Annotated in this window: 42 protein-coding genes (1 of these 42 running past the window's edge); 24 read left to right on the top strand and 18 right to left on the bottom strand. The window is 69.5% G+C overall.

Going from position 1 to position 54,077, the window contains the following annotated elements:
• Positions 1 to 901, top strand: the 3' portion of a protein-coding gene (locus AC3WRN_RS02295) for an MFS transporter (RefSeq protein ID WP_492621706.1). Its footprint begins 716 nt before the window's first position; 901 of the gene's 1,617 nt are visible here — the last part of the coding sequence; its start codon lies beyond the left edge, outside the window; it ends in the stop codon at positions 899 to 901.
• 33 nt (positions 902 to 934) lie between these two features.
• Here the strand turns inward: AC3WRN_RS02295 and aceE are convergent, their stop codons facing one another.
• From aceE to rsgA, 4 genes are all read right to left on the bottom strand, one after another.
• Positions 935 to 3,658: a pyruvate dehydrogenase (acetyl-transferring), homodimeric type gene (gene aceE / locus AC3WRN_RS02300; RefSeq protein ID WP_492621707.1), complete on the bottom strand. Its 2,724-nt coding sequence runs from the start codon at positions 3,656 to 3,658 to the stop codon at positions 935 to 937.
• Between the two features lie 192 nt (positions 3,659 to 3,850).
• On the bottom strand, positions 3,851 to 6,142 hold the full coding sequence (locus AC3WRN_RS02305; protein ID WP_492621708.1) for an NADP-dependent malic enzyme: 2,292 nt from the start codon (positions 6,140 to 6,142) through the stop codon (positions 3,851 to 3,853).
• Positions 6,143 to 6,254: 112 nt separating this feature from the next.
• Positions 6,255 to 7,538 carry a peptidase MATCAP family protein gene (locus AC3WRN_RS02310; protein WP_492621709.1) on the bottom strand — a complete coding sequence of 428 codons (1,284 nt, stop codon included), beginning with the start codon at positions 7,536 to 7,538 and terminating at the stop codon, positions 6,255 to 6,257.
• 126 nt (positions 7,539 to 7,664) lie between these two features.
• Positions 7,665 to 8,720 carry a ribosome small subunit-dependent GTPase A gene (gene rsgA, locus AC3WRN_RS02315; RefSeq protein WP_492621710.1) on the bottom strand — a complete coding sequence of 352 codons (1,056 nt, stop codon included), beginning with the start codon at positions 8,718 to 8,720 and terminating at the stop codon, positions 7,665 to 7,667.
• A 169-nt stretch (positions 8,721 to 8,889) separates the two neighbouring features.
• Here rsgA and AC3WRN_RS02320 point away from each other — a divergent pair, with 169 nt between their 5' ends.
• The 4 genes from AC3WRN_RS02320 (at position 8,890) to grxD (ending at position 12,718) form a co-directional block, all read left to right on the top strand.
• Positions 8,890 to 10,134, top strand: a complete 1,245-nt coding sequence (locus AC3WRN_RS02320; RefSeq protein ID WP_492621711.1) for an aminotransferase class I/II-fold pyridoxal phosphate-dependent enzyme — start codon at positions 8,890 to 8,892, stop codon at positions 10,132 to 10,134.
• Positions 10,135 to 10,141: 7 nt separating this feature from the next.
• Complete coding sequence (locus AC3WRN_RS02325) at positions 10,142 to 10,753, top strand: SGNH/GDSL hydrolase family protein (protein WP_492621712.1); 612 nt, start codon at positions 10,142 to 10,144, stop codon at positions 10,751 to 10,753.
• Positions 10,754 to 10,846: 93 nt separating this feature from the next.
• Positions 10,847 to 11,713, top strand: a complete 867-nt coding sequence (locus AC3WRN_RS02330; protein WP_492621713.1) for a UDP-2,3-diacylglucosamine diphosphatase — start codon at positions 10,847 to 10,849, stop codon at positions 11,711 to 11,713.
• Positions 11,714 to 11,794: 81 nt separating this feature from the next.
• Positions 11,795 to 12,718, top strand: coding sequence for a Grx4 family monothiol glutaredoxin (gene grxD / locus AC3WRN_RS02335; protein WP_068093014.1), 924 nt, complete (start codon positions 11,795 to 11,797; stop codon positions 12,716 to 12,718).
• A 99-nt stretch (positions 12,719 to 12,817) separates the two neighbouring features.
• On the opposite strand, the gene AC3WRN_RS02340 is transcribed toward grxD, so the two are convergent.
• Complete coding sequence (locus AC3WRN_RS02340; RefSeq protein ID WP_492621714.1) at positions 12,818 to 14,170, bottom strand: aspartyl/asparaginyl beta-hydroxylase domain-containing protein; 1,353 nt, start codon at positions 14,168 to 14,170, stop codon at positions 12,818 to 12,820.
• 216 nt (positions 14,171 to 14,386) lie between these two features.
• Here AC3WRN_RS02340 and AC3WRN_RS02345 point away from each other — a divergent pair, with 216 nt between their 5' ends.
• Both AC3WRN_RS02345 and AC3WRN_RS02350 read left to right on the top strand, forming a co-directional pair.
• On the top strand, positions 14,387 to 15,973 hold the full coding sequence (locus AC3WRN_RS02345) for a tetratricopeptide repeat-containing sulfotransferase family protein (RefSeq protein WP_492621715.1): 1,587 nt from the start codon (positions 14,387 to 14,389) through the stop codon (positions 15,971 to 15,973).
• On the top strand, positions 15,970 to 17,634 hold the full coding sequence (locus tag AC3WRN_RS02350) for a tetratricopeptide repeat-containing sulfotransferase family protein (protein ID WP_492621716.1): 1,665 nt from the start codon (positions 15,970 to 15,972) through the stop codon (positions 17,632 to 17,634). Before AC3WRN_RS02345 ends, AC3WRN_RS02350 begins: the two co-directional genes overlap by 4 nt.
• Positions 17,635 to 17,641: 7 nt before the next feature.
• On the opposite strand, the gene AC3WRN_RS02355 is transcribed toward AC3WRN_RS02350, so the two are convergent.
• The 3 genes from AC3WRN_RS02355 to AC3WRN_RS02365 form a co-directional block, all read right to left on the bottom strand.
• Positions 17,642 to 19,462, bottom strand: coding sequence for a tetratricopeptide repeat-containing sulfotransferase family protein (locus AC3WRN_RS02355; RefSeq protein ID WP_492621717.1), 1,821 nt, complete (start codon positions 19,460 to 19,462; stop codon positions 17,642 to 17,644).
• Positions 19,463 to 19,541: 79 nt separating this feature from the next.
• Positions 19,542 to 22,490 carry a TonB-dependent receptor plug domain-containing protein gene (locus AC3WRN_RS02360; RefSeq protein ID WP_492621718.1) on the bottom strand — a complete coding sequence of 983 codons (2,949 nt, stop codon included), beginning with the start codon at positions 22,488 to 22,490 and terminating at the stop codon, positions 19,542 to 19,544.
• Between the two features lie 461 nt (positions 22,491 to 22,951).
• Entirely contained in the window at positions 22,952 to 23,743 is a 792-nt protein-coding gene (locus AC3WRN_RS02365; protein WP_492621719.1) for an AMP nucleosidase, read from the bottom strand.
• Between the two features lie 192 nt (positions 23,744 to 23,935).
• On the opposite strand from AC3WRN_RS02365, the gene AC3WRN_RS02370 reads away from it, so the two are divergent.
• Positions 23,936 to 24,880, top strand: a complete 945-nt coding sequence (locus AC3WRN_RS02370; protein WP_492621720.1) for a DegV family protein — start codon at positions 23,936 to 23,938, stop codon at positions 24,878 to 24,880.
• 39 nt (positions 24,881 to 24,919) lie between these two features.
• On the opposite strand, the gene AC3WRN_RS02375 is transcribed toward AC3WRN_RS02370, so the two are convergent.
• Positions 24,920 to 25,702, bottom strand: a complete 783-nt coding sequence (locus AC3WRN_RS02375; RefSeq protein ID WP_068092997.1) for an SDR family oxidoreductase — start codon at positions 25,700 to 25,702, stop codon at positions 24,920 to 24,922.
• Positions 25,703 to 25,804: 102 nt separating this feature from the next.
• Between AC3WRN_RS02375 and AC3WRN_RS02380 the strand changes: the two genes are divergently transcribed.
• The gene (locus tag AC3WRN_RS02380) at positions 25,805 to 26,014 is read left to right on the top strand and encodes a hypothetical protein (protein ID WP_492621721.1); all 210 of its coding nucleotides are present in this window, start codon (positions 25,805 to 25,807) and stop codon (positions 26,012 to 26,014) included.
• A 103-nt stretch (positions 26,015 to 26,117) separates the two neighbouring features.
• Here the strand turns inward: AC3WRN_RS02380 and sppA are convergent, their stop codons facing one another.
• Both sppA and AC3WRN_RS02390 read right to left on the bottom strand, forming a co-directional pair.
• Entirely contained in the window at positions 26,118 to 27,998 is a 1,881-nt protein-coding gene (gene sppA / locus AC3WRN_RS02385; RefSeq protein ID WP_492621722.1) for a signal peptide peptidase SppA, read from the bottom strand.
• 36 nt (positions 27,999 to 28,034) lie between these two features.
• Complete coding sequence (locus AC3WRN_RS02390) at positions 28,035 to 29,420, bottom strand: MATE family efflux transporter (RefSeq protein ID WP_492621723.1); 1,386 nt, start codon at positions 29,418 to 29,420, stop codon at positions 28,035 to 28,037.
• 106 nt (positions 29,421 to 29,526) lie between these two features.
• On the opposite strand from AC3WRN_RS02390, the gene AC3WRN_RS02395 reads away from it, so the two are divergent.
• Positions 29,527 to 30,723, top strand: coding sequence for a DUF3667 domain-containing protein (locus AC3WRN_RS02395; protein ID WP_492621724.1), 1,197 nt, complete (start codon positions 29,527 to 29,529; stop codon positions 30,721 to 30,723).
• A gap of 400 nt (positions 30,724 to 31,123) precedes the next feature.
• Positions 31,124 to 33,298, top strand: coding sequence for a primosomal protein N' (locus AC3WRN_RS02400; RefSeq protein WP_492621725.1), 2,175 nt, complete (start codon positions 31,124 to 31,126; stop codon positions 33,296 to 33,298).
• A 21-nt stretch (positions 33,299 to 33,319) separates the two neighbouring features.
• Here the strand turns inward: AC3WRN_RS02400 and tatC are convergent, their stop codons facing one another.
• The 4 genes from tatC to AC3WRN_RS02420 all read right to left on the bottom strand — a co-directional run bounded on the left by tatC (position 33,320) and on the right by AC3WRN_RS02420 (position 35,538).
• Positions 33,320 to 34,078, bottom strand: coding sequence for a twin-arginine translocase subunit TatC (gene tatC, locus AC3WRN_RS02405; protein ID WP_492621726.1), 759 nt, complete (start codon positions 34,076 to 34,078; stop codon positions 33,320 to 33,322).
• Complete coding sequence (gene tatB, locus AC3WRN_RS02410) at positions 34,065 to 34,517, bottom strand: Sec-independent protein translocase protein TatB (RefSeq protein WP_492621727.1); 453 nt, start codon at positions 34,515 to 34,517, stop codon at positions 34,065 to 34,067. Before tatB ends, tatC begins: the two co-directional genes overlap by 14 nt.
• 27 nt (positions 34,518 to 34,544) lie before the next feature.
• Positions 34,545 to 34,787: a twin-arginine translocase TatA/TatE family subunit gene (gene tatA, locus AC3WRN_RS02415; RefSeq protein ID WP_492621728.1), complete on the bottom strand. Its 243-nt coding sequence runs from the start codon at positions 34,785 to 34,787 to the stop codon at positions 34,545 to 34,547.
• Between the two features lie 61 nt (positions 34,788 to 34,848).
• Positions 34,849 to 35,538 carry a lipid-binding SYLF domain-containing protein gene (locus AC3WRN_RS02420; protein ID WP_068092964.1) on the bottom strand — a complete coding sequence of 230 codons (690 nt, stop codon included), beginning with the start codon at positions 35,536 to 35,538 and terminating at the stop codon, positions 34,849 to 34,851.
• Between the two features lie 98 nt (positions 35,539 to 35,636).
• Between AC3WRN_RS02420 and hemH the strand changes: the two genes are divergently transcribed.
• Together hemH and AC3WRN_RS02430 are read left to right on the top strand one after the other, a co-directional pair.
• Positions 35,637 to 36,692: a ferrochelatase gene (gene hemH / locus AC3WRN_RS02425; protein ID WP_492621729.1), complete on the top strand. Its 1,056-nt coding sequence runs from the start codon at positions 35,637 to 35,639 to the stop codon at positions 36,690 to 36,692.
• Entirely contained in the window at positions 36,689 to 37,543 is an 855-nt protein-coding gene (locus tag AC3WRN_RS02430) for an alpha/beta fold hydrolase (protein WP_492621730.1), read from the top strand. Before hemH ends, AC3WRN_RS02430 begins: the two co-directional genes overlap by 4 nt.
• A gap of 187 nt (positions 37,544 to 37,730) precedes the next feature.
• Here the strand turns inward: AC3WRN_RS02430 and AC3WRN_RS02435 are convergent, their stop codons facing one another.
• Positions 37,731 to 39,458: a DUF8614 domain-containing protein gene (locus AC3WRN_RS02435; protein ID WP_492621731.1), complete on the bottom strand. Its 1,728-nt coding sequence runs from the start codon at positions 39,456 to 39,458 to the stop codon at positions 37,731 to 37,733.
• 152 nt (positions 39,459 to 39,610) lie between these two features.
• Between AC3WRN_RS02435 and AC3WRN_RS02440 the strand changes: the two genes are divergently transcribed.
• The 5 genes from AC3WRN_RS02440 (at position 39,611) to AC3WRN_RS02460 (ending at position 44,385) form a co-directional block, all read left to right on the top strand.
• Positions 39,611 to 40,963: a TCR/Tet family MFS transporter gene (locus AC3WRN_RS02440; protein WP_492621758.1), complete on the top strand. Its 1,353-nt coding sequence runs from the start codon at positions 39,611 to 39,613 to the stop codon at positions 40,961 to 40,963.
• Positions 40,960 to 41,466 carry a DUF1993 domain-containing protein gene (locus tag AC3WRN_RS02445; RefSeq protein WP_068092952.1) on the top strand — a complete coding sequence of 169 codons (507 nt, stop codon included), beginning with the start codon at positions 40,960 to 40,962 and terminating at the stop codon, positions 41,464 to 41,466. The genes AC3WRN_RS02440 and AC3WRN_RS02445 overlap by 4 nt, the downstream gene beginning before the upstream one ends.
• A 151-nt stretch (positions 41,467 to 41,617) precedes the next feature.
• Positions 41,618 to 41,839 carry a hypothetical protein gene (locus AC3WRN_RS02450; protein WP_068092949.1) on the top strand — a complete coding sequence of 74 codons (222 nt, stop codon included), beginning with the start codon at positions 41,618 to 41,620 and terminating at the stop codon, positions 41,837 to 41,839.
• Positions 41,840 to 41,992: 153 nt separating this feature from the next.
• A complete protein-coding gene (locus tag AC3WRN_RS02455) occupies positions 41,993 to 43,657 on the top strand; it encodes an NAD(P)/FAD-dependent oxidoreductase (protein WP_492621732.1) in 1,665 nt (554 codons plus the stop codon).
• Between the two features lie 74 nt (positions 43,658 to 43,731).
• Positions 43,732 to 44,385, top strand: a complete 654-nt coding sequence (locus tag AC3WRN_RS02460) for a DsbA family oxidoreductase (protein ID WP_492621733.1) — start codon at positions 43,732 to 43,734, stop codon at positions 44,383 to 44,385.
• Positions 44,386 to 44,391: 6 nt separating this feature from the next.
• On the opposite strand, the gene AC3WRN_RS02465 is transcribed toward AC3WRN_RS02460, so the two are convergent.
• Complete coding sequence (locus tag AC3WRN_RS02465) at positions 44,392 to 47,343, bottom strand: bifunctional diguanylate cyclase/phosphodiesterase (RefSeq protein WP_492621734.1); 2,952 nt, start codon at positions 47,341 to 47,343, stop codon at positions 44,392 to 44,394.
• A gap of 205 nt (positions 47,344 to 47,548) precedes the next feature.
• Between AC3WRN_RS02465 and dinG the strand changes: the two genes are divergently transcribed.
• From dinG to AC3WRN_RS02495, 6 genes are all read left to right on the top strand, one after another.
• Positions 47,549 to 49,654 carry an ATP-dependent DNA helicase DinG gene (gene dinG / locus AC3WRN_RS02470; protein ID WP_492621735.1) on the top strand — a complete coding sequence of 702 codons (2,106 nt, stop codon included), beginning with the start codon at positions 47,549 to 47,551 and terminating at the stop codon, positions 49,652 to 49,654.
• Positions 49,651 to 50,205, top strand: a complete 555-nt coding sequence (locus AC3WRN_RS02475; protein ID WP_492621736.1) for a HutD/Ves family protein — start codon at positions 49,651 to 49,653, stop codon at positions 50,203 to 50,205. Before dinG ends, AC3WRN_RS02475 begins: the two co-directional genes overlap by 4 nt.
• Positions 50,206 to 50,276: 71 nt before the next feature.
• The gene (locus tag AC3WRN_RS02480) at positions 50,277 to 50,855 is read left to right on the top strand and encodes an NnrU family protein (RefSeq protein ID WP_492621737.1); all 579 of its coding nucleotides are present in this window, start codon (positions 50,277 to 50,279) and stop codon (positions 50,853 to 50,855) included.
• Between the two features lie 93 nt (positions 50,856 to 50,948).
• The gene (locus tag AC3WRN_RS02485) at positions 50,949 to 51,146 is read left to right on the top strand and encodes a hypothetical protein (protein WP_492621738.1); all 198 of its coding nucleotides are present in this window, start codon (positions 50,949 to 50,951) and stop codon (positions 51,144 to 51,146) included.
• Between the two features lie 13 nt (positions 51,147 to 51,159).
• Positions 51,160 to 51,756, top strand: coding sequence for a DUF938 domain-containing protein (locus AC3WRN_RS02490; protein ID WP_492621739.1), 597 nt, complete (start codon positions 51,160 to 51,162; stop codon positions 51,754 to 51,756).
• A 55-nt stretch (positions 51,757 to 51,811) separates the two neighbouring features.
• Positions 51,812 to 52,213: a YchJ family protein gene (locus AC3WRN_RS02495; protein ID WP_492621740.1), complete on the top strand. Its 402-nt coding sequence runs from the start codon at positions 51,812 to 51,814 to the stop codon at positions 52,211 to 52,213.
• 3 nt (positions 52,214 to 52,216) lie between these two features.
• Here the strand turns inward: AC3WRN_RS02495 and ligB are convergent, their stop codons facing one another.
• Positions 52,217 to 53,908: an NAD-dependent DNA ligase LigB gene (gene ligB, locus AC3WRN_RS02500; RefSeq protein ID WP_492621741.1), complete on the bottom strand. Its 1,692-nt coding sequence runs from the start codon at positions 53,906 to 53,908 to the stop codon at positions 52,217 to 52,219.
• Positions 53,909 to 54,077: the final 169 nt, after the last annotated feature.

The following is a 54,077-nucleotide window of genomic DNA, read 5'->3' on the forward strand; positions in this document are numbered from 1 at the left end:
CTACCTGCTCGCCTCCGGCGCCGCGACCCTGGTCGAACCCGGCTTCGGCTGGCGCGCGCTGTGGCTGCTCAACCTGCCCACCGGCGCGCTGATCATCCTGCTCAACCGCTACATTCCCGAATCGCCGCGCTTCCTCGCGCTGGCCGGCCTGGAGGACCAGGCCCGCGCGGTGCTGCAGCGGTTCTCGGGCACGGCGGCACCGACGGCTGCGCCTGTCCACGCCGCGGGCGAAGCGGCCCGACCCGACCCGCATGCCTCTGCCCGCATCGGCATGCGCCAGCTGCTGCGCGGAAGGCATGCGGCGATCAGCTGGGGGCTGATGGTGTGCGCGGTGGCCTGGGGGCTGGCGAACTTCGGATTCCTGCTGTGGCTGCCGGCAAACCTGGTCAACCTGGGCATCGACGCGCAGGCCAGCGCCGCGCTGCTGGCGCGCTCGGCGATCCTGGCACTGCCCGGCATCGGCGTGGTGGTGTGGTTCTACCAGCGCTGGAGCAGCATCCGCACCCTGGTGCTGTTCATCGGGCTGACCGCGCTGTCGCTGCTGTTCTTCTTCGCGATCGCGCTGGCCAACCTGCACTCGACGACGCTGACCATCGTCGGCACGGTGGCGCTGCTGCTCAGCATCAGCGGGGTGATCGCCACGCTGATCCCGTATGCGGCGGAGATCTACCCGGTGCACCTGCGCAGCACCGGCGCGGGGCTGATCGCCGGGGGCTCGAAGTTCGGCGGCATCCTGGGCGCGGTGATCGGCGTGGCCGGCCTGTTCGAGCACTTCATGCTGTCGGCGCTGCTGATCGCGCTGCCGATGGCAGTGGCCGGCTGGATGCTCGCGCGCAGCGGCATCGAGACGCGCGGCCACGGGCTGGAGGCGATCCAGGACGCGCTGTCCCGGCCGTCCTGACCCCGCCGCGGCGACGCGGCAGGGCCGGCGGCGTCATACCGTCAGCGGGTTCGGCTTGTCCGGGTCGAGCTTGTATTCCTTGATCGCGCGGGCCACGTCCTTGGCGTTGACCTTGCCGTCCTTCGCCAGCGCGGCCAGCGCGGCGTGCGCGATCCAGTAGCGGTCGACCTCGAAGAACTCGCGCAGGTGCGCGCGGGTGTCCGAGCGGCCGAAGCCGTCGGTGCCGAGCACGGTGTAGCGCATGCCGTCGGGCAGGAACGCGCGGACCTGGTCGGCGTATTCGCGCACGTAGTCGGTGGCGGCGATCGCCGGGCCCTGGCGGCCCTCCAGCAGGCGGGTGACGTACGGCACGCGCGGCTCGGCCTCCGGGTGCAGGCGGTTCCAGCGCTCGGCATCGAAGCCGTCGCGGCGCAGCTCGACAAAGCTGGGGCAGGACCAGATGTCGGACTCGACGCCGAAGTCGTTCTTCAGCAGGTCGGCGGCCGCGATGACCTCGCGCAGGATCGTGCCCGAGCCGAGCAGTTGCACGCACGGCGCCTTGCCCTTGCCCTTGGCCTTGCCCGGCTCGCCATTCCCGGTTCCCGAATCCCGCAGCAGGTACATCCCCTTGATGATGCCCTCCTCGCAGCCCTTGGGCATGTCCGGGTGCGGGTAGTTCTCGTTCATCACGGTGACGTAGTAGTAGTGGTCCTCCTGCTCCTGCATCATGCTGCGCACGCCGTCCTGCAGGACCACGGCCACCTCGTAGGAGAACGTGGGGTCGTACGCCTTCACGTTCGGGATCGCGCCGGCCATCAGGTGCGAGTGGCCGTCCTCGTGCTGCAGGCCCTCGCCGTTGAGCGTGGTGCGGCCCGAGGTGCCGCCGACCAGGAAGCCGCGCGCGCGCATGTCGCCCGAGGCCCAGCACAGGTCGCCGATGCGCTGGAAACCGAACATCGAGTAGTAGATGAAGAACGGCAGCATCGCCTGGTTGCTGATCGAGTAGCTGGTCGCCGCGGCCATCCACGACGCCATGCCGCCGGCCTCGCTGATGCCCTGCTGCAGCACCTGGCCCTTCCGGTCCTCGCGGTAGTACAGGAGCTGGTCGGAATCCTGCGGCTTGTACTTCTGGCCGAACGGCGCGTAGATGCCGATCTGCCGGAACATGCCCTCCATGCCGAACGTGCGCGCCTCGTCCGCCACGATCGGCACGATGCGCTCGCCCAGCTGCTTGTCGCGCAGCAGCAGGTTGATGCCGCGCACCAGCGCCATGGTAGTGGAGATCTCGCGCTCGCCGGTGCCCTTGGTGATCTGCTCGAACGCGGCCAGCTCCGGCGCCTTCAGCTTGGCGTCGGCCTTGCGCCGGCGCTGCGGCAACGCGCCGCCGAGCGCGCGGCGGCGCTCCAGCATGTACTGCACTTCCGGCGATTCCTTGCCGGGGTGGTAGTACGGCACGTCGTGCAGCTTGTCGTCGGGGATCGGGATCTGGAAGCGGTCGCGGAAATGGCGCACCGACTCGTCGTCCAGCTTCTTCTGCTGGTGGGTCGGGTTCTGCGACTCGCCGCTGCCGATGCCCATGCCGTAGCCCTTCACCGTCTTGGCCAGGATCACCGTGGGCATGCCCTTGGTGTTCACTGCCGAGTGGTAGGCCGCGTAGACCTTGTGCGGGTCATGGCCGCCGCGGTTGAGGCGCCAGATGTCGTCGTCGCTGAGGTTGGCGACCATCTCGCGCGTCTGCGGGTACTTGCCGAAGAAGTGCTCGCGCGTGTACGCGCCACCGAACGCCTTGCACGCCTGGTACTCGCCGTCGACGGTTTCCATCATCAGCTTGCGCAGCACGCCGTCCTTGTCGCGCGCCAGCAGCGGATCCCAGTAGGAACCCCAGATCACCTTGGTCGCGTTCCAGCCGGCGCCGCGGAATACGCCTTCCAGTTCCTGGATGATCTTGCCATTGCCGCGCACCGGGCCGTCCAGGCGCTGCAGGTTGCAGTTGATCACGAAGATCAGGTTGTCCAGGCCTTCGCGGCCGGCCAGCGAGATCGCGCCCAGCGACTCCGGCTCGTCGCACTCGCCGTCGCCCATGAAGCACCACACCTTGCGGTCGCTCTTGGGGACCAGCCCGCGGTTCTCCAGGTACTTGAAGAACTGCGCCTGGTAGATCGCCTGGATCGGGCCCAGGCCCATCGACACCGTGGGCACCTGCCAGTAGTCCGGCATCAGCCACGGATGCGGGTACGACGACAGCGCACGGCCATGGCCGACCACTTCCATGCGGAACAGGTCCAGCTGGTCCTCGGCCAGGCGGCCTTCGAGGAACGAGCGCGCGTAGATGCCCGGGCTGGAATGGCCCTGGTGCAACACCAGGTCGCCCGGGTGCTCGGCGCTCGGCGCGCGCCAGAAATGGTTGAAGCCCACGTCGTACAGCGTGGCGCTGGAGGCGAAGCTGGCGATGTGGCCGCCCAGCTCGCCCGGCTTGCGGTTCGCGCGCACCACCATCGCCATCGCGTTCCAGCGGATCAGCGAGCGGATGCGCCACTCCATCGCCGCGTCGCCGGGGCTCTTCGCCTCCTGGCTGGGCGCGATCGTGTTGACGTATTCGGTGGTGGGGTTGAACGGCAGGTAGCCACCCGAACGGCGGGTGGTGTCGACCATCTTCTCCAGCAGGAAATGCGCGCGTTCGGTGCCGTCGTGATGGATCACCGCGTCGAGCGAGTCGATCCACTCGCGGGTTTCGGTGGGGTCGATGTCCTGGTTGAGGATATCGTCGAGCTGATCCATGAAGATTCTCCGCGGCGCCGTTGCAGCGCCCATGCTTGAAGGGGGACACCCCGCCGCCGGGGACCGCGGCGGGATCAACGTCCAAGTCTAGCCGCTGGACCCGAAGGCCGCCAATTCGGCATCCATGCGCCGGCGGATGGCGACGGGTCGGCGGCGATGGGTCGGTCGCTCGTCCGGAGCGGCCCGGCCCGGTCAGCCCGTGTGGCGATTCGACGCGCGGATCTGCGCCTCGACGCAGGCCACCGCGCTCATGTTCACCACCCGGCGCACGGTCGACTGCGGCATCAGGATGTGCGCCGGCTTGGCCACGCCCATCAGGATCGGCCCGATCACCACGCCGTCGCTGAGCATGCGGGTCATGTTGTAGGCGATGTTGGCCGCATCCAGGTTCGGGAACACGAACACGTTCGCCTTGCCCTCCAGCCGCGAGTTCGGGAACAGCTTCTCGCGCAGCGGCGGGGTCAGTGCCACGTCGGCCTGCATCTCGCCCTCCACTTCCAGCCGCGGTGCGCGGGTGCGGATCAGCTCCAGCGCCTTGCGCATCTTCTTCGCGCCGCAGGTGTCGCGGCTGCCGAAGTTGCCGCCGGACAGCAGCGCGATCTTCGGCGTGATGCCGAACAGCTTCAGCCGGATCGAGGCCTGCAGCGTCGCCTCGGCCACCTGCTCGGGGCAGGGATCGTCCTGCACGTGGGTGTCGAGGTAGAAGAACGTGCCCTTGTCGGTGGACACTGCGGCCATCGCCGACGGTTCGACCACGCCTTCGTCCAGGCCGATGATGTCGCGGATGTAGCGCAGCTTGCCCTGGTACTGGCCGACCAGGCCGCAGATCATCGCGTCGGCCTCGCCGCGTTCGACCATCAGCGCGGCGATCGCGGTGGGCCGCGAGCGCACCACCGCCTTGGCCATCGACGGGGTCACGCCGCGGCGCTCCATCAGCCGGTGGTAGTGCTGCCAGTAGTCGTCGAAGCGCGGGTCGGAGTTGATGTTGCAGATCTCGATGTCCACGCCCGGCCGGATGCGCAGGCCGGCGCGCTGGATGCGCTTCTCGATCACCTCGGGGCGGCCGATCAGGATCGGCCTGGCCAGGCCTTCGTCGACCACCACCTGCACCGCGCGCAGCACGGTCTCCTCCTCGCCCTCGGCGTAGACCAGCCGGCACGGCGCGGACTTGGCCCGCTCGAACACCGGCTTCATCAACAGGCCGGTGCGGAACACGAAGCTGGTCAGCTGGTCGATGTAGGCGGCGAAGTCCGCGATCGGCCGCGTCGCCACGCCCGAATCCATCGCCGCCTGCGCCACCGCCGGCGGCAGCTGCAGCAGCAGGCGCGGGTCGAACGGCTGCGGGATCAGGTAGTCCGGGCCGAAGCTGGGCGGCTTGCCGCCGTAGGCGCGCGCGCTGACGTCGGACGACTCGCGCCGCGCCAGCGCCGCGATCGCCTTGACGCAGGCGATCTTCATCGGCTCGTTGATCACCGTGGCGCCCACGTCCAGCGCGCCGCGGAACAGGTACGGGAAGCACAGCGCGTTGTTGACCTGGTTCGGGTAATCCGAACGGCCGGTGGCCATGATGCAGTCCGGCCGCACCGCCTTCGCCTCCTCCGGGGTGATCTCCGGGTTCGGGTTGGCCAGCGCAAAGATGATCGGCCGCGCGGCCATCGTGGCGACCATCTCCGGTTTCAGGATGCCGCCGGCGGACAGGCCCAGGAACACGTCCGCGCCCTCGACGATCTCGGCCAGCGTGCGCGCCTTGGTGTCGCGCGCGTAGCGCTGCTTGTCGGGGTCGAGGTCGGTGCGCTCGTTGTGCAGTACGCCGTGGCGGTCGAACGCCAGGATGTGCTCCGGCTTCACGCCCAGCGCCACCAGCATGTCGAGGCAGGAGATGCCCGCCGCGCCGGCGCCGGTGGTGGCCACGCGGATGTCCTCGATCTTCTTGCCGACCACCACCAGCGCGTTGACCAGCGCCGCGCCCACGATGATCGAGGTGCCGTGCTGGTCGTCGTGGAACACCGGGATCTTCATCCGCTCGCGCAGCTTGCGCTCGACGATGAAGCACTCCGGCGCCTTGATGTCCTCCAGGTTGATGCCGCCGAAGGTCGGCTCGAGGCTGGCGATGATGTCGACCAGCTTGTCCGGGTCGTTCTCGTCGATCTCGATGTCGAACACGTCGATGCCGGCGAACTTCTGGAACAGCACGCCCTTGCCTTCCATCACCGGCTTGGCCGCCAGCGGCCCGATGTTGCCCAGGCCGAGCACCGCGGTGCCGTTGGTGATCACCGCCACCAGGTTCGAGCGCGCGGTGTACTCGGCCGCCGTGGTCGGATCCTCGACGATCGCGTCGCAGGCCGCGGCGACGCCGGGTGAATAGGCCAGCGACAGGTCGCGCTGGGTCAGCAGCGAGGTGGTCGGGGTGACCTTGATCTTGCCGGGGCGCGGCAGGCGGTGGTACTCGAGGGCGGCGAGGCGCAGTTCTTCGGGAAGGCTCATGGATGCTTTTTTAGGGGTGAAGGGGGCGGCGAGCGCCTCGACGGGGAATGGCCTGTGATGTTAGCACCGGGGCGGACCTGCCTGGCCGGCACCTGCGACGCGACGACACGTCTCAGCCACCCTGCAGCAGTTCGTCGCCCTGCACCCGGTTCATGTGGATGCCGTTGATGAACACCGAGAACGCCAGCTTGCCGGCCAGCCCGTGCACATGCTGCATCCACGGCGGCAGCCAGCGCGGCGGCAGGATCGCGCCCGAGGCGAAATACGGCTGCAGCGCCACTACGTCGTGCAGGGTCAGCTTGCCGGCGAACAGGTGGCGCAGCAGGTCCATCCGCCGCTGCTTCAGCGCCCAGCGGAAGAAGGTGTGCACGGTGAGCAGGCCGGAGAGGTAGACGTTGTCCTTGGCGAACGCCACGCCGCCGCCCGGCGGCACGCCGCGGAACACGCGCTGGGCCGAGTGGAAGCTGTCCGCCGCGCTCTGCCCGCAGGCGCTGAAATAGCGGTAGACCTCCACGAAATCGGCGCCGTTGAGCGCCATGTCGATGGCCAGGATGCGCAGGCTGATGCGCTTGAGCCGCGCGATGTCGATCGCGCCGGACATCAGCTCGGCGAACACGGCCAGCCCTTCCTGGGTCGCGGTGACCCGCGGCGAGGTGCGCGCCAGCGAGGCCAGCAGCGGCTGCTGGCGGCCGTTCAGCGCGGTCAGCGAGTGCACGAACGCCTCGTGCGCCAGCAGCTGGTGGCGGTCATATTCGCTGAAGCAGGTGCCGCCGCGCAGGCGGATGCGGGTGGCGCCGGCGGCCGCCTTGGCGGTCAGCTCGGGGTCGACCTCGACCTTGATCGTGCCGGCGCCGAAGAACGCGTCCAGCGTGGCGGCCAGGTCCGCGCGCAGCTCGTCGGCCGGCATGTTCACGCTGGTGTCGTCGGCCAGCAGGTCCGCGCCGAGCTCGTCGGACAGCTCGACGAAGTAGCGCGCCGCGTCCAGGTTGCTGCGCTGGCTGCCGGGGATGGCGTCGTCCGGACGCCCGTACAGCACGATCGACGGCGCGGTGAAGCCGCTGGTGCCGACCGACTCCAGCATCTCCGCAGCGATCCGCCACGACTCGGCGGTGCGCCGCAGGTAGTCGCCCAGCGGATCGATGTCCGCCGCGTCGCCGCCGCCCGCGGCCGCCTCGATCGCGGCCAGCTCGGCGCGCGCCGCGGCCAGGTCCGGCCGCACGTAGTCCACCTGCGGCAGCGCGAACCGGCCCTTGCTGTAATCCGCAATCATGCGGTTCTCCAGCGAGGCCGGCCACGCCACGGTCGGCAGGATCCGGATGCCGCGCACCGCCGCCAGCAGGCGCTGGTCGAGCGCCGCGTAGCGCTGCAGCGCGGCGTCCGTCGCGGGCGCGCTCACCGGCGCCCCGCGCGCTTCGACATGCCAACCCGTGCCGTCATCTGCCCTCGATCTCCTGCATGGGCTGCCGGGCCCTGTCGTTCCGGCAGCGCGTCGAAATCCCGTATCCGCGGCTCGTCCACCGGCTCACTCCCGCTCGTGCCGCCCGCGATGCCCGTGCGGCCGCTCGATCGGTCGGCCGCCACGCTGGCGGCGCAGGCGCGCCTCCAGCGTGGCGGCCTGCTCCTCGCGCTCGTCGTGCAGCTTCAGGTAGTTGCGCCAGCGCGCCGCGGTCAGCTCGCCGTTGTCCAGCGCCGCCTGCACCGCGCAGCCCGGCTCGCTGCCGTGGCCGCAGTCGGCGAAGCGGCATTGCTCGGCCAGCAGCCCGATGTCGGCGAACAGGTCGAGGTTTTCCTCGCCGGTCAGCTTCAGCTCGCGCATCCCCGGGGTGTCGATCAGGCAGCCGCCCGAGGGCAGCTGCAGCAGGGCGCGGTGGGTGGTGGTGTGGCGGCCACGGCTGTCGTGGCTGCGCACGGCGGCGGTGGCCATGCGCGCCGTGCCGAGCAGGGTGTTGGTGAGGGTGGACTTGCCGGCGCCGGAGGAGCCGACCAGCACCGCGCTGTCGCCCGGCTGCAGGTACGCCGCCAGCGAGGCCACGCTGGCCGGGTCCTTGCCGTTCAACGCATGGATCGGGGTGCCGGCGGGCAGCCGCGCGCGCAGGGCCGCGACCTGCGCCGCGGCGTCCTCGCGCACGTCCAGCTTGCTCAGCAGCACCACCGGCTGCGCGCCGGAATCCTCGGTCAGCGACAGGTAGCGCTCGATCCGCGCCGGATTGAAGTCGCCGTCCAGTCCGGTCAGCACCAGCACATAGTCGATGTTGGTGGCGATCAGCTGCCGCTCGTAGCGCTCGCCGGCGGCCGCCCGCGACAGTACCGTGCGCCGCGGCAGCACGCTGACGATATGCGGCGGCGTGCCGTCGGCGACCTCGACGAAATCGCCGACCACCGGCCGCTCGGCCGGGTCGAGGCCGCGCTTGAGGAAACGCCCGTCCGGCTGCGCGCCGAACAGGTTCGCGCCGTCATGCAGCTCGTAGCCGGCGCGATGCTGGGCCACCACCCGGGCCAGGCGCAGGCCGCCGGCCGGCAGGGCCTCGCCGCGCCAGCCGATGTGGCGCAGGCGTTCGATCGTTTCGGCGTCACTCATGGGAAGGATCAGTCGGCACGGTTCGCCGATTATGCCCTGCCCCGGGATGGCCCGAGGATGAACCGGAAATCGCCTCATGCGGCCCTCGCGCTGCACTGCATCACGCTGCTAGCATCCCCCTTGCCGGCGGTTGCCGCCGGCCCACCCCCACTCGTTCAGGACTCCGGCGTTGGCCCCAATCACCCCCAGTGCGCACCTGGCGGACGTGCGCTACGAAATCCGCGGCGCACTGACCCGGCGCGCGCGCGAGCTGGAGGCCGCTGGCCTCGACATCATCAAGCTCAACATCGGCAACCCCGGCCGCTACGGTTTCGCGGCGCCGGCGCACCTGCGCGAGGCGATCGCCGGCCACCTGCACGACAGCGAGGCCTACGGCCACGAACAGGGGCTGGAGCTGGCCCGCGAAGCGATCGCCGCGCAGCAGCGCGCGCGGGGTGCGCGCGGCGTCGAACCCGAGCGCATCTTCATCGGCAACGGCGTCAGCGAGCTGATCGACCTCAGCCTGCGCGCGCTGCTGCAGCCCGGCGACGAGGTACTGCTGCCCAGCCCGGACTACCCGTTGTGGAGCGCCGCCACCATCCTCAACGGCGGCCAGCCGCGCTATTACCGCTGCCTGGCCCGTGACGGCCACCTGCCCGATCCGGACGAGGTCGAGGCGCTGATCACCCCGCGCACCCGCGCGCTGGTGCTGATCAACCCGAACAACCCGACCGGCGCGGTGTATCCGCGCGCGCTGCTGCAGCGGCTGGTGGATATCGCGGCACGGCACCGGCTGCTGCTGCTGTCCGACGAGATCTACGACGAGATCCTGTACGACGGGGCCAGCTTCCAGCCGCTGGCCGAGGTGGCCGGCGAGGTGCCCTGCCTCAGCTTCGGCGGCCTGTCCAAGGTGCACCGCGCCTGCGGCTACCGGGTCGGCTGGGCGAGCCTGTCCGGCAACCCCGCGCACACCGCGGCCTACCGCGATGCGCTGCAGCTGCTCGCCGCGCTGCGCCTGTGCGCGAACGTGACCGCGCAATGGGCGGTGCCGCCGGCGCTGCAGGCCGCGCCCACGATCAGCGCCCTCACCGCGCCCGGCGGCCGCCTGCACGAGGCGCGCCGCCTGGTACTGGAAGGCGTCGCCGCCAGCGACTACCTGGAACTGGTGGCGCCGCAGGGCGCGCTGTATGCGTTCCCGCAGGTACGCGCCGACCGCATCGCCCACTTCGACGACGAGGCCTTCGCGTTGCGCCTGCTGGAGGAGGAATCGGTGCTGGTGGTGCCCGGCAGCAGCTTCAACGTGCCGTGCAGCCGCCACTTCCGGCTCACCCTGCTGCCGCCGCCGGCGCAGCTGCAGGAGGTGTTCGTGCGGATCGAGCGGGTACTGGCGCGGATGGCGCGCGAGCAGTTGCCGCGGTCGGCCGCGGTCGCCTGATCCCACGATGCCGGCCGCGCTTCCCCGCTTCCTCGCCCTCGGCGACTCCTACACCATCGGCGAGGCGGTGGCCGCGCACGAAAACTGGCCGGCCACGCTGACGCAACGCCTGCGCCAGGCCGGCATCCCGCTCGACGGGCCGCGGATCGTCGCCGTCACCGGCTGGACCACCGACGAACTGGCGCAAGGCATGAACGCCGCCGCGCTGGTGCCGCCGTACGACCTGGTCAGCCTGCAGATCGGCGTCAACAACCAGTACCGCGGCCGCCCGGCCGAGGATTACCGCGGCGAGTTCGCCGGCCTGCTGGTGCGTGCGGTCGGGCTGGCCGGCGAGCGCGCCAGCCGCGTGGTGGTGGTGTCGATCCCGGACTGGGGCGTCACCCGCTTCGCCCGCGAACAGGATCGGGACCCCGCCCGCATCGGCGCCGAGCTGGACGCCTACAACGTGATCGCCCGCGTCGAAGCCAGGCGCACCGGCGCCGGTTTCGCCGACATCACCGGCATCTCGCGCCGGCATCCCGCGCTGCTCGCCGCCGATGGCCTGCACCCCTCGGCCGCGCAATACGCCTTGTGGGCGGAGGCGATTGAGCCGGCGGTGCGCGCCGCCCTGGATTCGTAGCCGCCGCCGCAACCGCGCTGCAATCTGTCCGCCATCGCACGGTGACGTGGCGATCGCACACTGGCGCCCCGGGCCACCACCGGGGACCGTGCCATGAACAGCTTCCATTGCCGCAGCGCCTTCATCTCCGATGTGCACCTGGGCACGCCGGACTGCAAGGCCGCCTACCTGCTCGACTTCCTGCGCCGGCTGCGTTGCGAAAAGCTCTACCTGGTCGGCGACATCGTCGACCTGGAGGCGCTGTCCCGGCGCCACTGGTGGCATGCCGAGCACAGCGCGGTGATCGCCGAGGTGCTGGCGCTGGCGCGCCGCGGGGTCGAGGTGGTCTACATCCCCGGCAACCACGACGCGCCCATGCGCGGCCTGCACGGGCAGAACTTCGCGGGCGTGCGGATCGAACTGGAGGCCGTGCACGTGGGTGCCGACGGCCGCCGCTACCGGGTCAGCCACGGCGACGAGTTCGACCCCGAGCGGATCGGCCGCCGCTGGATGCTGCTGCTCGGCGAGGCGATGCACCGCCTGATCTGCTGGAGCAACCGCCGGCTGCACGCGCTGCGGCGGCGGCTGGAACTGCCGTACCTGCCGCTGTCGATCATCGTCAAGTCGCACGTGGGCAAGGCGCTGGCGTATATCCGCGCCTACGAGCAGCGCGTCGCCGATGACGCGCAGCGGCGCGGCTTCGACGGCCATATCTGCGGGCACATCCACTTCGGCCACGTGCGCGAGCTGGGCGGCGTGCTCTACCTCAACGACGGCGACTGGGTCGAGCACTGCACCGTACTGGTCGAGGACCACGCCGGCGCGATGGAGCTGATCCACTGGAGCGAACAGTCCACCGCGCTGGGCCGCGCCAGCCGCGAGCGGGTGTGGCCCTCGCCCGCCGCGGTGCTGGCGCTGGCGCCGCTGGGCACGGCGCGCCGCGGCGATCCGGACCCGGGCGAGCTGCATCGTGCCGCCTGAGCGGGCGGCCTTGAAGGCCGGCGGGAGCCCCGCATATCGGGGCGGCGTATCATGGTCGTCTTCCCTGCCGGAGTTATCCCCATGTCCCTCGACAGCGCCACCCGCGAACGTATCGAAACCCTGCTCAAGGACCACCGCGTGGTGCTGTTCATGAAGGGCAACCGCCAGCAGCCGATGTGCGGCTTCTCCGCGGCGGCCACCAACACGCTGAACGAGCTGCTGCCCGAGTACCACACGGTCAACGTGCTGGAGGATCCGGAAATCCGCGAGGGCATCAAGGCCTACGGCGACTGGCCCACCATCCCGCAGCTGTACGTGGAGGGCGAGCTGGTCGGCGGCGCCGACATCATCCGCCAGATGTACGGCAGCGGCGAGCTGCACCAGCTGTTCGGCCTCGCCGCGCCGGACCGCACGCCGCCGGAAATCACCATCACCGACGCCGCCGCCGAGGCGATCCGCCAAGGCACCGCGAACGCGCAGGGCGTGGCGCTGCACCTGGAGATCGGCCCCGACCACAGCGCCGGCTTCCAGCTGGCGCCGGCCGGCGAACACGACATCGTGGCCCATGCGAACGGCCTCGAAGTGCACTTCGACCCGGCCAGCGCGCAGCGCGCCAAGGGCATCGTGATCGACTGGGTCTCCACCGTGCAGGGCGAGGGCCTGAGCCTGAAGTTCCCCGGTGCGCAGGAGATCAAGCCGCTCAGCGTGCAGCAGCTGCGGGACCGCCTCGCCGCCAACGACCTCGTGCTGATCGACGTGCGCCCCGCCGCTGGCCGCGCCATCGCCGCACCGCTGGCGCGGGCGCGGGTGCTGGAGGAGGAAGGCTACGAGGCCCTCGCAGGCCTGCCGAAGGACACCGCGCTGGCCTTCATCTGCCACCACGGCATGTCCAGCCGCGCCATGGCCGAGCGCTTCGCCGCGCACGGCTTCGTCAACGTGTACAACGTCGAGGGCGGCATGGACGCGTGGGCGCGCGAGGTGGACCCGGGCGTGCCGCGTTACTGATCATCCGGCCGACCACATCGCGTCGCGTCGCGGAAGGCCCCGGCACGGGGCCTTCCGTTTGCCGGCGATCGGACATTCCGCGCGAACTGCTCCCCCGGTTCAGTCGCCGGGCAGGTCGCAGCTCCGGTTGAAATCGCCGATGCCGGCGACCAGTTCGGCAAGCGCGGCGCGTTCGGCTTCGCTCAGGTCGGGATTCCAGCAGTCCATGATCAGCACCACGCGCGTCTCGCCGCTGCGGTTCCACGCCTCGTGCTCGAACGTGTCGTCGAAGGTGACGCAGCGGCCCTCCTGCCACTCGTGAATCTCCCCGCCCACGTTCAGCGCGCAATCCGGCGGCACGATCAGCGGCAGATGGGTGACCAGCCGCGTGTTGGTGACGCCGCGGTGCGGCAGGATATGGGTGCCCGGCCGCAACACCGAGAACAGCGTCTCCGGCCCGTGCTCGCGAATGCGCGACAGCGGCATCCGCTCGATCAGCGCAGTGGTTTGCGGGCAGCGGGCGCAGTGCGCGTCGTAGCGCTGGCCGTGCCGGTAGAAGAAGTGGGCGTCCCACGCCGCCTGCTGCGCTCCGGAGGCGCGCAGCATGGTCCCCATGTCCTGCGGCGAGTCGACCTTGAGGAAGGCCTCCAGGTCGCGCGGCTGCTCCAGCACCGCGCGCAGCTCCGCGCGGATCGCCGCGGTGCCGACCTCCAGCGCCTCGAATTCCGGGAAGCGTTCGCGCGGATAGTAGGGCTGGCTGGGGATGCCCGGGAAATACAGGAACTTCGGCTGCTGCCGTGGATCGGGCAGGTTCGCCGGCTGCTCGTGCAGGTAGACCGCCAGGCACTGCTCGACGCGCCGCAGTTCCGAACGACCGTAGCGTTCGCGCAGCGGTTCCAGGATGCCGTCGAACAAGGCATGCCGGCCGGTGTCGACGTAGCGCATGGCGTGCTTGACCGCGTCGCGCATCCCAGGCGCGGTGCTCGCGTCGCTGAGCCAGCGCCCCTGCGCCTGCGCAGCGTTGATGGCGCCGAAGTAGGCGACCAGCGCGTCGTGCGACTGCCCCAGCTGCTCCAGTGCCACTCCGAGCCGCAAGCGGGCCACGAACATATGCGGCGCCAGCGCCAGCACGTCACGCAGATCGACGGCGGCACCGGCGTAATCCGCGCCCGCCATCCGCGCCGAGCCCAGCTGATGCAGCACGCCCGGATCCCGCGGGTGCGCACGATGCGCCGTCAGCAGGCGCTCGATCGCCTTGCCCACTTCGCCGCGCGCAACATGGCGCATGGCGAGATACTGTAGCGCTTCCGCGTCGCCCGGCTCGGCGTCCAGCAGGTGCAAAAAGGACTGCTCCGCCACCATCTCGTCGCCGTGATCCAGGGCGAAACGCGCACGTTCGCGGTAACCCGGCTGAGGATTCGACAACTGCTCGTTCATGACCGGCTTCGCCTGGAACTGGAAATGCGGCGCCATGCATGCGCCACGGCAGGAAACATGAGCGGCATAATACCCCCGATGCCGGCTTACACTGCGGCATCACGCTGAATACCCCGGGAAAAGCCTTCGTCAGGAGGTGTCCCGGTCAAGGAATGGCGCGACTCCGGATGCGCGCATCCGCACCAGACACCCCTGAACCCACCGCCGGCCATTAACCGTCACTCGCCACCGACTCACCCGACAGGTCGCCGCATGCTGCCCACTTCCCCAACCTCTCGACTGAACGGGCTGGATACGGCCAGCGTCCAGCACGTCGCCGCCGTTGCCGAGGCCCTGGATGCCGGCCGGGTGGACGAGGCCAACCGCCGCCTCGGGTTCGTCATGGCCACGCACCCCAGTCATCCGGAAGTGTTGCGCATGCAGGCCGGCATTCTCGGTCAGCGGGGCCTCCACAGTGAGGCGATCCATGCGATGCAGCGCGCGCTGGCGCAACGGCCGCAGGACGCGCTGTATTACAACACCCTCGGCACCCTGCTGGGCGCGGCAGGAAACTACGACGGCGCCATCGTGGCATTGCGCCGCTGCTGCGAGCTGCAGCCGCGGCTGGCGCTTGCCTGGTACAACCTCGGCGTGATGCTGACCCGCAGCGTGCGGAACGATGAAGCGGTGAACGCGCTGCGGCATGCCGTGGCGATCGCCCCGGACCATTACGCCGCGCGCGCACTGCTGGCCGACCTGCTGCGCACCACCGACCAGGTCGAGCAGGCCGCCACCGAGTACCGGCGTCTGCTTGCGGAACAACCCGCCACCGGCATGGCGTGGTGGGGCCTGGCCGAGCTGCGGACCAACCGATTCAGCCACGACGACATCGCGCGGATGCGCACCATCGTCCAGAACACCCGCATCGATGCCGACGACCTGATCGCTACCGGCTTCGCACTGGCCAAGGCGCTGGACGAAGCCGACCGCCCAGCCGAGTCGCTGGCCGTGCTGGATCGCGCCAATGCCGTTGCCCGGCGCCGGCAGCGCTGGGATGCCTCCGCCTTCTCGACCACCATCGATGCGGTCCTCGAGGCTTTCGCTCCACCTCCCAGCGGTGCCACGGCGGCACAGGGCCACGAAGCGATCTTCGTCGCCAGCCTGCCCCGCTCCGGCTCGACCCTGGTCGAACAGATACTGGCCTCGCACAGTCGCGTCGAAGGCGCCGGCGAACTGGCCGACCTGCCGCAGGTGCTCGGCGAGGAGTCGCGCCGCCGCGGCCTGCATTTCCCGCAATGGGTCGGCGCGATGCGGGCCGACGACTGGGAGCGGCTGGGCCAGCGCTACCTGGAACGCACCGCGCGTTGGCGCCGTCAGCGTCCCGTGTTCATCGACAAGCTGCCCAACAACTGGATGTACATCGGCGCGGTCCGGGCCATGCTGCCGTCGGCGCGCATCGTCGTCTGCCGGCGCGATCCGCTGGAAACCTGCTTCTCGTGTTATCGCCAACACCTGGCGGGCAACGAGTACACGCGCACGTTCGAGGACCTGGCCGGTTTCTGGCGCGATTTCGATCGCAGCGTGCGGCGGTGGCGCGAACTGCACCAGGCACACGTATTCGAGCACCGGTACGAAGACCTGCTGGCGGGACCTGAAGCCGGTATCCGGCGGCTGCTTGATTTCTGCGGCCTGCCCTTCGAGCCGGGTTGTCTCGATTTCCACGAAACACAGCGCGACGTGCGATCGCCCAGCGCCACCCAGGTACGCCGCCCATTGCACAACACCGCTCGTGCGCCACGCTACGGTGCGCTGCTCGATCCATTGCGCACCGCGCTGGGACTTCCGCGGTGGCACGCATGACACAGGAGCACGCAGCCGCCGCAGCCGGCGCCGGTGCCGACACGACAGCCGCCGGCGCCCTGGCACTGGCGGAGTACCGACGGCAACGCACGCTTGGTGATGCGCGGGCGGCACGACATGCCTTGCAGGCCGCCCTTGCCGGCGCCCCCGAGAGCGCATGGCTGGATTGTTCGCGCGCCCTGGTGCTGAGCGGAGATCTCGATGCGGCGCATGCCGTGCTCGCCGCCGGCATGGCCGCCCATCCCGGCTCGACCGATCTGCGCTTCGCCCTGGCGGGCGTCCTGTATGAACGCAGCGACCCTGCACAGGCGGAGCTCCTGCTGCGCGAGCTGCTGGAACAGCGGCCCGCGCACGCCGCGGCGGTCTTTCTTCTTGCCAGGTTGCTGCGCCAGCAAGGCCGCCTGGGCGCGGTGGCAGCTGCACTGCGCGCCCTGTTCGCCCACGACCGGCACCCTCTGGCCACCGTGATCCAGGCCGTGGAACTGCTCGATGATTGCGGCAGGCAGCAGGACGCCGCGGCCATCTGTCAGGCCGAGATCGCCTCCGGCTGTACCGATCCGCGTATTTACGCCTATGCCGGCATGCTGGAACTCCAGCTGGGTGCGTTCGAAGACGCACGCCGGCATTACGCCTATGTGCTGGCGCACGACCAGCGGGCGCCGGAATGGAACATCCCGATCGGTCTCAGCAGCATGCAGCGCTACCGCGATGCAGGTCATCCGGATTTCCAGCTGTTCCGGGACACCTTGCAGCAGGAACGGCTGAGCGACAGGGCGCGCAGCACTACCCTGTTCGCGCTGGGCAAGGCGCATGACGACATCGGCGACTACGCCCGCGCGGCGAACTACCTGCGCCAGGCCAATGCAATCGCGCACAAGGCCACCGGGTGGTCGCGCAAGCAGTGGCGCCGACGCGTGGATTCGCAGCTCGCACGCCAGTCCATGCCTTTCGAGTTAGTACCACCGGACGACTGGACGCCCGTGTTCATGGTCGGCGTGCCGCGCTCCGGAACCACCCTGGTGGCCGAGCTGCTGGCACAGCATCCCGACGTGTGCAACCGTGGGGAGCTGCCCTGGCTCGGGCACGTCGCGCAGTCGCTATCGCTGCATGACGAGAGCCGCGTCGAGGCATTCGAACAGGCAGCCACCACCTATGCGGCGCAACTGCGTCAGGATGACTCCGACGCGACGTGGTTCATCGACAAACAGCCGCTCAATCTGCTGCACGTCGACCTGGTCCTCGCGTTGTGGCCCAACGCCCGCATCGTGTTCTGCCAGCGGAACGCCCGCGACACAGCATTGTCGCTGTGGTCGCAGTCCTTTCTAGACGATGCACACGGCTACGCCTACGATTTCGCCGACATCGCCGTGGTTGCCAGGGACTGCCTCCGGCTGATGACGCGATGGCAGCAGCTCCACGCGACATCGATCCACGCGGTGGCTTACGAGCGACTCGTCGCCGACCCCGCCGCCGTCATGGCGGATATAGCCGGCTGGCTGGGACTGCCGCCATTCGACCCGCGGACGTCGCGGCAGCCGGCTGCTGCCATCAGTACCGCCAGCCTGTGGCAGGCACGCCAGCCGATCCATACCGGCTCGGTGGGGCGCTGGCGGCACTACGCTGCGTATCTACCTGAGCTGTTGCGAATTCCCGAGCGCTGAAGCCGCCTCAACCGCCCGGTTCGCCGGCGTAGCCCCAATGCTGCAGCATCGGCTCTAGCACCGGCAGCACCGCGGAAAACTCCTCCCGATAGCGCTTCCAGCGATCCAGGCCCTTGCGATTCACCGGCTGGATCACCTGGGTATAGCTGGGCGTGGCGATGTAGCCCTTGTCGCGGGCATGCTGGTCGAACCGCAGCATTGGCGATGGATCCCGCACGCCCAGGAATTCCGCGATCCTTTGCGCGTGCGCTCCCGGATCGGCAACCAGTTCCTCATAGCGCGAGACGAGCACATTCGGCTGGAACACCTCCACATGGTGCAGCCAGCACTCCATCGCCGTCACATAGGCCGCGGCCAGTTGCGGCAACGAGGCGCAGGCAGCCGCCAGCACACTGGCCTTGTAGTTCTGCATGTAATTGCTGATCAGCACATCGCAGGGGTGCCGCAGCGCGAGGATGAATTTCGCCCGCGGGAAGATGCGGTGGATCAGCGGCAGCCACAGCATGTTCAGCGGATTCTTGTCGACCAGTTGCGCATCCCACCGGCGGGCGATCTTGGTGCACACCAACTGCAGATAATCCTTGCGCAATTCGTCACAGGCATGTTGGTCGAGCTGGTGCAGATCCTGGGGTACCGAGATTCCGTGGTCGTCGAGACGGTTCGCCAGAACGTTGAAAAACGGACGTTCGTCCATGGACTGCAGCGACGGGTGAGCGTCCAGCATCTGCTCGAGCAACGTCGTCCCCGAGCGGGGGAATCCCACGATGAATATCGGGGATTCCGCGACGGCCGGAGCGAGCAGCTGCGGCCACTTGAGATAGTCCTCCGCGGAGACCCGCCCAACCGCTGCGGGCAGGATCGGCGCTCCGGGTTCGAATCGATGCGGCACGGTTTGGCGAAGCTCATCCACCTGCAGCCGGTGCGCCGTGTCCAGCGCGCGCATGGCCGCGGCGCTGTCGTTCAACCGGTCGCAGACTCCGGCCAGATCGAAATAATGCGCGTAGTCGCCGGGGTTGCGCGGCCCCGCCTGTTCCAGGATCCGACGTGCGAGCGTGCCATCGCCGCGACGCGTGGCCATGGTGGCGCGCAGATGAGTGAGATCCTGCAGGTTCGCCGCGCTCAGTGCCTCGGGGTGCCGAAGCAGGCTCTCCTGCAGCGACTGGGCGGCATCCAGGTCGTTGACCCGCTCATACACTCCCGCCAGAAGAACGGCTGCGGGGACATTCCGCGGTGAGCGGGCGCACAGGTCCTCCAGCAGGAATTGCGCGGTACGCCCGTCGCCAAGTGACTGATGCAGGTCGGCCAACTCGAGTTGCAGATCGTCTTCCAACGGCAACCACTCACGCCAAGGGCGGATCAGCTCCTCGGCCCGGTAGTCCCGGCAGATCGCGCAGGCGCGCGCCGCGCGGACAATCGTTTCCGGCGAGCGAGGATCCAGTTCGAGTACCCTCAACATGGCGTCGCGCGCACCCTCGAAGTTCTTCTGCTCCAGTTGAAGCATGCCGCGATTGACCCACTGGGCGGCATCGTCGGGCGCCAGTCGCAATGCGGTATCGCAGGCCACGGCAGCCTCGTCCAGGCGCCCGGCCTCGCGCAGCACCGTGGCGTAATTGCCCCAGTGCAGCGCGCTGCCGGGAAGCAGTTCCGTCAGCTTTGCATGAACCGCCACAGCTTCTTCCTGCCGTCGTTGCGCGCCCAGTGCCAGAGCCAACAGCAGCAAGGTATCCGTGTCGTCCGGAATCCGCTGCAGGCTGTCGCGGCACAGCCGCTCAGCATCGACTGCCCTGCCAGCCTGCAGGGCGGCGACGATATCCGGGATTTCGTTCAAGGTCGTATTCATCAAGAAAAGGGCCGCGCGGGAAACCCGCGCGGCCCATGGTAACAACCAATCGGACTGACCTGACTGGTTAGAAGCTCACCGTCACGCGGCCCCAGAAGTAACGACCCTGCAGGTCGAAATCGCTCGGATCGGTGTTGGCGTTCAGGGTATTGTTCGCGTACAGCATCGGCGGTTGCTTGTCGAACAGGTTGTTCACGCCGAAGTCCACGCGGGTGTTGAACTGCTCGATGTTGTAACCGATCGACACGTCGTTGTAGACCGTCGCGCCCTTCTTCATCACATAGTTCGGGATGCCCGGAATCGGCGAGGCCGTATAGCCCGGAACCGGCGAACCCAGCTCGTAGCGGCCGATGTAGCGCATGCGCCACGACGCGTTCCAGCCGGCCAGATTCCAGTTCACGAAGCCCTGACCGCGCCAGCGCGGGAACAGGCACACGCCACCGCCGGTCGGGCACGCACCGGATTCCGGCGAGCCGAAGAACTCGAAGTGCCCGGCCTCGTGGTAAACCGCGTTACCCGGCAGACCCGGCGAGGTCTCTTGGTCGTAACGCTTCATGTACGTGCCGTCAACGCCCACCAGGAAGTTGCCGAACCCGAACTGCGGCAGCTTGTAGCGCAGCGACAGATCCACGCCGCTGGCGTCGGTGCGGCCGAGGTTGCCGGTCGGCTCGATGATCTGCGCGATCTGGCCCGGGTTGGTGCTGCCGGCGCCGGAGCGGGTGATCAGCGGGCAGTACGCAGTGACCCCGTTGTAGCAGAGGTTCAGCACGGTCTGTGCGCCGATGGCGGTGATGGTGTTCTTGAGGTAGAGGCGCCACACATCGACGCTGGCCGACAGGCCCGGCGCCCACGACGGCGAATAGACCGCGCCGAAGTCGAACGACTTGCCCTTCTCCGGCCCGAGCGGGAAACCGGCGTACTTCGAGCCGGAGGACACCGCCTTGATCTGCTGGCCGAGCTTCACATCTTGGTTGACGAACGGATACCCCGGCTGCGTGGCGTTGGTCGGAACCCCTACGCAAGCCGGATTGCCGGCGGTGGTAATGAAGTTGCACGGGTCACTGCTGAGCTTCGGTGCGTCGCTGATCGGCGCGCCATACACATTGCCCACGGTCGGGGCGCGGAACACGTCCGACATCGTGCCGCGCAGCAGCAGGTCGGCGATCGGGCGGTACTCGATGGCGAATTTCTTGTTGTTGGTGCTGCCGAAGGTGCTGTACTTGGAATAACGGTCACCGATATCGACGTTCAGCGCCTGGATACCCGGGATGTCCTTCAGGATCGGCACGAACAATTCGGCGTAGCCTTCCTTCACGTTGTAGCCGCCGCGCAGCGGCGAACTGCACTGGCTGCCCAACGTGCAGTTGCCGGTGGCCGGGTCGATCAGCAGCAGCGGATCGATCGTGCTGTTGGTGTACTCCTTGCGATATGAAGCGCCACCAGCCAACTGCACGGTACCGGCCGGCAGTTCGAACAGGCCGCCGTTCAGGTCTACCGAGTAGGTCTTCTCGATCGAGTAGTTGTTACTGATCGCCGGCACAGCGGCGGCCTGCAACGCCTTGATGGAGTTCGGGTCGAACAGGTTGAACGGGTTGAACGGAGTGCAGCCGGTCGACGGCGTGTTGCAGACCACCTGGCCGGTTGCCGGGTTGAGGTGCGACGGCCCCAGGTCGGCATTGATGATGCGCTGGTTCGGCAGGCCACGGGTGATCGTGTTCTGCGAGAAGTGGCCATAGTCCAGGCCAGCATCCCAGTTCCACGCCTGCCCAAAGACCGTGAAGTCACCCTTGAAGCCGGTCTGGATCTGGTCCGTGGTGGTGCCGTAGTTCGCGCTGCGGTTGCCGGCCGACACCAGGCGCGCACGGTAGTCGTTGCCTGCGGACGAAAATTCCACGCCGAACGGGTTGTAGTACGCGTCCTTGGAGATCACCGCGCCGTAGATGGAGCCCAGCAATGCGGGCGCCAGCTGGAAGGCTGAGGAGGTCTTGTTGTGGTAACCGGTCAGGTAGACCTGCACGTGGTCACCCAGGTTGTAGCTGCCTTTCAACCAGGCGCTGGTACGCTCCTGCGGGGTCTGGATCAGGTTGACCGCCGCATAGTTGTACTTGTCGCTGTTCGTGAAGCAATGGTAATCGGTCGCCGTATTCTGGCCGCTGGCGCCCGGATTGATGGCGACGTTCTTGCAGCCGTAAGCAGTCCGCAGAGCCGGGGGCAGCTGGATGCGGTCGTGGGCCGGGAAGCTGGAACCGCCGATGTAGGAATAAATCGGCGTACTCGCACTACCCGTGATCGAGACCGCGTTCTGGCTGAACTTGCGGTTCTTGGCCAGCACGGCCTCGGTCTTGTTGTAGTCCACGCCGCCCATGATGCTGCCCTTGTCGGACGTCTGGCCGAACGTGAACGTGTAACCGGTCGAGGCACCATCGTTGTGGTCGGACTCGCCGTAGGTCGCCGAGAACTGGGCGCCCTGGTAGTCCTTCTTGAGGATGAAGTTCACCACGCCGCCGATCGCGTCGGAGCCGTAGACCGAGGACGCGCCGTCAGTCAGCACTTCGATGCGCTCGATCATGTCGGCTGGAATCGAGTTCGGATCACCGTTGATGATGCGCTTGCCGTCGATCAGGATCAGGGTGCGCTGGCTACCCAGGCCACGCAAGCCGATCGAGGAGCCGCCGGTGCCGCCGCTGTTGTTGACCTGCGGATTGATGTTGCCGCCGGTGACTGCCGGCAGTTGCTGCACGATGTCACCCAAGGTGAGCTTGCCGGTTGCCTTGATGGCAGCCGCGTCAATGGTAACCACCGGGTTGGACGTTTCCAGGTCGACGCGACGAATGTTCGAGCCGGTAACCACCACCGTCTGCAGCGTCTGTGCCTTTTTCTGGCTGGGCTGGTTGGCCGTGTCCTGCGTGTTCGTATCCTGCGCGAAGGCCGAAGTGGACACGCCCACCGCGATGACAGCACCCAGCGAAAGGCCGAGACGGACCGCCGAAGAAAGTTTCTTGACCCCAAGTTTCATGAAAGCACCCTCCGATTAATTATTTAATGCGTCAGTAAAACTTAAATTCCCACAATAGCGATGGCGGGTTGTCGTGGCTTTCTCTCGATTCCTGATGAGTGCCGAACGACGGGAACTCCCGATCCGGGCCGATACTAACAGGGAAATAACACTGCGAGAACACAACAGCCTCGTCATGGTTGGCACGGCTGAGGACACCGGTAAATGCATTGCGGCTGGCTGGTCGACCCCTCAACCCGCTCCCTGTGTGATCCGTCTTTATTACGCTTCATTTACGCATTGTCAACAAATTTTCTATAGCAAGAATTTGCGTATTCACGATTATCTCGTTCGTAAAAACTTACGGATAGGCCCTGATTGCGATCATCGTCGCGATTCCCTGTCGACGCGCGCAGCAATAACTTGCGATACAGCTTGACTTGCCCCGCATCCGACCGCCGACCTAAGGAGCGTCGTGCCCCCTACTCGTTCTCTCCGTCGGCCTCGAAGCGCAGGTGCTTCACGCTGCGGCCGTTACGGCGCACCAGCTTGAGTGCCTCGATGCCGATGCGGATGTGCGCCTCGACGAATTCCGAGGTGATCCGGCGGTCGCTGGCCTCGGTCTTCACGCCTTCCGGGATCATCGGCTGGTCGGACACCAGCAGCAGGGCGCCGCACGGGATGCGGTTGGCGAAGCCGGCGGCGAAGATGGTGGCGGTCTCCATGTCCACCGCCATGCAGCGGGTGCGCCGCAGGTAGTCCTTGAACGCGTCGTCGTGCTCCCACACGCGCCGGTTGGTGGTGTACACCGTGCCGGTCCAGTAGTCGTGGCCGAGGTCGCGGATCATGGTGGAGACCGCGCGCTGGAGCTGGAACGCCGGCAGCGCGGGCACCTCCGGCAACAGGTAGTCGTTGCTGGTGCCTTCGCCGCGGATCGCCGCGATCGGCAGCACCAGGTCGCCGAGCTGGTTCTTCTTCTTGACCCCGCCGCACTTGCCCAGGAACAGCGCGGCCTTCGGTCCGATCGCGCTGAGCAGGTCCATCATGGTGGCGGCATTGGGGCTGCCCATGCCGAAGTTGATCAAGGTGATGCCGTCGGCGGTGGCGCTCGGCATCGGCCGGTCGCGCCCCTGCACCTCCACGCCGTGCCATTGCGCGAACAGCTCCACGTAATGGCCGAAGTTGGTCAGCAGGATGTGCTCGCCGAACTGCTCGAGCGGCACGCCGGTGTAGCGCGGCAGCCAGTTGGAGACGATTTCCTGTTTGCTTTTCATGGATGAAGCGATACCTGGTGGGGTTGCCGGCGACGCCACGCCGGCGGAATGCCAGACACATGCGGCGGTCATTCTAGGGCCGGACCATGCGCCACGGCCCCGGCACGCCCGCGCCACGGGCACTTTTCCCTGTGACCGCAGTCACTTGTGCCATGTTATGTTGCACTTGCCATTCATGACGGGGGGAAACGTATGCGGATGGGCCTGGCAATCGACGCGGCCTGCGACCTGTCGCAGGCGTTCCTGCAACAGCACAATGTTGCGGTGATGCCGATCACCGTGCGGGTGGACGGCGAAGTCTTCATGGACGACCGCAAACCGGCCGAGATCCAGCGCTTCATCGATCGCCGCCTGGGCAGCCGCAGCCATTCGGCGGAGACCGAGCCGTGCCCGGTGGACGAGGTGCAGAAGCTGTTCCTGGAGAGGCTGGTGCTGGAGCAGGACTGCATGTTCTGCCTGACCATCACCGCCACCCGCAGCCCGATCAATGAGCACGTCAACAAGGCCAGTTTCGGCATCCTCAAGAACTACCGGCAGGTGCGCGAGCGGGCCGGCGTGCCCGGCCCGTTCATGATGCGCGTGATCGACACCCGCAACATCTTCGCCGGCGCGGCACCGGCAGTGTACGAGGCGGCTCGCCTGATCGCGGCCGACGAGACGCCGGGGGTGATCCGCGAACGGCTCACCCACCTCGCCAACCACACCTACGGCTATATGTTGCCGCGCGACCTCTACTACCTGCGCGCCCGCGCCAAGAAGAAGAACGACCGCAGCGTCGGCCTGGTCAGCGCGATGCTGGGCTCGGCGCTGGACATCAAGCCGATCCTGCGCTGTTTCCGCGGCGAGACCGGCCCGGTCGGCAAAGTGCGCGGCTTCGAGCAGGGCGCGGAGGCGCTGTTCGGCTATGCCGCACAGCGCGTGCGTGCCGGCCTGCTGGTGCCGATGGTCTGCGTCAGCTACGGCGGCGACCTCGAGGTGCTGCCGCACCTGCCCGGCTACACCGAGCTGCGCGCCGTCTGCGAAGAGCACGGCGTCGAGCTGATGGAAGCGCCGATGAGCATCACCGGCATGGTCAACGTGGGCGAAGGCGCGGTGACGGTCGGCTTCGCCGCCGAGGAGCACGAGGCCGAGTTCTGACCGCCGGCTGCCGCAGCGTGGCGGCGGACGGCCGGGTGTTCAGAACCCGTAATTGAGGAACCCGCCATCCACCGCCAGCACCTGGCCGGTGATGTAGCTGGCCGCCGGCAGGCACAGGAAGGCGATCGCCGCGGCCACTTCCTCCGGCTCGCCGATCCGCTTCAGCGGCGTGCGGTCGAGCACCTCGTCCAGGTAGTCGGCATCGGCCAGCGCGGGATCGGTGCGCTGGGTGCGGATGTACCACGGCGCCACCGCGTTGACGCGGATGCCGTCCACCGCCCACTCGGCGGCCAGGTTGCGGGTGAGCTGGTGCAGCGCCGCCTTGCTCATGCCGTAGGGCGCGCCGGTGCGCACGTGGGTGACGCCCGACACCGACCCCACGTTCACGATCGCCGCATTCGCGTGCTGCACCAGCTGCGGATGCGCCAGCCGGCACATCTCGAACGCGGAGAACAGGTTCTGCTCGAAGATCGCGCGGTAGTCGTCCTCGCGATAGTCCAGCGCGGCGGCCGGCTGGTTGCCGCCGGCGTTGTTGACCAGCAGCGAAACCGGCGCGCCGAGATCGGCGATCCAGTCGAACACGGCCAGGCGCTCCTCCGCGTCGACCAGGTCGGCGCCGAACGCCAGCACCTCGACGTCGGCGAACTCGTCGGCCAGCTCCACCCGCACCTGCTCGAGGTAATCCTCGTCGCGCGCCACCAGCAGCAGGTCGGCGCCGCGCCCGGCCAGCTCGCGCGCGGTGGCGTGGCCGATGCCCTTGCTGGCCCCGGTGATCAGGGCGGTGTGGCCATGCAGATGCCAGGCGTCGAGGCGGTTGTCCATGCGCGCAGCTTAAAGCGTCGATCACGCCGCGCCTAGGCGGCGCCTTGCCTGCGGCAGGGCATGGCGGGACACTCGGCCGGTCGATCCCGCGCGAGAACCGTCATGAAACCGCTGCCGCTCCTGCTCTGCGTCCTTGCCCTCGGCGCCTGCTCCGGCAAGCCGCCGGAACCCCAGGCCAAGCCGGCCGCGACCGACACCGCCACGCCGTTCGACGCGCTGAAGGCGGACGAGCAGCGCGCGAAGGACGTGCAGAAGGCCGTCGACAAGCAGGCCGAGGAGCAGCGCAAGCAGATCGAGGCGCAGGAACAGTAGCGATTCAACACTCGCGTAGGAGCCCGCTGGCGGGCGATGCTTCTGCTCTGAATATCCAGAAAAGAGCATCGCCCGCCAGCGGGCTCCTACGAGGCGGCAGCGCTCAGCGTGGGCTGCACAGGCAATCCGCGTAGATGTTCGGCGTGCCGGCCTTCGCGCTGCGCAGCAGTTCGAGTTCCGGCGCCAGCGCCGGCAATTGGGCGAACCAGGGCGGCAGGCGCACGCCCCACGACTGCAGCAGGCGCACGCCGGCGCCCTGGTTGAGCCCGATCAGGAAACGCTCGAAGCCACCTAGCGGCGCCTCCACGTAGCGCACCGGGTAACCCTTGCCCAGCCTGGCCAGGCCGGCCGCGTCGGCGACGGCCGCGTCCAGCCCGCCGAGCCGGTCGACCAGGCCGCGCTCGATCGCCTGCTTGCCGGTCCACACCCGGCCCTGCGCGATCGCGTCGATCGCCTCGTAACTCTTGCCGCGCGCCTTCGCCACGTTGCCGACGAAGTCGCGGTAGCCCTTGTCGATGATCGCCTGGATCACCGCGCCGACCTTCGGGTCGAGCGGGCGGCTGATGTCGAATGCGCCGGCCATCGGCCCGGTGCCGACGCCGTCGCTGCGGACGCCCAGCTTGGCCAGCGTGTTCGGCACCGTGTAGTACATGCCGAAGATGCCGATCGAGCCGGTGATGGTGTTCGGCTCGGCATAGATGCGGTTCGCGTTCATCGCGATCCAGTAGCCGCCGCTGGCCGCCACATTGCCCATCGACACCACCACCGGGATGCCCGCGCTGCGGGTCAGCTCGATCTCGCGGCGGATCTGCTCGGCCGCGTACACCTCGCCGCCGGGCGAGTTGACCCGCAGCACCAGCGCCCGCGTCTTGCGGTCCTCGCGCGCGCCGCGGATCAGTGCCGCGGTGGAGTCGCCGCCGATCGAGCCGGCCGCGCGCTTGCCGCCGGCGATCTCGCCCTCGGCCACCACGATCGCCACGCCGGGCGCGAACGCACCGCCGTCGCGCGGCAGGCCGGCGGCGTAACGGCCCAGATCGACCTGGCGGAAGCTGTGCCCTTTCCTGTCGGCCGGCACGCCTTCCCTGCGCATCATCGCGATCAGTTCGCTGCGCGTGGCCAGCCCGTCCACCAGGTGCTGGTCCAGCGCCAGCTGCGCCAGGTTGCCGCGGGTGCCGGCGATATGCTGCGGCAGGTTGTCGACGTCGTCGCGCAGCGTCGCCGGATCCAGCCTGCGCATGGCCGCCACCTCGTCGAGGTAGCCGTCCCACAGGCCGCCCATCCAGTAGCTGTCGGCCTGTTTCGCCTCGGCCGAGGCGTGGTCGAGGATGTACGGCTCGGCCGCGCTCTTGAACTCGCCCACACGGAACAGGTGCACGTCGACGCCGAGCCTGTCCAGCAGGTCCTTGTAGAACAGCCGGTAGTTGGCCAGCCCGGTGATCATCACGCCGCCCTGCGGGTCGACCAGCAGGCGGTCGGCATGCGCGGCAAGGTAGTACTGGCCCTGGTCCAGGTTCACCGCCCAGGCCACCACCGGCTTGCCCGCAGCGCGGAAGCGGTCCAGCGCCGCTCCCACCTCGCGCAGCGCGGCGAAGCCGCCGCCCTGCAGCTCGTCCGGCAGCAGCAGGATGCGGCTGATCCGCTTGTCCTTCGCCGCCGCGTCGATCGCGCCGACCAGGTCGCGCAGCTGCACCTGCTTCGGGTCCTCGCCGGACAGCCCGGACAGCGCGCGCTGCAGCGGCTCGATGCTGTACTGCTCGACCAGCTGGCCCTGCGGCCGGATCACCAGCACGCTGTCGTCCTGCACCGCGCGCTCCATGCGGCTGCCGAACACGCCCGCGGTCAGCAGCAACAGCAGCACGGCCAGCACGCCGAAGAACACCAGGTTGAGGATCACCAGCCGCAGCAGGTTGATGCCGCGGCCAAGCGAGCGCAGGAAGGCCCGGAAACCGTTGCGGCGAGGCGGTAGCGGTGGCGGAAGCGTCATGGAGGTATCCGGAATCGTCGGGCCAAGCGTAGCCGGTCAGGCCAGCGCGGTCACCGGTGCATGGCGGCGCCAGCGCTGCCTCCACGCGCTGCGCCAGAAGCGGGTGAACAGCATCGCGGCCGCCACCGACAGCCCGGCGATCAGGCCGATCCACATCCCGCGCGCGCCCATGCCATGGTGGAACGCCAGCCACCAGCCCACCGGCATGCCGACCATCCAGTACGCGAACAGGGTGATCGCCATCGGCACGCGGGTGTCCTTGAGGCCGCGCAGCGCGCCGTTGGCGGCGACCTGGATGCCGTCGGAGAACTGGAACAGCCCGGCCAGCATGATCAGCTGCGCGGCCAGCGCGATCACCTTCGGCTCGTGCGTGTACAGCGAGGCGATGAAGTGCGGCAGGCCCAGCATCAGGCCGGCCGAGAACAGCTGGGTGACCAGGGTCAGGCCGATCCCGCAGAAACCGGCGTAGCGCACGCCGCGCTCGTCGCCGCGGCCCACCGCGTTGCCCACGCGCACGGTGATCGCCATCGCCAGGCCGAGCGGGATCATGAAGAACAGCGAGGCGATGTTGATCGCCACCTGGTGGCTGGCGATCACGTCCTCGCCCAGCGTGGCGATGATCAGCGCGGTGGCCACGAACAGCCCGGCCTCGGCCAGCAGGGTCACCGCCATCGGCAGGCCGATATGCACCAGCTGGCCGATCCGGCCCAGGTCCGGCCACTGGAAACGATCGAACAGGCCCAGACCGCGATAGTTGCGCCGCAAGACCACGTAGACGCCGAACGCCAGCAGCTCCAGCCACAGCACGATCGCGGTGGCCACGCCGCAGCCGTGCGCGCCCTGCGGCGGGATGCCCAGCTTGCCGAACATCAGCACGTAGCCCAGCGGCACCAGCAGCACCAGGCCGCCCAGGCTGAAGTACATCGACGGCCGGGTCAGCGACAGCCCTTCGGACAGGCCGCGCAGCGCGAAGTAGCAGGTCAGCGCCGGGGCGCCCCAGCTGATCGCCAGCAGGAAGCGCTGCACGTCGTGGCGCAGGCTCGCCGTCACCCCGATCAGCTCGATCAGCGGCCCCGCGTGGCGCACCGCGAACCACAGCAGCGCGCCCATGCCCAGCGCCAGCCACAACGCCTGGTGGAACACCGCGCCGACCTCGCCGCGGCGCCCGGCGCCGTCGAGCTGGGCCACCGACGGCGGCACCGCCATCATCATGCCGATGCCGCAGACGATCGCCAGCGACCAGATGCTGGCGCCCACCGCCACCGCGCCCAGCACGTGCGCGCTCACGTGCCCGGCCAGCACCGCGTCGATCACGTTGCTGCCGACCGCGGCCAGCTGGGCGGCGATCAGCGGCAGGGCGAGGCGCACGGTGGCGCGCACCTCGTGCAGCAGATGGGCGCGCTCGGGATGGAAGGGTTTCATCGGCACAGCAGACTCCAGGGCCGGTCATTCTACCTGAGCCATAGGTCACGCCCGGCCGGCCACCGCGCTGTGCGAAGATCTTCCGCTGTCGCGAACGGGAACCTCGATGAAGCAGCTGATCAGCTACGAAGGCTTGCGTTGCGCCAACTGCGGCGCCGCGATGCAGGGCGAGTTCTGCCACGAGTGCGGGCAGTCGATCCACAGCGTGCTGAAGCCGATGCACCACATGGTCGAGGAAACCGTCGAGACGGTGCTGCACATCGACGGCCGCATCGTGCACACGCTGCCGCCGCTGCTGCTGAAACCGGGCTTCCTCACCCTGGAATACTTCGCCGGCCGGCGGGTGCGCTACATCGCGCCGTTCCGGCTGATGTTCGTGCTGTGCCTGCTGTCGTTCTTCGTGTTCCACCTGGCGATCGACCAGGTCGCCGGCAAGATGCCTGCGAACGGCCGCCCCCTGCTGAGCGTGGACAGCCGGGCGATCGAGACCGCCGCCAGCCCGGCCGGGGTGCGCGAGGCATTGCAGAAGGAACTGGATGGCCTGCAGAGCGCCCGGGCGACCGGCATGCTGCCGCCGAACCTGCTGGAACAGGCCGATGTCGCCGAACGCGACCTGCGCCGGAAGGCCGACCGCCGGCTGGCCGAACTCGGTGCGGCGCCGGTCCCGGCCGCCGCCGTGGCGGCGAAGCCGCCGGAAGCCGCGAAAACCGCCGCCGCTCCACCTGGCGATGTCACGCGCCGGGCGATCCGGCGGGAATCGTCGCCGGTCCGCATCGGCTGGCTTCCCGACGCCGCCAACGCGCGCCTGACCGAGCTGGGCCACCACCTCCAGGACAACTTGCAAACCTTCAGGCATGGCGATGCCGCGGCCAGTGCCGAGGCGAAGCAGCGGATGATCAACGGCGTCTTCGGCACGCTGCCGCCGACCATGTTCGTGCTGATCCCGGTATTCGCGGCCCTGCTCAAGCTGTTCTACGTGTTCCGCCGGCGGCTGTACATGGAACACCTGATCGTGGCCCTGCACAGCCATGCGTTCATGTTCCTCAGCCTGCTGCTGGTCACCCTCGCCGGCATGCTCTCGACTTGGCTGCAGCCGCATGCGGCCTGGGCCGGTAACGTGCTGGGCTGGCTGCAGGCCGCGCTGATCCTGTGGATTCCGGTCTACCTGCTGCTCACGCAGAAACGGGTCTACCGCCAGGGCTGGCCGATGACCCTGCTGAAATTCTGGTGCATCGGCTGGTGCTATTTCTGGCTGCTGGCATTCGCGCTGATGGTGGCCTTGCTGCTCGGCGCGGCCCACTGAGGCCACTTCCGGGCCGACGGCCCGGGCGGGTTTTGCACAGCGTCACGGGCCTGTCAAGGCAGCCGGGGGTGATTTGTCAATTGTGTGAACCGCAGCCGGCCATAATTTGCAAGTCATTGATAATAATTTGCTTTTTTACCTGACCAAAACCTCGTCAGACTGTCGAAAAAGGCGCTGCGGCGCGCTTTGAGGCTCCCCCTCCCCGCTGCATCCACAGACTTATCCACAGCTACTGTGGATAAGCGCAAAAACTTCCCGGGGATAGCCACTTAGCCCCAATTCCTCGATAACCGGGCAGCAAGTTCGCGCAACTCCAGCAGGCACGCCACGCTGGCCGTCACCACCCTCGCCACGGGCCCGGCGACGGCCGCAGCTACACTGTGCCGCCACGAGGTAGTCCATGCCCGCCGTCCTTCGCGTCGCCCTGCCGGTTCCCCTGCCCAGCCTGTTCGATTACCTGCCGCCCGCGGCGGGCGAGGCCCGCGTGGGCAGCCGGCTGCAGGTGCCGTTCGGGCGGCACCGACTGGTCGGCGTGGTGGTGGCGATCGAGGCCGAGGCGGCGGTCGGCGGCGGCCGCCTGAAGCAGGCGCTGCGGCTGCTCGACGACGACGCGCTGCTCGACGCCGAACTCATGCAGACGCTGGCCTGGGCCGCCGACTACTGGCTCGGCGCACCGGGCGAGGCCTACGCCAATGCCTTGCCGCTGGCCCTGCGCGAGGCGAAGCCGCTGCCGCCGATCGGCGACGAATACTGGTCGCTCACCGGCGCCGGCCGCAGCGCCCACGATGCCGGCAGCCGCCGCGGCGGCAGCCGGGCGCTGCTGGCCCTGCTCGGCGGCGGCGCGCTGAGCGCACAGGAGCTGGGCGAACGCCAGAGCGGCTGGCGCGAGGCGGCGCGCCGGCTGGCCGCGGCCGGCCTGCTCGAACGCAGCGAACGGCCGCCGCCCGATCGCCCGGCGCCGCCATCGCTGGCACCGCAACTCAGCGACGAACAGCAACAGGCGGTCGTCGCCGTAAGCGCCAGCCTCGGCCGCTACCAGCCGTTCCTGCTCGACGGCGTCACCGGCAGCGGCAAGACCGAGGTCTACCTGGCGCTGATCGAGCAGGTGCTGGCGCAGGGCAAGCAGGCGCTGCTGCTGGTGCCGGAGATCGGCCTGGCGCCACAGACCGAGCGGCGCCTGCGCGAGCGGCTCGGGGTGAACGTCGAGGTGCTGCACTCGAACCTTTCCGAAGGCGACCGCGCGCGCGCCTGGCTGCGCGCCCGCGCCGGCGGCGCGCGGGTGATCCTGGGCACCCGCTCGGCGGTGTTCACGCCGCTGCCGCAGGCCGGGCTGATCATCGTGGACGAGGAGCACGACGGCGCCTACAAGCAGCAGGAAGGCTTCCGCTACCACGCCCGCGACCTCGCCCTGGTGCGCGCCCGCGCGCTGGGCGTGCCGGTGCTGCTGGGCTCGGGCACGCCCTCGCTGGAATCGCTGGCCAACGTCGACGCCGGCCGCTACCGCAGCCTGCACCTGCGCGCCCGGCCCGGCGCGGTGCGGCCGCCGCAGGTGCAGATCATCGACATGCGCGCGCAGCGGCTGGAGCACGGCATGTCGCCGGCGCTGCTGGCGGCGGTGGCGGAGACGGTGGCGCGCGGCGAGCAGGCCCTGGTATTCCGCAACCGCCGCGGCTACGCGCCGGTGCTGCTGTGCCACGCCTGCGGCTGGCACGCCGGCTGCCCGCGCTGCGAACGTCCACTGACCCTGCATGCCGCCCGGCGCCAGCTGATCTGCCATCACTGCGATTATCGCCAGCGCGTGCCGGCCGCCTGCCCCGCGTGCGGCGCAGGCGATCTCAAGCCACAGGGCCAGGGCACCGAACGGCTGGAGGAGGCGCTGGTCGCGCAGTTCCCGCAGGTGCCGGTGCTGCGGGTGGACCGCGAGACCACCCGCCGCCGCGACGCGTTCGAGGAGCTGCTGGCCACGCTCGAGGACGACCGGCCGGCGATCCTGGTCGGCACCCAGATGCTGGCCAAGGGCCACGACCTGCCCAACCTCACCCTGGTCGCGATCGTGGGCGTGGACGAGGGCCTGCACAGCATCGACTTCCGCGCCGGCGAACGGCTTGCGCAGCTGGTGGTGCAGGTAGCCGGCCGCGCCGGCCGCGCGCGCAAGCCTGGCCGCGTGCTGCTGCAGACGCACCAGCCGGAACATCCGCTGCTGCGCAGCCTGCTGGCCCAGGGTTACGCCGCCGCTGCGCGCGAGCTGCTGGCCGAACGCCGGCTGATCCAGCTGCCGCCGTACAGCCACCAGGTGCTGCTGCGCGCCGAGGCGCCGCAGCGCGAGCAGGTCGAGGCGTTCCTCGCCGCGGCGCATGCCGCGCTGCCGATCAACGATCAGTTGCAGGTCGCCGGGCCGATGCCCGCGCCGATGCCGCTGCGCGCGGGCCGCCATCGCGGCCAGCTGCTGCTGGAGGCCGCCAGCCGGCAGCTGCTGCACGCGATGCTGCGACCGTGGCAACTGGCGCTGACCGCACTGCCCCCGGCACGCAAGGTGCGCTGGTCGCTGGACGTCGACCCGATCGACCTGTATTGAACGCCCCGCGTCGAACCGGGCTCAGCCCGCGCCGGGCTTCAGCGAGCCCGGCTTCACCAGCCAGCGCACCGCCAGCATGCCCAGCTCGTAGAGCAGGCACATCGGCACCGCCAGCATGATCATCGAGGTGATGTCCGGCGGGGTGATGAAGGCGGCGATCGCAAACGCGCCCACGATGGCATAGCGCCGGCTGCTGCGCAGCTTGTCCAGGTCGACGACGCCCACCGCGGCGAGGATCACCACCGCCACTGGCACCTCGAAGCACAGGCCGAAGGCGAAGAACATCAGCATCACGAAGTCGAGGTAGTGGGTGATGTCGGTCATCATCTCCACCCCCTGCGGCGTGATCGCGGTGAGGAAGCGGAACGCCGCCGGCAGCACCAGGAAATAGGCGAACGCGCAGCCCAGGTAGAACAGCACCAGTGCCGCGGCGAGCAGCGGCCGGGCCAGGCGCTTCTCGTGCTTGTACAGGCCCGGGCTGACGAAGGCCCACAGCTGGTACAGGATCATCGGCATGCTGATGAACAGCGCCGCGTAGAACGCCAGCTTCAGCGGCGTGACGAACGGGCTGGCCACCTCGGTGGCGATCAGGTGCGCGCCCTCGGGCAGCCGCGCCACCAGCGGCGCGGCCAGTTCCGCGTACAGGCGGTTGGCGAACGGCACCAGCACCAGCAGCACCACCAGCACGGTGGCACTGGCCTTGAGCAGCCGCGAACGCAGTTCCAGCAGGTGCGAGAACAGCCCCTGCTGCAGGTCGACCTCGGGCTCAGGCGTGGCCATGCGGCAGCTCCCTGGCGGCCGTCGCAGCGGTGCCCGCGAACAGGTCGCCGGTGGCAGGGTCCGGTGCGCCTTCCGGCAGGTTTTCCGCCGTGGCTTCCGCTCCGAGGGCAGAGCCGGCTGCCGCCGCGTTCGCCGCGCCGGTCACGGCTTCATGGTCAGGCGCCACGACGACGTGCTGCACGTCGCGCACCTTCTGCACGGCGGCGTCCAGTTCCGCCTGCGCCGCTTCCGCCTTCGCGGCGGCCTCGCGCGCGGCGCGCTTGATTTCCTCGACCTGCAATTCGCGCTCCACCTCGGCGCGCACGTCGTCCCAGCCGCTGCGCATGCGCCGCAGCAGCGCGCCGGCCGTGCGCGCGGCGCCCGGCAGTTTCTCCGGGCCGAGCACGATCAGCGCGATCAGCGCGAGCAGCACCAGCTTGCCGAAGCTGATCTCGATCATCGCCGCGAACCCGCCCGTCGCCGCGGCTTACTTCGGGTCGCTGGAGTCGCGCTGGCCCTGCGTCGCCTTGTCGGCGGAGGCGGCCGGCGGCGGATCGGCGCGCAGGCGCTCGGCCTCTTCCTTGCGCTTGGCCTCGTCCTCGTCGCCGTTGAGGCCCTTCTTGAAATCCCGCATGGCGTTGCCGAGATCGGAGCCGATGTTGCGCAGCTTGCCGGTACCGAAGATCACCACCACCACGACCAGCAGGATTATCAGATGCCAGATGCTCATGTCTTACCTCGAAAACGGACCGGACCGGAAACCACCTCGCGCGGCGCGCCGGTCTTCCGTATCAGCGCGAAGTGTACTCCTCAAGCCGGTCGCGGAAATCCACCACCGGCGTCGGCACGTTGCTGACGCCGCCTTCGAAGATGCGCCGCGGCGTGATGCCGGCGCCGTAGATCGCGGCGTTCGCGTCGTAGTCGATGCGCAGCGCCGAGCCGTCCAGCGCCACGCCGGCGAACAGGCCGCGGCTGCGCGAGTACGAGTAGATCTCGGCCTTCATCTGCGCGTCGGTGGATGCCGTGGCGGTGCGCCCGACCGGGCCGGCCGCGGCGGACGCGTCGGCACCCAGGGTGAACTTGCCGTTGACGATCGAATCCACGCCGCGCTGGGTGCGGAACACCAGGATCACGTCGGTCGAGGACACGCCGACCTGGAAGCCCACGCTGCCGCCGGTCATGGTGATGAAGCTGGGGTTGGACCAGGTGCCGTCCGGACCCTTCACCGAGATCAGCCCCTCGCCGCGGCGGCCGCCGAAGATGAAGCCGGCCTTGATCATGTCAGGGATCACCGCGATCGCCCTGGCATTTTGCAGCAGGTCCTGCGGGATCGACTTGTCCGGCGCCTGCATGATGTCGTTGAGCACGCGCACGGCGTTGCTGGCGCGCACCAGCGGCGGATCCTCGGCGTGCACGGCCATGGCCGGCAGCAACAGGGCCAGTCCGGCCAGCAGCAGGCGTTGCAACGATGTCTTCAACATGGGGCAGCTCCACACTCGGGTTCGGGGGAAGGCGCGGCGCCACGCGGTACGCCGGGCTTGTGGCAGACTGCGCGGTTCCAGCGGCCACGACTGTCACGATGCCACGCAGCAACCACTATACCGGCGTTGCCGAGGATTCCGACGCGCCGGTCGTTCAGTCCGTTCAGGCTGGCGTGCTGCTGGTCAACCTGGGCACACCGACCGCGCCGACCGCCAGCGCGGTGCGGCCGTACCTGGCCGAATTCCTGGGCGACCCGCGGGTGATCGACTACCCGCGCTGGCTGTGGTGGCTGATCCTGCACGGGGTGATCCTGCGCGTGCGGCCACGGCGTTCGGCGCACGCCTACGCGCGGATCTGGGATGACCGCGGCTCGCCGCTGCGCTACGGCAGCGAGGCGCTGGCCGCCGGCCTGCAGGCCGAGCTGGACCGGCAACGGCCCGGCACGCTGCGGGTGGCGCTGGCGATGCGCTACGGTGAGCCGTCGGTGGCGCATGCCATCGGACGGCTGCAGCGCGAGGGCGTGCGCCGGCTGCTGGTGCTGCCGCTGTACCCGCAGTACTCGGCCACCTCCACCGGCTCGGTGATCGACGCGGTGGCCGACGCCTGCAAGCGGTTGCGCTGGCCGCCGGAGCTGCGCTTCGTCAACGACTACCACGACGACCCCGGCCACATCGAGGCGCTGGCCGCCGGCATCGAGCGCTGGTGGGCGGCGAACGGCCGCGGCGAGAAGCTGCTGCTGTCGTTCCACGGCATCCCCGAGCGCTACGTGCGGCTGGGCGATCCCTACGCGGAACAATGCCGACGCACCGCGCAGCTGCTGCGCGAACGGCTGCAACTGGGTGAAGACGGATTGATCGTCAGCTTCCAGTCGCGGGTGGGCCGCGAGCGCTGGCTGCAGCCGTACACCGACGCCACCGTGCGCCGGCTCGCCGCCGACGGCGTGCGCAAGCTCGACGTGGCCTGCCCCGGCTTCGCGGTGGACTGCCTGGAGACGCTGGAGGAGATCGCGATGCAGAACCGCGATTTCTTCGCCGCCGCCGGCGGCGAGGCGCTGCGCTACATCCCCGCCCTCAACGACAGCGCTGGGCAGGTGGCCAGCCTCGCCGCGCTGGTGCGCCGGCACCTGGGCGGCTGGCCGGAAGCCGCCGCGTGACGACTCCCGTCGAGCACCGCATCGCGCTGCCGCACCTGTCATTGGCCGCGCAGGCCTGGGGCGACGACACGCGCCCTCCGCTGCTGGCGCTGCACGGCTGGCTCGACAACGCCGGCAGCTTCGCGCATCTGGCGCCGCGGCTGGCCGCGCGCTGGCGGGTGATCGCGCTGGACCTGCCCGGCCACGGCCACTCCGGCCATTTCGCCGCCGGCGCCAGTTACCACTACGTCGATCATGTGCAGGCCGTGCTGGCCGCCGCCGACGCACTGCGGCTGGATCGCTACGCCCTGCTCGGCCATTCGCTGGGCGCGGGCATCGCCGCCCTGGTCGCCGCCGCGCGGCCCGAACGGATCGAACGCCTGCTGCTGATCGAAGGCCTCGGCCCGCTCGGCGACGACGGCTCGCACACCCTGCAGCGCTTTCGCGACGCACTGGCCCCTCGCGGCGACAACGGCAAGCCGTTGCGGGTGTTCCGCAACGTCGACCTGGCGATCAGCGCACGCAGCCTCGCCAGCGGCCTCCCTGCCGAACAGGCGCGACCGATCGTCGAACGCGGCTTGGTCGCAACCGACGGCGGCTGGCGCTGGCGCAGCGACCCGCGGCTGACCCGCCCCAGCCCGGTGCGGATGGCCGAAGCGCAGGTGCACGCGCTGCTGCGCGGCATCGCCGCGCCCACCGCCCTGCTGCTGGCGCGACCGACCACGCCCTACCTGCCCGGCGCACCGATGCAGGCGCGCGCCGATTGCGTGGCGGACATCGTCGTCAGCCACCTCGACGGCGGCCACCACCTGCACCTGGAACACCCGCAGGCCGTCGCCGACTGGATCGAGACCTCGTCGCTGCCACTGTAGGGCGGGCACTGCCCGCCGTTCTGCACCACACAAGGCAAAGGCTGGAACACCCGCAGGCCGTCGCCGACTGGATCGGCCGATCACGAAACCCGTAGGAGCGCACCCTGTGCGCGATGGCTCTTCGTCGCGTGCACGTGGCGGAAAGCATCGCGCACAGGGTACGCTCCTACGGAAATTACCCGCGACGTCAGGGTTGCTTCAGCCCCAGCACGTCGAGGCCCTGCTCGAAGCGGATGTCGACCGGGATGTGCGCCTGGTCGAGCCGCTTCAGGTCGCCGGCCAGTTCGGCGTCGACGGCACCCATCTGGTCGGTGAGCTGCTTCGCGGCCTCGTAGTCGCCGTCGCCCTGGATAGTCAGCAGCTTCGCCGACAGCGCGTTCATCGCCGCGGTCATCTTGTCGAAGTCGACGCGGTAGCGGCCGGTCTTTTCGTCGCGGCTGAACGCGCCCTGCTGCTTGAAGAAATTGAAGCGCACCATGTTCGCCTTGGCGTGCGCGTCGCTGGCGCCGAAGCGCACCGAGCGCAGGATGCCGGCGAGGAAGGTGACGTAGTTGTCCATCAGCTTCGACTTGTCCAGCTCGCCCTTGCCGGCCAGCTTGCTGACCATGTACAGGCCGAGGATGTCGGCCTTGCCCTCCTCGAAGCTGGAGGCCTGGTCCTTCAGCGCCTTGCGCACGGGGCCCTTGCCGTCCAGCCCGCTCTTGCCAAGCACGTTCTTGATGCCCAGCCCATGCGCCACCTCGTGGAACATGGTGTTCTGGAAGAACGCGTCGAAGCTGAGGTTCTTCTGCTGGTCGTCGGCGATCAGCGCCTTCGCGATCGGCAGCATGATCCGGTCGAACTTCGCCTGCATCACGTTCTCCAGCTGCAGCCGGCGCGCACCCTTCTTCAACTGCACCTGCTCGTCGTTGGGCAGGTTGATCGCGATGGTCTTGGCGCCGGCGTTGGCGTCGCCGCCGTAGTAGATCGCGAAGTAGGCGTTGAGGTCGGCGTCGGAGCCGGGCTTCTCCGCCTTGTACTTGTCGGCCACCGGCAGCTCGCGCTGCAGTTCGGGCAGGTACCTGGCGAAGCGGGCCAGCTTCGCGCTCCAGGCCTGGTCCTTGATCAGCACGTAGGATTCGTAGCTGGCCTTGTAGCCGTACAGCTGGTCCTCGTAGGTCTCGATCGGGCCGATTACGATGTCGACCGGGTTGTGCTTCATGTCCATCCAGGCAAAGTCGCTGGCCTGGTAGTCGTCGCTCAAGAGCGCGTCGGCGCGCAGCGTGAGGTACTTGCGGAAGCCGGGGTCGCGCGCCAGCTTCGCGGCCTGGCGCAGCAGGCCGGCGGTCTTCTCCAGCTCGGCCTTGTACGCCTCGTGGTAGGGCACGGTGATCAGCTGGCCCTGGGCGTCGCGGCGCAGCAGGGTGTACAGCGAGGTCTTGTCCTTCAGCGAGGACTTTTCGAACTCGGCCTTGCCCATGTCGGCCGGATAGAACTGCGCGCCCGGCGGACGCGCGCCGACGCCGTCGACGAACGGCTGGTCGTTGTCCAGCCGGTCCCACGGGCCGTAGTTGATCTCGGCGAATTCGCGCGTGGCCGGGTCGGCGATCTTCTGCAGCAGCGCGTTCTTGTCGCCCCATGCCTGCCGCCAGTAGATCGCGTTCATGCTGTCGGCCGCCTCGACCAGCAGCGCGATCATCTTCTTCTGCCTGGCGTCGAACTTCGACAGGTCGGCGCCGAGCTTCACCGTGGCGTAGCCGGCCAGGTGCCGCTGCACCGCGGTGCCGGTCCCGTCGCCGGTGGACGCCAGGGCGGGCGCGCTGGCGGTCGGCGCCGGCGCCAGCTCTTCCTTCGACACCGGAGCCGGCGTGTCCTGGCGGGAGGAGCAGGCGGCCAGCGCCAGCAGCAGGCATACGGGCAACAGGCGTCGGACCATGGCGATTCCTTGGCGGGGGATGGCCCATGGTATCGCGCCCTCCGCCATGCCGGCGTCCGCGCGTTGCGCGCCGCATCAGGCGCCTGACGAGCTGCACGTGCCGCATCGCCGGCGTTCGGCTATCGTGCGCCTCTCCCAGCCACGCCATGTCCATGGACCAGCCGTCGACTCCCGCCGAACCGCGCCACCGTGCCGCACTGGCCTTCATCTACGTCACGGTGCTGCTGGACATGCTGGCGTTCGGCATCATCATCCCGGTGTTGCCGCACCTGATCGAGCAGCTGGCCGGCGGCGGCATCGCGAAGGCGGCGTGGTGGGTGGGCATCTTCAGCACCGTGTTCGCGATCGTGCAGTTCGTGTTCTCGCCGGTGCAGGGCGCGCTGTCGGACCGCTACGGACGGCGCCCGGTGATCCTGATCTCCAACCTGGGCCTGGCGGTGGATTTCGTGGTGCTGGCGCTGGCGCCCACGCTGTGGCTGCTGTTCCTGGCACGCATCCTGCTCGGGATGACCGCCGCCAGCTTCAGCACCGCCAATGCCTATATCGCCGACATCACGCCGAAGGAAAAGCGCGCCGCCGCGTTCGGCATCCTCGGCAGCGCGTTCGGGCTGGGCTTCATCATCGGGCCCGGCCTGGGCGGGTTCCTCGGCGGCATCGCGCTGCGCCTGCCGTTCTGGGTAGCGGCGGGGCTGGCGCTGTGCAACTTCCTGTACGGCTGCTTCATCCTGCCCGAGTCGCTGCCGAAGGAGCGCCGCACCCACCGGCTCGAACTGCACAGCGCGCATCCGTTCGGCTCGCTGAAGCTGCTGCGCCGCTACCCGCAGGTACTCGGCCTGGCGGTGGTGCTGTTCCTGGTTTACCTGGCGCACTACGTGCTGCAGACGGTGTTCGTGCTGTACGCGGACTACCGCTACCACTGGGGCCCGCAGGCGGTCGGCTACGTGCTGATGCTGGTCGGCGCCTGCGACGGCGCGGTGCAGGCGCTGCTCACCGGCAGGCTGGCGCCGCGCTTCGGCGAACGTCGCGTGCTGCTGGCCGGCATGCTGTTCGGCGTGGGTGCGTTCCTGGTGATGGGTGTCGCCAATACCGGCTGGGTATTCCTGCTCGGCGTGCCGCTGCTGGCGCTGTGGGGGCTGGCGATGCCGCCGATCCAGTCGATCATGACCCAGCAGGTCGACCCTTCCGAACAGGGCCGGTTGCAGAGCGCGATCAGCAGCCTCGGCAGTTTCGCCGGCATCTTCGGGCCCTATCTGTTCGCCCAGGTCTTCGCGCTGTCGATCGCCCCGGCTTCGCCCGTGCACCTGCCCGGTGTAGCCTTCGTGCTTTCCGCCGCCCTGATGCTGGCCGGCATGCTGATCGCTGCCCGGGTGACGCGAAGCCTGCCGATTGCCGCCGGTCCGCGGCCGGCCGAGCCGGTTCCCGCCGTGTTCCCCGGTGACCTGCCCCCGCTCGCCACCGCCCATCCCTCCGCCCCCCCTCACCCACCACAGGAAGATCACCCATGACCATCTCGATGTACCAGGTCGCCGTTCCCGTCTTCGTCCGCGCACTGGGCAACCTCGCCCACGTGCTGAAGAAGGGTGAGCAGCACGCGAAGTCGAAGAACGTCAGCGACGAAGTGCTGCTGCAGACCCGGCTGATCCCCGACATGCTGCCGCTGATCAAGCAGATCCAGATCGCCTGCGACATGGCCACCCGCGGCACCGCCCGCCTGGCCGGCGTGGAGCCCAAGAGCTTCGAGGACAACGAGACCACGCTGGAGCAGGCCCACAGCCGCATCGAGCGCTCGATCGCGTACATCGAGAGCTTCAAGCCGGAGCAGATCGACGGCAGCGAGACCCGCGCGATCCACCTGAAGATGCGCAACGGCGAGATGAACTTCGAAGGCCAGGCCTACCTGCTGCATTTCACCCTGCCGAACCTGTTCTTCCACTGCACCACCGCCTACGACATCCTGCGCCAGGCCGGCACCGACATCGGCAAGACCGACTTCATCGGCAACACCTGAACAGGCGGCATGGCGGCGGCCCACGGAAGGGTCGCCGCAGCCAAATGCAAAAAATGTGATGTGCTCCGCATTTTGCCGCCGGCCGATGGCCCGACTCCTGCTTCAAAGGAAAGGACACCTCCATCGTCCCTCCCTTTTTCGAGCAAGCGTCATGGAACAGATCAAATGCATCATCGTCGGCGGCCCGCAGCACGGCCTGGTGCTCCGCCATCCGTGGGACCGGCGCCGCCCGGTCCCGTTGTGCGTGACCGCCGCCGACGGCGAGCCGTGCGTCGTCGCCGCCCGACGGCATGACCGAAGCATGCGTCCGCACTACCTGCTGCTGCACCCGCGCGCCACGGGCGAACAGATCCTGACCATGCTGGCGGCATGAACTGACCCGCCGGGTCACTTCGGGGCCGCGCCGCGCGCGCTGGCGGCCGCCCGGGGACCGGACACGAGGCCGCAGGCCCTGCTGCGCTTGTCGGGTGCGCGCCATCGCATCGACAATAGCCGATCGGGCCAACGCCCATCTTTCCGGGCCCCCATGCTGCGACTGACCGACCTCAAGCTGCCGCTCGATCACGGCGAGGCCGCGCTCACCGCCGCGATCCTCAAGCGGCTGGACATCGACGCCGCCGCGCTCACCGGCTACACCGTCGCCCGGCGCGGTTACGACGCCCGCAAGCGCGGCGCGATCATGTTGATCTACGCGCTGGACATCGACACCCCGCGCGAGGCCGAGCTGCTGCAGCGCCACGCCGACGACCCGCACGTGCAGCCCACGCCGGACACGAACTACCGCTTCGTGGCCCAGGCGCCGCCTCGACTGGAGCACCGCCCGCTGGTGATCGGCTTCGGCCCCTGCGGGCTGTTCGCCGGATTGGTCCTGGCGCAGATGGGCTTCCGTCCGATCATCCTCGACCGCGGCAAGGAAGTGCGCGAGCGCACGAAAGATACCTGGGACCTGTGGCGCAAGCGCCAGCTGCACCCGGAGTCGAACGTGCAATTCGGCGAGGGCGGCGCCGGCACGTTCTCCGACGGCAAGCTGCACAGCCAGATCCGCGACCCGCAGCACCACGGCCGCAAGGTGCTGACCGAATTCGTCAAGGCCGGCGCGCCGGAGGAAATCCTCTACGTCAGCAAACCGCACATCGGCACGTTCCGGCTGGTCTCGATGGTGGAGAACATGCGCGCCACGATCGAAGCGCTGGGCGGCGAGATCCGCTTCAGCCAGCGCGTCGACGACCTGCTGCTGGAACCGTGCGTGGATGGCCAGCGGCAGATCCGCGGCGTCACCCTGGCCAGCGGCGAGCAGATCCGTGCCGATCACGTGGTGCTCGCGCTCGGCCACAGCGCGCGCGACACCTTCGCGATGCTGCACGCGCGCGGCGTCTACCTGGAAGCCAAGCCGTTCTCGATCGGCTTCCGCATCGAGCATCCGCAGTCGGTGATCGACGGCGCGCGCTTCGGCCCGCAGGCCGGCCACCCGATCCTCGGCGCCGCCGACTACAAGCTGGTGCATCACGGCAAAGGGGGGCGCTCGGTGTACAGCTTCTGCATGTGTCCCGGCGGCACGGTGGTGGCCGCCACCAGCGAACCCGGCCGGGTGGTCACCAACGGCATGAGCCAGTATTCGCGCAACGAGCGCAACGCGAACGCGGCCGTGGTGGTCGGCATCGACCCATCCGATTTCGCGCCCTACGACTCCACATCTGATGAAAGCGGCGGCGGCCCGCTCGCCGGCATCGCCCTGCAGCGCGCACTCGAAAGCCACGCCTATGTGCTGGGCGGCGAAAACTACAGCGCCCCGGCGCAACTGGTCGGCGACTTCCTTGCCGGCCGCGCCTCGCGCGAATTCGGCGACGTGCAACCCTCGTACAAGCCCGGCGTCACCCTGGGCAGCCTCGACAGCGCGCTGCCCGGCTACGCGATCGCCGCGATCCGCGAGGCGTTGCCCGCGTTCGAACGGCAGCTTCGTGGTTACGCGATGCACGACGCCATCCTCACCGGCGTCGAGACGCGCACCTCCTCGCCGGTGCGGATCAGGCGCGACGACAGCCTGCAAAGCCTCAACACCCGCGGCCTCTACCCCGCCGGCGAAGGCGCCGGCTACGCCGGCGGCATCCTGTCCGCCGCGGTGGACGGCATCAAGGTGGCCGAGGCGGTGGCGCTGAGCATCGCCGGCAGCCAGGTTTCGTCCTGCGCTTGATTGCGCCCGCGGCGGCCGCATCTTGATCGGGTCCGCGGCACCCGCGCTGCCCGCCTCACGATGAAGGTATCCCGATGTCCACGCCCGCTCCTCTTCGCATCGACTTCGTTTCCGACGTTTCCTGCCCGTGGTGCGCGATCGGGCTGGCTTCGCTGCAGCAGGCGCTGGCGAAGCTGGAGGGCGAGGTCAGCGCGGAGATCCACTTCCAGCCGTTCGAGCTGAATCCGCAGATGGCGGCGGAGGGCGAGGACGCCGTCGAGCACCTGGTGCGCAAGTACGGCAGTTCGGCCGGGCAGATCGCGGCGAACCAGGAGGCGATCCGCGAACGCGGCGCGGCGCTGGGCTTCACCTTCGAGATGGATCGGCGCAGCCGCGTCTACAACACGTTCGACGCGCACCGGCTGCTGCACTGGGCCGGGTTGGAAGGCCGCCAGCTCGCACTGAAGCAGGCACTGCTGCGCGCGTACTTCACCGACGGCGAGGATGTTGGCGCGCACGGCACGCTGGTACGGCTGGCCGGCGAGGTCGGCCTGGGCGTCGAACGTGCGCGGCAGATCCTGGCCAGCGGCGAGTTCGCCGACGAGGTGCGCGCGCAGGAGGAGTTCTTCACGTCGCGCGGCATCCATTCGGTACCGGCCACCATCGTCAACGGCCGGCACCTGATTTCCGGCGGGCAGCCGCCGGAGGCGTTCGAGCAGGCGCTGCGGCAGATCGCCGCCGCGGCGTAACCCGGCTCACGCGCCGGCGGCGTGCGGCTCCTGCGGCGGGGTGATCGGCGCCGGATGGCCGAGCAGGTAGCCCTGGCCCATCTCGCAGCCCATCGCCATCAGCGCGCCGTGCTGGATCGCCGTCTCGATGCCTTCGGCGATCACCTGGATGTTCAGCGCGCGGGCCAGCGCCAGGATCGCGGCCACCACGGTGGTGCTGGAGGTGTTGGCGCCCTTGTCCAGCTCGTTCACGAATGCGCGGTCGATCTTCAGGATGCGCAGCGGCAGCGAGTGCAGGTAGCTGAGCGAGGAGTAGCCGGTGCCGAAGTCGTCCAGCGCCGCGCCTACGCCGATCGCGCGCAGGCGGTCGAGGGTGGCGCGCACGTGCTCGGGATTGTCCAGCAGCGCGCCTTCGGTGACTTCTATCACCAGCCGCGACGGCGACAGGCCGGTGCGCTCCAGCAACCGGACCAGGCGCCGGTCGAAATCCGCATGGCGCAGGTGCAGCGCCGAGACGTTCACCGTCATGAAGACGTCGGTGCGGTGCAGCCGCAGCAGCCGCCTGCAGCTGAGTTCGAACATGCGCCAGTCGATCGCCTCGACCAGGCCGCTGTCCTCGGCGATCTTCAGGAAATCGCCCGGCCGCAGCAGGCCGCGCTGCGGATGGTTCCAGCGGATCAGCGCCTCGTAGCCGACCACCCGGTCGCTGCCGTCGAGCGCGCAGATCGGCTGGAAGTGCGGCTCGAACTGGTCGTGCAGCAGCGCCTGGCGCAGCTCGCCTTCCATCGCCAGCACGTCGACCACGTCCCTGGCCAGCCTCTCGTCGAACAGCTCGTAGCGCTTGCGCCCCAGCTCCTTGGCCCGGTACAGCGCGATGTCGGCGTCGCGCAGCACCTCGTCGGCGCCCGCGTGGCGGCTTTCGCCAACCGCGATGCCCACGCTGGCGGTCACCTGCAGCTCCTTGCCGGCGACCAGCATCGGCGCGCCCAGCGCATCCAGCACGCGCTGCGCCACGATGGTGGCCGCCGACGGCAGGTCGTCCTGTTCCAGCAGGATCGCGAACTCGTCGCCGGACAGCCGCGCCACCAGGTTGGGATGACGCACGCAGCCGGCCAGCCGCGTCGCCACTTCCTTCAGCACCTCGTCGCCGGCGAGGTGGCCGAGGCTGTCGTTGATGATCTTGAAGCGGTCCACGTCCAGGTACAGCAGTACGCAGCGACGCGGCGGCTCGCGCCGCATCGTGGCCAGCGCGCGGTCGATGCGGTCGCGCAGGTAGCTGCGGTTCGGCAGCCCGGTGAGCGAGTCGTGCATGACCTGATGGCGCAACTGGTCCTGCATGCGCTCGCGCTCGATGATTTCCTTGCGCAGCGCCAGCGTGCGCTCCTCCACGCGGTGTTCAAGCTCCTCGTAGGCCTGCTTCAGCGATTCGGCGGAGCGGCGCCGGGTGAGGCTGTTGGCGACCTGCGAGGCGACGAAGCTGAGCAGTTCCTGGTCGGCCGGGCCGTACGCCACGTCGGCCCGGTAGCTCTGCACGGAGACCAGGCCGATCACTTCGTCGCCGACCATCAGCGGCACGCCCAGCCAGGATTCGGCCGGCGAGTTCATGCGCCCCGGCGCAATCTCGCCGCGGCGCTCCAGTTCCTCGATGTCCGGATTGTCGACGCGCAGCGCCCGGCCCAGGCGCAGCACGTACTCGCTCAGGCCGCGCCCCAGCGGACGTTCGGCCGGCGGCGCCAGCACCGCGTCCACCGAGTAGGGAAAGGCCAGCCGCCGGCCGTCGTCGGAGAGCAGCGCGATGAAGAAGTTCTCCGCGTTCAGCAGCTCGCCGACCACCGCGTGCACGCGCCGGTAGAACGCGTCCTGGTCGACATCCGCCGTCGCCAGCTCGGCGAGCTGGAACAGCGCCGACTGCAGGTGCTCGGCGCGCTGGCGCTCCAGGATCTCCAGCTGCAGGCCGCGGTTCGCCTCGGCCAGCTGCAGCGTACGCAGTTGCACGCGCTGCTCCAGCTCTTCCTTGCCCTGCTTGCGCTCCAGCGCGGTGAGGATGTGGCTGCCGACGAACTGCAGCAGGGCGAGGTCCTCGTCGGTGAAGCCGATGTCCGGGCGATAACTCTGCACCACCAGCACGCCACACGGCTGGCTGCCGCGCAGCATCGGCACGCCGAGCCAGTCGTGGCTGTCCGGACCGATCAGGGCCACCGGCCCGGCCACCTGGCTGCGCAGTTCCTCGGCGTCGCCCATGCGGGCCTTGCCATCGCTGATCACGTGCCAGGTCAGCGTGTGCTCGATCGCGCTCAATGGCAGGTCACGGCCGACCTCGAACAGGGGTGACGACTCGACATCGACGAAATACAGGAAACGGATCGTGCTACGCGCGACATCGTGCAGCACGATGAAGAAATTCTCCGCGTACATCAGCGTGCTGACGATCGCATGGATGCCGCGCAGCATGTCCGGCATGTCGCGCTCGGAACCGGCCAGGTCGGAAATCGCGAACAACGCGCGCTGGAGCGCCTCGGAACGTTCGAGCTGCTCGTGCGAATCCTGCAGCTCGGCCCATTCCAGGGCGCGCCGCAGGTGCTGGCCGGCGAGCCGCAGCGGCGCCTCCAGATCGTCGAAAAAACCGCCGGCCGCCGGTTCGTCCAGCTGCAGCAGCAGCAAGGCCGGCTGCGGCTGCACGCACAGGCGGACCGCCACGCGCGATCCGTCCGGATGCCGGTGCGGGGCGGTCGCGCGAACGGCGCCGGCCAGCCATGCCTCATCCATCGCGGCCGGCAACGGCGGCACGCTGCGCCAGGTTGCGCCATCGTCCAGCCCCCACACCACGCAGGCGGCGGAACAGCCCGGCAAGGCCTGCGCCAGCTCGGCGATCGCGCCGGCCACCTCGTCCGGCGCATGCGCTGCGGTCAGCCGGGCCAGCCAGCCCAGCTGCAACGATCCTTCGTACGACATCGACCCGACGGCACCGTCATGCTTCATCGATGAGCTTCCCCCTTGCCCGGGCGTCCCCTCGCCCATCGGTCGAACCGCTCCTGCCGACCGCATGGCGACGCCGGGCTATCGCCAGCCTGCCTGCATGCGGGTGAACGCGCAATACCGATAAACTGCCGCCTGCCGTCCGGCGTCACGCTCGCCGCCGCCATGCACCTCGCATCATCAGCGCCACAGGCTTCCGATCCACCGCATGCTCGCCGACTCCACCAAAGACGCCATCCGCGCCGCCTACACGCGCCTGAAGGACGGCCTGCCGGATTTCCGTGCGCGCGCCTCGCAGGGACGCATGATCGCCGAGGTGGCCAAGGCACTGGCCACCGAAGGCGGCGTGGCGGTGATCGAGGCTCCCACCGGCACCGGCAAGTCGATGGCCTACCTGATCGCCGGGGTGGCGGTGGCGCGCTTCCAGAAGAAGAAGCTGCTGATCGCCACCGCCACCGTGGCGCTGCAGGAACAGCTGGTGCAACGTGACATCCCGCTCTACCTCGGGCTCAACGGCATCGAGGCGAAGGTGGCGCTGGCCAAGGGCCGCGGCCGCTACCTGTGCCCGCGCAACCTGCTGATGGCGCGCAACAGCATCAACGACAGCGCACAGATGGGCCTGGCCGGTTTCGATGCGGATCTCGCGCTGTGGAGCAAGCCGCCGCAGGCGCGCGACAAGCAGGCACTGGCCAAGCTCGGCGCCGCGTTCGACCGCAACGAGTGGGACGGCGACATGGACGGCGCGCCGGAGCCGGTCAGCGACCTGCTGCGGCCGATGATCACCACCAGCGCCGGCGGCTGCACCAACCGCAAGTGCGGCCAGTTCATGATCTGCCCGTTCTTCGCCGCGCGCCGCGCGGTGGACGACGCCGAGATCATCGTGGCGAACCAGGACCTGGTGCTGGCCGACCTCACCATGCCGGGCGAGGATGAGAGCTGGGGCGGCGTGATCCTGCCGCGTCCGGACGAAACGCTGTACGTGTTCGACGAAGCCCACCACGTGCCGGGCAAGGCGATCGACCGCGGCGCGGCCGAGGTCTACATGACCGCCACCGTGCGCCAGCTGAGCCGGCTCGGCCGGCAGGTGCACGCGGCGTATTCGCTCACCGACAAGGAAAGCCTGGGCAAGCTTGCGCTGGATGCCGGCGACGCGAAGCTGCAGGAACTCAGCGACGCGCTGGAAGAGCTGGAAAAGGCCATCCGCCTCGGCTGGCTGCCCGACCCGGCCGAGACCGAGCCGATGTACCGCGGTTCGCTGGGCCAACTGCCCGAGCCGTGGGTGGAGCACGCGCGCATGCTCAGCCTGCTCACCGGCGAGGTGCAGCGCTGGCTCGGCGCGGTGCGCCGCGCGGTGGTCGAGATGACCGACGGCGGGCCGACCCAGGAGGCGCTGTCGCGCGAGCTGGGCATCGCGCTGGAACGCATCGGCCGACAGGCGGCCTGCTGGCGCGCATGGTCCGGCGACGATCCCGACGACGCGCCGCCGCTGGCGCGCTGGGTCACCCTGGGCGGCGACCAGCAGCTGGTCTGTCACGCCTCGGCGGTCTCCGCCGCCGGCCTGCTGCGCAGCGTGCTGTGGGGCAACGCCAGCGGCGTGCTGCTGACCTCGGCCACGCTGAGCGCCGGCGGCAATTTCCGCGGCTTCGCCGATGCGGTGGGCCTGCCCGACGACGCGGTGACGCTGAGCCTGCCCTCGCCGTTCGACCTCGCTGCACAGGCGCGGCTGGAAGTGCCGGCGATGCGCAGCCTGCCCGACGCGCGCGAAGCGCACGCCGAGGAAATCAGCGCGTGGCTGGCGGAAAACCTCGACTGGGATGCCGGCAACCTGGTGCTGTTCACCTCGCGCGCCAAGCTCGACCGCGTGCTGCAGAAGCTGCCGATCGCGCAGGTGCGCAGGGTGCGCGCGCAGGGCTCGCTGGGCAAGTCGCAGCTCGTCGCCGAGCACTGCGCCGACATCGAGGCGGGCAAGGGCAGCACGCTGTTCGGGCTGGCCTCGTTCGGCGAGGGCCTGGACCTGCCGGGCAAGCTGTGCGAGACGGTGGTGATCACCCAGCTGCCGTTCGCCGTGCCTACCGACCCGGTCGGCGCCACCTATGCGGAGTGGTTGGAATCGCGCGGGCGCAACCCGTTCATCGAGGTCAGCATCCCCGAGGCCACGCGCCTGCTCACCCAGTACTGCGGCCGCCTGATCCGCAACGAGACCGACCACGGCCGCATCGTGCTGCTGGACCGCCGTGTGGTCACCAAGCGCTACGGCGCCGGCATGCTGAAGGCGCTGCCGCCGTTCCGGCGCGTCATCGAGAGAACCGCATGATCATCCGCCTGGCCGATTGCCCGCCGCAGCCGTGGAAGAACGGCCTGGGCCGCACCCGCGAAATGGCCGTCCAGCCGTCCGTCGACGGCAGCGGCGGCTTCCTCTGGCGGATCAGCGTGGCCGAGGTCGACAGCGCCGCGCCGTTCTCCTCGTTTCCCGGCATCGACCGGCAGATCGTGCTGCTCGACGGCGCCGGCTTCACGATGACGCTGGACGACAGCCGCGTGCACGCGCTGACCACGCCGTTCGCGCCGTTCGCGTTTCCCGGCGAGGCGAAGGTGGACGTGGCGCTGGCCGGCGGCCCCACCCGCGACTTCAACCTGATGCTACGCCGCGGACACGTGCGCGGCGGCATCGAGGTGTGGCGGGATGCGGGCGCGCGCGCGGCCGACGCCGCCACCGTGCTGGTGTACTGCGCCCGCGGCGCGATCGGCAGCGCCGACGGCGCGCTGCAACCGGGCGACGCCTGGCGGCCGTCGCCCGGTGCCGCGGCGCCGACCCTGCATCCGGGCGCGCTGGCGCTGGTCGTGCGGGTCGAAGCCGTCACCTGACGAATGTCACTACTGCGCTGCGCCGCGGCCCCCTATATTCGGCACTCACCGTCGCCTCCGGAGCCACCGCCATGCCCGTGCTGATCCTCGGTCTCGTATTGTTCCTTGGCATGCATTCGCTGCGCATCTTCGCCGACGGCTGGCGCACGCGGCAGATCGCCCGGCTGGGCCTGCAGCGCTGGAAGGCGCTGTACACCGTAGTGGCGATCGCCGGCTTCGTGCTGATCTGCTGGGGCTTCGGGCTGGCGCGCCAGCATCCGGTACTGCTGTACGTGCCGCCGCTGTGGCTGCGGCATGTCAACGCGCTGTTCACCCTGGTGGCGTTCGTGCTGTTCGTTGCGGCGCGGGTGCCGCGCAACGGCCTCAAGGCGTGGCTGCACCACCCGCAGGTGCTGGCGGTGAAGGTGTGGGCATTCGGCCACTTGCTGGTCACCGGCATGCTGCACGACGTGGTGCTGTTCGGCGCGTTCCTGCTGTGGTCGGTGGTGCTGTTCGCCACCTCGCGCCGGCGCGACCGCATCGCCGGCACGGTCTATCCGGCGGGCACGCTGCGCGGCACCGTGATCACCGTGGTGATCGGCGTGGTGGTCTGGGCCGTGTTCGCGCGGTGGCTGCACCTGTGGCTGATCGGCGTCAGCCCGATGGGCTGAGCCGGTTCCACCGTAGGGGTGCCGAGAGTCACCTGCGCGCGGACAGCCCGGCTGCGCTAGAGTTGGCCCATCCCCGCCCATGAGGAGCGACGCATGGCTGGTTTCCTGCTCTGGCTGTTGCTGCTGGTGTTCTGCTGGCCGCTCGCGCTGCTGGCGCTGGTGCTGTACCCGATCGTGTGGCTGCTGTTGCTGCCGTTCCGGCTGGTCGGCATCACCGTGAGCGCCGTGTTCGCCTTCCTCGGCGCACTGCTGATGCTGCCCGCCCGCGTATTGCGCGGGCATCCGGTCTGACCCCGCGCCGCGCGTGGAGAAGCCGCACTCGCCCTCGTGCGAGCGCAACCGCGAACCGATCCTCGGCGTGCTGCGCGAGCATTTCGCCGACCGCCGGCACGTGCTGGAGATCGGCAGCGGCACCGGCCAGCACGCGGTGCATTTCGCTGCGGCGCTGCCGCAGTTGAGCTGGCAAAGCTCCGATCGCGCGGAAAACCTGCCCGGCATCCGCGCCTGGCTGGACGAGGCGGCGCTGCCGAACACTCCGCCGCCGCTGGAACTGGACGTCGGCGGCGCCTGGCCGCCAGGCCCGTTCGACGCGGTGTTCAGTGCCAACACCCTGCACATCATGGCGTGGCCCGAAGTGCAGCAGTTGTTCGCGCAGTTGCCCGCGATCACCACCGGCGATGCGGTGCTGGCGATCTACGGCCCGTTCAACGACCGGGGCCGCTACAGCAGCGACAGCAATGCGGCGTTCGACGCATGGCTCAAGGCACGCGGCGCGCACATGGCGATCCGCGACGCCGAAGCCGTGGACGCGCTGGCCGACGCCGCCGGTTTCCACCTGCTCGCCGACGTCGCGATGCCGGCGAACAACCGCTGCCGCGTGTGGCGGCGCCACCACGGCTGAGCAGCGCCTGCACGGCAGGCCTGCATAACCGCGCCGAACCGGGTACAAAGGCGGCATGAAGTCGATCGACACGCTGACCCCCTGCCCCTGCGGCAACCCGGCCGGTTACAGCCAGTGCTGCGGCCCGCTGCACGACGGCGCCATCGCCGCCACGGCCGAGCAGCTGATGCGCTCGCGCTACAGCGCCTACGTGCTCCGGCGCGAGGACTACCTGCTGGCCAGCTGGCATGCCGACACCCGCCCGGCCTCGCTGCGCCTGGCCGCGCAGCAGCCGCCGCCGACCTGGCTGGGGCTGGAGGTGCGTCGCCAGCAGGTCGTCGACGACGACCACGCCGTCGTGGAGTTCGTCGCCCGCTATCGCCTCGGCGGCGGCCGCGCGCAGCGCCAGCACGAGACCAGCCGCTTCGTGCGCGAAGACAGCCGCTGGTACTACCACGACGGCGAGCTGAAGAGCTGACGCTCAGAAACCCTGCACGCCGGCCGCATGCAGGCGTGTGGCCAGCGTGCGAACCTCGGGGCAGGCGAAGAACGCCACCAGCTGGTTCGCGCGGCCGCTGCCGATACCCTCCAGCGCCTGCCAGTCGTTCGCCCCGCGCGCGCTCAGCGCGGCCCAGTCGGGAAACCCGTCAGCCACGCTGGAGGGCACGCCCAACGCCTGCAGCCAGCGCGCGAACGGGCGATCGCGCGCATCGGCGAAGGAACGAGCCAGCAGCGCGGCGCGCGCCGGACCGAGGCCGGACACGGTGGCGAGTCGGGCCGGTGTGAGCTCCATCCAGTCCAACAGGCCGTGCACCAGCCCGGCGTCGATCAGCGCCTGCCAGGTATCCGCACCGAGCCCCTCCAGCTGCAGGCCCTGCCGGCCGCCCAGCCACAGCAGCCGCGCACGGAACTGCTGTTCGCAGCCCGGCGTGGCCTGCCAGCAGGTCAACGGGCCGTGTTGCGCCGGATCCGGCGGAGTCACCGCCATCCGCTGCCGCGCGCGCCACGCCACCGACTGCAGGCGCGGGATGGTCAGCCCGGCCAGCGCCACCTCGACCTGGTCGCCGGGGCGGATGTCGAGTTGCTGCCAGCGCCTGAGCGAACCTACGCTGACCCGCTGCACGCGACGGTCGTCCAGCTGCACCGGCGCCAGCTCCAGCACCGGCGTGATGCGGCCGCTGCGGCCTACGGTGAATTCCACCGCGCGCACTTCGGCCAGCGCCGACGCGGCCGGATACTTCCACGCCACCGCCCACTCCGGCGGCACCGCCGGCCAGCTCGCGGCCGGTGGCCGGCGGCCCTGGCGCAGTACCGTGCCGTCGGCGGCGAACGGCATCGCGTGGCGATACCACCGCTCGCGCCACTGCTTCACGTCATCCGGCGTGGCGACCGGCCGCGTATACGCCACGCTGTCGGCCAGGCCCATCGCCGCGAGCCCGGCCAACCGCGCCGGCATGTCGGCCGGCCCGCTGGGCCAGTCCCACACGAACAGGCCGATCCGCGCCGCGCTGTCGGCATCCAGCGAGCGGCGCGCCAGCGCGCCGGCCACCGCCGAGCGCGCGTTGGCACCGCCGTCGTCGGCCTGCACGTGGCCGGGCAGGCGCCAATACAGCTCGCCCTGCAACACCACCCGCGCCGGCGCGTGCGGCAGGCGCTTGGGAATCGCCTCGATCGCCTGCGCCGGCTGCGTCCAATCCGAGCCCTGCAAGCCGTCGCCGCGGCTGGTCGCCTGGCGCAACTGGCCGTCCACGTACAGCAAGGTGACCGCCACGCCATCGACCTTCGGCTGCACCCACAGGTCGCGGCCGCCGCGTTCATGCATCCATGCGCTGATCGCCATGCTGTCCGGCAACTTGGCCAGGCCGGTTTGCGCCACCGGCGCACGTACCCGGCCGCCGGCGCCGGCCAGAGGCGCCAGCGGCGCCGGTGCCTGGGCGGGGAAACAGTCCTGCCATGCGGCGAGGCGTTGCATGGCCTGGTCGTAGACCGCATCGCTCACCGGCGATCGCCCACCGGCCCGATACGCGCGGTTCCAGCCGTCCAGCCGGTCATGCAGCGCGGCCAGTTCCTGCCGCGCCTGCGCCGGCGACCAGTCCGGGCAATCGGCCGCGTGCGCCGCGCCGGCGATGGACAGCACGATGCCGACGACCCGCGAAAACCATCCCCTGCGCATGCGCCCGCTCCGTTCCGTGGACCTGGCGACAGGCTAGCCGCCGGCCGCACGCACCGGCAGCCGACGATGCCGATCGCTCGCGTAGGCGCCAGGCTAGCTGTGATCTCTCAGTAGGTTGTTCATCCGGGGTGACCCCGGAAGACTGGAGGTGCGACCCACCCACCCCTCC

The organism is Rhodanobacter sp. FW101-FHT13A11 (assembly GCF_058790335.1).

Coding starts and splice junctions, on each gene's coding strand:
- tatA (WP_492621728.1), bottom strand. CDS start 34,787: ATGAGCATCTGGCATCTGATAATCCTGCTGGTCGTGGTGGTGGTGATC.
- AC3WRN_RS02305 (WP_492621708.1), bottom strand. CDS start 6,142: ATGAGCCTTCCCGAAGAACTGCGCCTCGCCGCCCTCGAGTACCACCGC.
- AC3WRN_RS02325 (WP_492621712.1), top strand. CDS start 10,142: ATGCCGGCCGCGCTTCCCCGCTTCCTCGCCCTCGGCGACTCCTACACC.
- AC3WRN_RS02480 (WP_492621737.1), top strand. CDS start 50,277: ATGCCCGTGCTGATCCTCGGTCTCGTATTGTTCCTTGGCATGCATTCG.
- AC3WRN_RS02380 (WP_492621721.1), top strand. CDS start 25,805: ATGAAACCGCTGCCGCTCCTGCTCTGCGTCCTTGCCCTCGGCGCCTGC.
- aceE (WP_492621707.1), bottom strand. CDS start 3,658: ATGGATCAGCTCGACGATATCCTCAACCAGGACATCGACCCCACCGAA.
- sppA (WP_492621722.1), bottom strand. CDS start 27,998: ATGACGCTTCCGCCACCGCTACCGCCTCGCCGCAACGGTTTCCGGGCC.
- tatB (WP_492621727.1), bottom strand. CDS start 34,517: ATGATCGAGATCAGCTTCGGCAAGCTGGTGCTGCTCGCGCTGATCGCG.
- AC3WRN_RS02495 (WP_492621740.1), top strand. CDS start 51,812: ATGAAGTCGATCGACACGCTGACCCCCTGCCCCTGCGGCAACCCGGCC.
- tatC (WP_492621726.1), bottom strand. CDS start 34,078: ATGGCCACGCCTGAGCCCGAGGTCGACCTGCAGCAGGGGCTGTTCTCG.
- AC3WRN_RS02375 (WP_068092997.1), bottom strand. CDS start 25,702: ATGGACAACCGCCTCGACGCCTGGCATCTGCATGGCCACACCGCCCTG.
- AC3WRN_RS02435 (WP_492621731.1), bottom strand. CDS start 39,458: ATGGTCCGACGCCTGTTGCCCGTATGCCTGCTGCTGGCGCTGGCCGCC.
- AC3WRN_RS02345 (WP_492621715.1), top strand. CDS start 14,387: ATGCTGCCCACTTCCCCAACCTCTCGACTGAACGGGCTGGATACGGCC.
- AC3WRN_RS02465 (WP_492621734.1), bottom strand. CDS start 47,343: ATGAAGCATGACGGTGCCGTCGGGTCGATGTCGTACGAAGGATCGTTG.
- AC3WRN_RS02475 (WP_492621736.1), top strand. CDS start 49,651: ATGATCATCCGCCTGGCCGATTGCCCGCCGCAGCCGTGGAAGAACGGC.
- AC3WRN_RS02420 (WP_068092964.1), bottom strand. CDS start 35,538: ATGTTGAAGACATCGTTGCAACGCCTGCTGCTGGCCGGACTGGCCCTG.
- ligB (WP_492621741.1), bottom strand. CDS start 53,908: ATGCGCAGGGGATGGTTTTCGCGGGTCGTCGGCATCGTGCTGTCCATC.
- AC3WRN_RS02360 (WP_492621718.1), bottom strand. CDS start 22,490: ATGAAACTTGGGGTCAAGAAACTTTCTTCGGCGGTCCGTCTCGGCCTT.
- AC3WRN_RS02400 (WP_492621725.1), top strand. CDS start 31,124: ATGCCCGCCGTCCTTCGCGTCGCCCTGCCGGTTCCCCTGCCCAGCCTG.
- AC3WRN_RS02340 (WP_492621714.1), bottom strand. CDS start 14,170: ATGGCGCCGCATTTCCAGTTCCAGGCGAAGCCGGTCATGAACGAGCAG.
- AC3WRN_RS02365 (WP_492621719.1), bottom strand. CDS start 23,743: ATGAAAAGCAAACAGGAAATCGTCTCCAACTGGCTGCCGCGCTACACC.
- hemH (WP_492621729.1), top strand. CDS start 35,637: ATGCCACGCAGCAACCACTATACCGGCGTTGCCGAGGATTCCGACGCG.
- AC3WRN_RS02350 (WP_492621716.1), top strand. CDS start 15,970: ATGACACAGGAGCACGCAGCCGCCGCAGCCGGCGCCGGTGCCGACACG.
- AC3WRN_RS02450 (WP_068092949.1), top strand. CDS start 41,618: ATGGAACAGATCAAATGCATCATCGTCGGCGGCCCGCAGCACGGCCTG.
- dinG (WP_492621735.1), top strand. CDS start 47,549: ATGCTCGCCGACTCCACCAAAGACGCCATCCGCGCCGCCTACACGCGC.
- AC3WRN_RS02460 (WP_492621733.1), top strand. CDS start 43,732: ATGTCCACGCCCGCTCCTCTTCGCATCGACTTCGTTTCCGACGTTTCC.
- AC3WRN_RS02440 (WP_492621758.1), top strand. CDS start 39,611: ATGGACCAGCCGTCGACTCCCGCCGAACCGCGCCACCGTGCCGCACTG.
- AC3WRN_RS02485 (WP_492621738.1), top strand. CDS start 50,949: ATGGCTGGTTTCCTGCTCTGGCTGTTGCTGCTGGTGTTCTGCTGGCCG.
- AC3WRN_RS02445 (WP_068092952.1), top strand. CDS start 40,960: ATGACCATCTCGATGTACCAGGTCGCCGTTCCCGTCTTCGTCCGCGCA.
- rsgA (WP_492621710.1), bottom strand. CDS start 8,720: ATGAGTGACGCCGAAACGATCGAACGCCTGCGCCACATCGGCTGGCGC.
- AC3WRN_RS02395 (WP_492621724.1), top strand. CDS start 29,527: ATGAAGCAGCTGATCAGCTACGAAGGCTTGCGTTGCGCCAACTGCGGC.
- AC3WRN_RS02390 (WP_492621723.1), bottom strand. CDS start 29,420: ATGAAACCCTTCCATCCCGAGCGCGCCCATCTGCTGCACGAGGTGCGC.
- AC3WRN_RS02330 (WP_492621713.1), top strand. CDS start 10,847: ATGAACAGCTTCCATTGCCGCAGCGCCTTCATCTCCGATGTGCACCTG.
- AC3WRN_RS02370 (WP_492621720.1), top strand. CDS start 23,936: ATGCGGATGGGCCTGGCAATCGACGCGGCCTGCGACCTGTCGCAGGCG.
- grxD (WP_068093014.1), top strand. CDS start 11,795: ATGTCCCTCGACAGCGCCACCCGCGAACGTATCGAAACCCTGCTCAAG.
- AC3WRN_RS02455 (WP_492621732.1), top strand. CDS start 41,993: ATGCTGCGACTGACCGACCTCAAGCTGCCGCTCGATCACGGCGAGGCC.